Origin of the sequence: Aequorivita vladivostokensis (assembly GCF_000952855.1) — a bacterium.
Taxonomy (GTDB): domain Bacteria; phylum Bacteroidota; class Bacteroidia; order Flavobacteriales; family Flavobacteriaceae; genus Aequorivita; species Aequorivita vladivostokensis.
In genome coordinates, this window is record NZ_JSVU01000013.1 from 1 (window position 1) to 41,889 (window position 41,889).

Consider the following 41,889-nt stretch of genomic DNA (forward strand, 5'->3'; position numbering starts at 1 on the left):
GGAGGAGCCACCCCCGCCCGAACTACTGCTGGAAGGAGAACTGACCATAGTAGATTGGGCAGTTGATATGGAATCTGAAAAAGACCGTGAAAAATTGTGCATCGTAAACGCCCCGGTGGAGGATGTGTACCAACTGGGCGGCTGCAGGTTCAGTGCCTCAAACTTCTTGGCCCAAGATTCAAAAAGTCCGAATGCAAGGGCATACCCCATGGTAGTTTCAAAATAGGACGGACTGTCGCGCAACAGCATTTTCAACTTGTTTTCCTCCGCAATCTTTATAAAGTTTTTGAACCCCTTCAACTCTGAAAGTGCTGCATTGCCCTTGGCATTTTTCTTTACCATATACACGCTCATAAACAGCAGAAATATAGTTACCGGAATTACGGCCAGCGCGGCAATAAGACCCCAGTTGGATATAAAGAGGAAAAACAAAATGGCTGCTATTAAAAGCGTTCCCACAATAGTTCGCGTCTGCATTTTCTTGGCCTCTTGGTCATAATAGATTTGGGCCCTGGCCTTGAGAAGCGCTTTGGCACTCGCCATTTTAGTGTAAAATGAATCCTTTAGACTACTTACCAACACTTCCTGTTTTGAGGAACTTGCTGAACGGCCAAAAAGCCCGTCGAAAATTTTCCGTTCATAATCGGGCGCGCCGTCGGGCAAGGGTTTAAGCTTGGTCAATTTGGTGTCGTCCTTCCCAAACCAGCCTTTTTTTGGTATTTGCTCCATCGTGATAATGCCGCGCGAACCCCAATATGGAATTAAGGCGATTAGGTCCTGGGTATCTTCGGTATCGTCAATCAGGAAACCTGCCATTGCGGGGTCCATCCCGCTGGGCGGAAAATAACTGGTCGTGGCCACAACCCTATCATCTTTGCCATATTTTTTCCAAACAAAATAGAAAACAACCAGCATGGAGCCAAGTATCAGCGTCCATCCATAATCTGTCCAAAAGGGCCACCAGGGTTTTATTTCCTTTATGGAATCTGGGGGAAGATTAAGCAAAACCGTGACATTCTGACCTGAATAGGATTTAAATCGTGGAAGACTCTCTACCCTAAAAACACCATCCTCATAAGCAATATCAAAATCGGGACTCACAAGGGTACCCCCTTTAAAACCTGCATAGATAAAAATATCATCCAACCCTACATCCGCATTTTCCGGCACCTGAATGTTGAAATCTATTTCCTCAAAAACCGTATTCCATTCCTCTGATTTGATATTCCAGTAAAACCAAATCCGTAACTCTTCAAATAAAAACGCGTTGTAAACCCTATACTTTATTTCGTAATGCTGTGGGCCGATTATGGTTTTGTCCTTATCGCCAATTTTTATCTGAAGCTTATCGCTGAGTTTTTGGACAAAATCAAAATCGGCTTCAAAATTATGGTCCGGCACGTCAATCTTTCTAATCTTTATCTTGCGCTTTTCACGCGTGCCATCTTCGGTAAACAAATCATAATTGGTAATGATATTTCTGTAAATACCGTGTTTATGGGCCGTGAAAGTAAGATCATAGTTTTCAACCACATCAAAATAACCCTCTTCACTGATGTGAATATCAACCACGCACTTGTTCACGATAAAATCTTGTGCCGAAACTTTCAGAAAAAAAAGCATCCCGAAAAACAGCAAGAACAATCGATTACTTATTAAATGCGATATGACTATGACAATGTTCAATTATATCAGATTATTCCATTTATAAAACATATAAACTCATAAACTCATAAACTTTTAAACTTTTAAACTCATAAGCCCATAAACTCAATCAAAGCTAACCCTAACGTTCTCCCGGCTCGTTTCATCAACTTCAAAATAGTCAAAATGCTGATACCCGAACATTCCCGCAAACAGCACCCCTGGCAAACTCTCGCCATAGGTATTGTTCTCGCGCACGGTGCCGTTATAGTATCTGCGGCTGCGCTCCAAGTTTTCCTCTATTTCGTTCAGTTTCTGTTGAAGGTCCAGAAAATTGGTATTGGCCTTTAAATCTGGATAAGCTTCCCCCAATGCAAAAATACTGCGCAGGGTTTGTTGCAATTGGTTTTCGGCCTTTATCTGCGCATTTATATCGTCAGAAGGTACCGCTATTGCAGCATTACGCGCCTGGATTACACGCTCCAAGGTTGTCTTTTCGTGGGCGGCATAGCCCTTCACGGTTTCCACAAGGTTTGGGATTAAATCGTAACGGCGTTTTAGGGCAACATCTATATTGCTCCAAGCATCTTTCACCATATTCCTGTTTTTCACAAACCGGTTATACACAATAACCAGCAGCAGCCCCACGACCACAAGAATGCCTATCAAAAGAAAAATCACACTCATAACTTTGGTTGTTTGTTAAAAATTAATAACTAAGATACTGTAAAGTTAATTGTTATTCGTTAATTGTTGTCGGTTATTCGTTAGGCGTTAAGGGTCAAGGGTTAGGTGTTAAGTGTTAAGCGTTAGGTGTTAATCGTCAATCGTAAATCGTAAATCGACAATCGTAAATCTTGAATCTTGAATCCCAAACCGTGAATCCCAAAAACCTCCTACCCAAAGACGGCATAGCAAACTACTTCGGAAAAATTTTCCCTGAAGAAGAAGCTGACCGATATTTCGATATACTTCTGAATACAATCGCGTGGCAAAACGACGAAACCATCATCTTCGGAAAAAGGATAGTTACCAAACGCAAAGTAGCCTGGTACGGCCAACGTGAATTTGAGTACACCTATTCAAAAGTCACCAAAAAAGCAAAGCTGTGGACGCCCGAACTGCTCCAACTCAAAAAAGAAATAGAGACCATAAGCGGCGAAACCTTTAACAGTTGCCTGCTGAACCTCTACCATTCCGGCGCAGAGGGCATGGGCTGGCACAGCGATGCCGAAAAAGACCTAAAAAAGAACGGCGCCATAGCCTCTGTAAGTCTTGGGGCGGAGCGCAAATTTGCCCTAAAGCACAAACAGACCAAGGAAACCGTTTCCCTAAACCTGGAGCACGGCAGCCTGCTGCTTATGAAAGGTACCACACAAACCCACTGGCTGCACCGCTTGCCGCCAACAAAGAAAATACACGATCCACGCATAAATTTGACTTTTAGGACGATAGTTTAATGTCTATCTATGCCTCTGGGATTTCTATATAGATTCGTATCTTTAGAGAAATAAATTTTATGAAATTTCTTTTATTAATCGGTATTCTGATAATTTCTTACTCCTGCAAACAAGAGGAAAAACAACTCACAGCCCAGCAAATAATTGATAAAACCATCGAAAATGCCGGGGGTGCAAAATATGAAGCCGCAACCATCCAGTTTACTTTTCGCGATGTAAAATATAGCAGTCAAAGGGAAAATGGTAATTATCAACTCACAAGAACCAGTACCGATTCCCTGGGAGAAACACGCGACATCCTCACCAATTTAGGCTTCGAGCGTTATGCCAATAGCACCAAACTGATCTTGCCCGATTCCACGGCTACCAAATATGCCAATTCCGTAAACTCCGTCCATTATTTTGTGCAGCTGCCCTTCGGCCTAAACGACCCCGCTGTCAATAAGGAACTCGTGGGAGAAGCCGAAATAGACGGCAAGCGGTATTATGAAGTAAAAGTAACCTTCGCAAAAGAAGGCGGCGGCACAGACCACGAAGATGAATATATGTACTGGATAGCAAAGGAAGGTTTTACGGTAGATTACCTCGCCTATAAATTCTATACCGGCAAAGGCGGCATTCGTTTTAGGAAAGCCTACAACCCAAGAATGGTCAAAGGCATCCGCTTCGTGGATTACGAAAATTACAAACTCGAACCCTGGGAAGCTGTAGATCTACAAAATGTTGACGAGCTCTTCAAAACAGGAAAACTGGAGTTGCTCTCAAAAATTGAAACGGAGGCAATCTCGGTAAGCTTCCTAAAATAAAATTGACAAAACTTTCTTTAAATAGTCACCATTAGAAAAAACCACAAAGAACTCAAAGAAGGCACAAAGTACACAGAGTTATCTTTGTGAACTCTGTGAAAACCTTTGTGAACTCTGTGGTTAAAAAAGCTAACTCGAAAATATTAGTAGCTTCCGGTATTCCCAAAAAAGATTGCATTCGCCAAAAACAATTTCCCGTTCTGCCAAAAGGAGCGAAAGGAAACATCGTCAACCATATAAACCACGCTGCCCCTGCCCTTTTTCATCTCCGCAAACACGATGGAATTTTTTAAGGCAGCCTTTGCCGCTTCCCCCGAAAAACCCGAAACGCTTTCAGGTTCGGTAATATACCCCACGTTATAGCCATCCTTTAAAAATTCGAAGGAATCGTTACCCAGTTTCAAAGTATAATAGGTATCTCCATACCCAAATGCCAACGGATGGGTATTGTCCAATTGCACCTTATAAATGCTTCCGGTAATCATATCCTTGGTACTTTCCAGTTCGCGGTGGGCGTATGGAACAAGATTACCCTCGGAAAGGGAATCCTTTTTCTTTTCAGCTTCGGAAATGTTCTTTTTTAAATCAAAGCCATCCTTCCCTTCAAAAACACCAACGGCATTACCAATGGCGACTATTCTCCCGCCCTTTCCAATCCAAGCTTCCAAATTCTCAAAAATATCATCCTTCAAAATAGATTTGTAATTGCCGTCGGGCAGCACCAACACATCATAATCGCTCCATTCAATACTTCCTATATCGTCCGTATTTATGGAAGTGATTGGGTACTTCAACTGGGTCTCGAAAAAGTGCCAAAGCGCACCGTAACTCAATGAAGAAGTACCTTCTCCCTGAAGAACAGCTATTTTTTTGTTTTTAATCAAATGCACGTACTGCGACCCAAAGTCGGTCAGGTTATCCGCAAAACTTGTGGGCGAAGCGTATAACTGCCGTCCCATTTCATTTGCAATTTCAATAAGCGTTGTGTCAAAATCTGCCTTGGTCTTATTGTCGCTTCGCGTAATAATCAAACTACCGCGACCGAAACTTTTGCCGCCAAAGCCCAATTCATTTTCAGAAAAACGCACTTTTATCCCTACTTTCAACAAGGCCGAAAGAAACTCGGCATCCTCCATACTGTTCCATTTCGTAATATAGCCCGCCGCCGAAGGGGAAGCCATATTCACAACGGTTTTATTGGGGTTGGCAGCATTGGCGGCAACCAACGTTGGACTCGCGACTGCCTCCAAACCATAGGCATACGGCAGGCTCCACGCGGTAATATCATAGGTAAGTGGGGTGGAGAGTGCGGCATTAGGCTCAAAAAGCACCTGAACCATTTTTCCTTTCGGCTGGTTGGTACTTACCACCAGCGCGCCGTTGGCATCCAGCGTTCCCTTTTTGTTATCGGAATAATTAAAGCCGCTAACTTTTCCGCCAGTGGCATAACCGTACTTTATTTCGTGCTTGTCCAAAAGCTCGGCAAGCGCTTGGAGATTGTCGGGATTGCCTTTTAACACAAAACTTTTATACTTCAAATTATCGTTTTGAAAGAATTTCTTGAATTCGGAATTGAGGGAAGCCGCTTGTTGCGAAGCCACTTCAATAGTAGAAAGTCCTGTAGTTGTATGGTGCGCCACGCGATCTACAAGGGTTAGTTCAATTTCTTCGTCATTTATAATTCCCAAACCTGCCATACCGTGGCCCGCCTGCTCGTAAGTCATCCCAATAGCGCCCATAAAAAGCGGGTAGGTATCGCCATAGCTGGGATAAAGCAAATCGAAACTCTCGCGGGTAAAGAAAAGCCAACCGTTTTCGTCAAAATATTTGGCATTGTTTTTTCCTATCCGCGTCTGAAATTCGCGCTGAAACGGCGTAATGATATCGTGATAAGGTTCCGCTCCGGGTGCAAAATAATAGGGGTTGTTGATAAATTGCTCGTGAAAATCTACGTGTATCTGCGGCATCCACTGATTGTAAATTTTTAGGCGCTGTTGGGTTTCAATTTGGCTCGCCCACATCCAGTCGCGGTTAAGATCGAACAAATAATGGTTGGGCCGTCCGCCGGGCCAAGGCTCGTGATGCTCTACGGCATCGCGGGATGGATTGTAAGGCGAAGCTTTCACTTGGTTATACCAATTTACGTACCGATCGCGCCCATCGGGATTTACATTCGGGTCCATTATAATGACCATATTCTTCAACCAATCGGTATGTTCGGTAATAAGTTTATAAACCGTGTTCATAGCCGCCTCGCTGCTGCTGGCCTCGTTGCCGTGTACGTTGTAACTAAGCCAAACGATGGCTTTTTCGGGAGTTGCACTCCCAGAAAGTATGCCTATATTTTTTAAATTATCCGTACGTATCTTTTCAAGGTTCGCAAGATTTTCTGCGGAAGAAATCACGGCATAGGTAAGCCGTCTGCGTTCGTTGGTCTTGCCGTAGTCTGCATATTTCACCATTTCGCTATTTGCCGCTACGTGCTCAAAATAGGCAACAACATCAGCGTGGCGGGAAAATTGGGTGCCTATTTCATACCCCAAAAACTCCGAAGGGGATTTCAATTGGGCGAAAACCAGACAAGGCAGGAAATACAGAAAGAAAGCGAAAGTTCGAGTCATTTTGTGCATATTAAATAAGGGCCAAATATAGCCAAATTCCAATTGCCACTTTTGGTATTTGGTGCTTCAAATTTGGAATTTCAAAATCATATTAACGTATCTTTAAACCCGCGACCCACTTAAAACGGTTATTTTTGTTACACTTTTTCCAAAGAACCTATGCCAACCCATTCCATTCCGTATAAAAACACAGGGTATTTTTCAAAATTGATATGCGATTATCTCGCTGAAGATGAAAACTTAAAACCCTTCTTCAATCGTTTTCCAAACTTGGAAAATTTCAAGCATCAACTTACGGAGAAACAGAAAAATTTCACAGACGACAAACGGCATTTGCTGGCCAAGCGGATTATGTACCAATACGGCGATAATTCCATTTCGCAATCCACGCTCAGCAATATCGACTTGCTGAAAGAGCATACTACCTTTACAATCACAACGGGGCGCCAACTCAATCTTTTTACGGGGCCGCTTTATTTTCTTTATAAGATATTTTCAACCATCAACCTTGCTGAAAAGTTAAACAAAACCTACCCTACCAACCATTTTGTACCCGTATATTGGATGGCGACGGAAGACCACGATTTTGAGGAAATAAATTATTTTAACCTCTTCGGAAAAAAAGTAAAGTGGGATAGAAAAGCCTCGGGTGCGGTGGGCGAACTTTCTACGGAAGGATTAAAGGAAGTGAAGCAGCTACTGAAAAAGGAACTCGGCGAAAGCGAAAATGCCAAACAACTGATTTCCTATTTTAAGGATGCCTACACAAAACACGACAACCTCGCCGATGCCACGCGTTTTCTGGCCAACACGCTGTTCTATCATCACGGGCTTGTGATTGTGGACGGCAATGACGCAGAGCTAAAAAAATGTTTTATTCCCTATGCCGAAAAGGAACTTACGGAAAACCTCAGCTTTAAAAAAGTTTCGGAAACCACTGAAAAATTGACCGCTTTGGGCTTTTTCGAACAAGTGCATCCGCGGGAAATAAATCTTTTTTATTTGAAGGAAAACCTTCGGGAACGCATTATTGAAAAGGAAGGAAAGTTTTATGTAAATGAAACTGAACTTTCTTTTTCAAAAGAAGAAATTTTAAAGGAACTGCATGAAAACCCCGAACGCTTTTCGCCCAATGCTTTGCTTCGTCCGTTGTATCAAGAAGTAATATTGCCCAACCTATGTTACATTGGCGGTGGTGGCGAGCTGGCATATTGGTTTCAGCTGAAGGATTATTTCAATAAAGTGGAAGTGCCCTTCCCTATTCTGTTGCTTCGCAATTCGGTGCTTTTGGTTCCGAAAATACTTTCGAAAAAACTGAAAAAATTAAATGTTTCTATTGAAGATTTATTCTTGTCCCAGCACGAATTGATCACGAAGCACACCAAGCAAATTTCAAAAATAGATATCGACTTTTCAAAGCAGAAAGAATTCCTAAAACAGCAATTCAAGGATTTATACGAATTGGCAAAACAGACCGACGCATCGTTTTTGGGAGCCGTGGGCGCCCAGGAAAAGAAACAGCTGAACGGCTTGGACAATCTCGAAAAGCGCTTATTGAAAGCACAAAAAAGAAACCTTTCCGAAGAACTTGAACGGTTAAAAGATATTCAAAATCAACTATTCCCAAACCAAAGTTTGCAGGAACGTCAGCTTAATTTTTCGGAATTCCATTTGGAATATGGCGAGGAATTGCTGGATTTGTTGAAAGAAAATTTGGAGCCGTTGGATTTCAGCTTTACTGTTTTGGAGTTATAACCTCCAAATCAAATAAAAATACAAAAATAGAATTCCTTAACTTTGAAAAAAGTTCGTGTGATGGATATTAAAACTTCAAAAATAGAATTGGTGAAATTGATACTGAATATCGAAAGCGATACATTCATCGAAAAAGTGACCGAGTTTATAAAAAATGAAAAGGCTGATTTTTGGAATGAGTTGAGTGCCCATGAGCAAGCTGAGATTAAGAAAGGTATTGAGCAGTTAAACCAAGGCAAAAGAAAATCTTTTAAAGAGGTCCTCACAAAGATTTCATAATGGAAGTTTTTCTTTCCGAACTGGCCGCAACACAATTGGAGGAGCTATCCAAATATTTGTTGGCTAAATGGGGTTATAAAGTCAAAAATGATTTTTTGGCAAAACTTACCAAAAAGATTTCACAAATTGAATTGCAGTCCGAAAGTTACCCAAAATCAAACGAACTTGGTGGGATTTACAAGTGTGTGGTAACAAAACAAAATACATTTTATTACCGAATAAATTTCCAAACTGAAGAAATTGAAATTATTACCTTCTTCGATACCAGACAAGACCCTGAACGGCTTAAAAAGCAAATAGAATAATCGTGCCTTCGAAGTAAAAAAACCCTGTTGAAAACCCTTAAAAAAATTCTTCACAACCCTTTAACCAACTTATATATTTAAAGTATTTTTGCCTATGCAAAACAACGTCCTCATTTTAGATTTTGGTTCGCAGTACACCCAACTTATCGCCAGACGCGTGCGGGAACTGAACATTTACTGCGAAATTCACCCTTACCATCATATTCCGGAAAGCCTTGACCCGTTTAAGGCCGTAATCCTTTCGGGCAGTCCGTTTTCCGTTCGCGCGGAAGATGCGCCCCACCCAGACCTTTCAAAGATTCGCGGCCACAAACCCCTTTTGGCGGTCTGTTATGGCGCACAGTATTTGGCACATTTCAACGGCGGAAGTGTAGAACCATCAAACATACGCGAGTACGGAAGGGCGAAACTATCCATGATAAAATCGGGCGAGGCATTTTTTAAGGATATTCCCGAAAATACAAACGTCTGGATGAGCCATAGCGACACCATTGCACAACTTCCCGAAAACGGAGTGCGTTTGGCGAGCACGGTTGATGTTTTGAACGCTGCCTATAGAATTGAAGGCGAGGAAACGTATGCCATACAATTTCATCCGGAAGTATATCACACCACCCACGGCAAGCAATTGCTTGAAAATTTCCTTGTAAATATTGCCGAAGTGCCACAAACTTGGACGCCCGCAGCATTTGTGGAAACAACTGTTGAAACTTTAAAAGAGCAGATTGGCGACGGAAAGGTAGTACTTGGTTTAAGTGGCGGCGTAGATTCTACGGTTGCGGCAATTCTTTTGAACAAAGCCATCGGCAAAAACCTATTCTGTATTTTCGTAAATAACGGTTTGCTCCGTAAAAACGAATTTGAAAACGTGCTGCACCAATATAAGGATATGGGGTTGAACGTAAAAGGTGTGGATGCTTCGGAACGTTTTTTGGAAGCATTGAAAAACGAGAGCGACCCAGAACGAAAACGAAAAGCCATAGGCAACGCCTTTATCGAAGTTTTTGATGACGAGGCACATCAGTTGACTGGTGTGGATTGGTTGGCGCAAGGAACAATTTATCCCGATGTTATTGAAAGCGTTTCGGTAAATGGCCCTTCGGTTACCATAAAAAGCCATCACAACGTAGGTGGTTTGCCAGATTTTATGAAGCTGAAAGTAGTAGAACCTTTGCGCATGCTTTTTAAGGATGAAGTGAGACGCGTTGGAAAGGAAATGGGCATAGACCTCGAATTGTTGGGCAGGCACCCTTTCCCGGGACCAGGTTTGGCAATTCGGATTTTGGGCGATATTACGGCCGAAAAAGTTCGTATATTACAAGAGGTTGACGCAATCTTTATCAACGGCTTGAAAAAGTGGGAACTTTACGATAAAGTGTGGCAGGCGGGCGCAATTTTACTTCCTGTGAATAGCGTTGGCGTAATGGGCGACGAGCGTACTTACGAAAAAGTAGTTGCTTTACGCGCCGTTGAATCCACAGATGGAATGACCGCAGATTGGGTAAATCTTCCCTATGAATTTTTACAGGAAGTGAGCAACCATATAATAAACCGCGTGAAAGGCGTTAATAGAGTAGTCTATGACATCAGCTCAAAACCGCCCGCGACCATTGAGTGGGAATAACAATATGAAATCGAGACTATGTTTGGCAAATCTAAAAAATTGATTATCTCTATGTTGAAGTGTTTAATATACGTTTCGGTGACCTTCCTATTTATGGTTAGCTGTGGCTCGGCTGCGCAACAACAGTACAAAAGCCACTCGGTACAAAAAGGCGAAACCGTTTACAGCATTGCGAAAAAGTATAATATTTCAGAAGAAACCATTTACAATCTTAACCCAGACTCCAGAAATGAGTTGAAGGTAAATAGCGTATTGATTATCCCCTCCAACGAGGCAATCAGCTCTGGAACTAATAAAAACAACTACCGCGATCACAGGGTTAAAAAGAAGGAAACCCTCTTCGGAATTGCGCAGCTTTACAACGTAAGCGTTGACGATATCAAGAAGCTAAATAAGGAATTGTACTCCCGCGGTCTGCGAAAAGGCGAGCGATTGTTGATTCCTGCGGCCTCCAAAAAAGATGAAAATACAACCGTTGGAAATGCCCTGCCCGGCACCCAGAAATATACCGTAAAAGCAAAGGAAACAAAATTTGGGATTGCCCGAAAATTCGGCATTTCAATTGCGGAACTGGAAGATTTGAACCCCGATTTGGGCGAAGGCCTTAAAGTGGGAACAACCTTGATCGTTCCAGACAAAACTGTAATAGAAAATGCTGAAATAGACGAAGAAAATTTTCAGTATTACGAAGTGAAACCCAAGGAAGGTTTTTACAGGTTAAAAGCAAAATTCGGTCTTTCGGAAGAAGAAATCATTGCGCTTAATCCATATGCAAAAGATGGGCTGAAAGAAGGAATGATCCTAAAATTGCCGAAGGATGAAGACGGCATTTCAAAAGAGGATATTTCGGTAATCGATCTGGAAAAAAGAATTGACAACAAAAAAATGAAAACGGTAGCATTGATGCTCCCTTTTCGATTAATGCGAAGTGCCAGTGACACCACGGGCAACGACCAAGATTTACTGAAACGCGACCCTACCCTTCGCGTAGCTTTGGACTTTTACAGCGGCGCTTTGATGGCTGCGGAATTCGCAAAGGACCACGGCATTTCCGTGACCCTGAATGTCTATGACACCGAAAAGAGCGATAGCAAGGTGGCCTCCATCATTTCAAGAAACGAGTTCAAAAACGTGGACGCAGTGATTGGCCCGTTGCTTCAAAAAAATGTGGAGAAAGCTTCGGATATGCTGAAAGGTGATAAAATCCCGGTCTTTTCACCCTTGAGCAACAGGGAAATGGCTATGAACGACAATCTTTTCCAAACCCTTCCCACCGATGCCGTGCTACAGAAAACGATAATCCGTTACATAAAAGAGCATAGTGCCGGAAAGAATGTCATCATTATTTCCGACTCCAAAAGAGCCACTCAAAGGGAGATGATTCAAACCGCAATTCCATCAGCCAAAACCGTATCGCCCCGTGGCGGCGGATATATTCAGGCCAGCGATATAACTGCGGTAGCCTCACAGGGAATGGAAAACTGGGTAATCCTTGAATCCCAAAATCCGGTGTTGGTAAGCAGTGCCGTAAACGTGCTTTCCGCCATGCCGAATAATTACAAAATTCGCCTATTCACTTTGCAAAAAAACGACGCTTATGAATGGCACGAGGTTTCCAGTATGCGCCTGGCAAAACTGAACTTCACTTTCCCTTCGGTGAACAAAAACATTGATGAAGAAGACCGCAATCCGTTCTTGATAAGTTACAAAAACAAGTACGGTGTGCTTCCGAACCGCTACGCAATCCGGGGCTTTGACGTAACCTATGATGTCTTGCTGCGATTGGCTGCCGAAAAAGATATTTACGATGCCATTATGCCCGAAAGCGAAACGGTATATATTGAGAACAAATTTCGATATGAAAAATCGAAAACGGAAGGCTACTGCAACGAAGCAGCCTATATTTTAAAATATAACGACGACCTTAAATTTGAAGTAGTAGAATGAGCACCGCCAAAGTAACCTATCTCGGAAACCTCCGTACCGAAAATAAACATTTAAAATCGGGCAGTACATTTATAACCGATGCTCCCACGGACAACAACGGAAAGGGCGAAGCCTTTTCTCCCACCGATACTGTGGCCACGGGACTTGCCAACTGCATGATTACGGTTATGGGCATAAAGGCCCGCGATATGCAGGTAAATATGGACGGCACCACTGCGCTGGTAACCAAAACGATGGCTGCGGATCCACGCCGTATTTCAAAAATTGAAGTGGTCCTAAATTTTCCATCGGGCATAGATGAAAAAGCGCGAAAAATATTGGAAAATACCGGCAGGACCTGCCCCGTGCTCTATAGCCTCCATCCCGATATTGAAAAGGTGATTACCTTTAATTGGTAGGCTTCTCCAAACCCCTTTCAAAAAAAACTTTAAACAGGTATTGTTTTTGATGTTCTTTAAATATGAAACTACTTTTCATTTTTATATTTTCCTTGGTTCTTTTCCCGCAAAATAATCCGGAAAAGATGCTGTGGAATGAAAACCAGAAACTCACGTGGAAAGATTTCCGCGGAAAACCCGTGCCGAGCGCCAGTTTTGTGGCAAGCACCAATACAGGTATCAGTTTTCAATATTCCTATTCCATCAAAAACGGAGCAGTAAACGTGGAATATTCCGTTGAAAGTTTTTTTAATCCCGAAGGTTCGTGGTACATTCCAGAAAGGGTGAACGCCCATATTTTAAGGCATGAACAGGCCCATTTTGATATTTCGGAACTACACGCCCGCATGCTTCGGAAAAATCTTCACGGAAAAAAGTTCACAAAAAGAATAAAATCTGAAATAGAGGGTATCTACAAACAGGTAGAACAGAAAAGACGCGCCATGCAAACCAGATTTGACGCCGAAACAGACCATTCCCGGAACGAGGAAAAAGAAGCTTTCTGGCAGCAATACATCGCCAAACAACTCGCCGATTATGAATCTTGGAAATAACCCAGACCCAAACCATTTAGTGGAATTGGCAAATTATAAAATGCCTTTCGGAAAATACGAAGGCTATTATTTGGCGAACATTCCTGAATATTACTTTGTGTGGTTCAAACAAAAAGGCTTTCCCGAGGGAAAATTGGGCCGGATGATGGCCGAAATGTATGAACTGAAATTGAACGGGCTGGAAGGATTGGTGCAGAAGCTTATTAAAAAGTAACGGTTGGCAGTGCTTCGGCTCCGCTCTGCAACCGGTCAACTTTGACAAAGTTTGAAACTTTGTCAAAGTTTTATGGATTTCCCTCTTGGAATTTGGAATTTGATTTTTGGAATTTTCCACTTCCTTTCCACAATAAAAAATGTACCTTTGCATCCCGTATAGTTATTTCAGCACAGGCACTCATGAGCACTACAAAATACATCTTCGTTACGGGCGGGGTTTCATCATCTTTAGGAAAAGGAATTATAGCGGCATCGTTGGCTAAACTCTTGCAGGCCAGAGGCTACCGCGTTACCATCCAAAAATTGGATCCCTATATAAATGTAGATCCCGGAACGCTGAATCCATACGAACACGGCGAGTGCTACGTAACCGATGACGGCGCTGAAACCGATCTTGATCTGGGCCACTACGAGCGTTTTCTAAACGTAAATACTTCACAGGCAAACAACGTTACCACCGGCAGAATTTACCAAAGTGTAATTGAAAAGGAACGCCGGGGTGAATTCTTGGGAAAAACCGTGCAGGTTATTCCGCACATTACCAACGAAATCAAGGAACGCGTACAATTGCTCGGAAATACGGGCGATTACGATATAATCATTACCGAAATCGGCGGCACCGTGGGCGATATTGAATCATTGCCCTACATAGAGGCCGTGCGCCAAATGAAGTGGGAAATGGGCGACGACAACGCTTTGGTCATCCACTTAACGCTCGTGCCCTACCTTTCGGCAGCGGGCGAACTGAAAACCAAACCCACCCAACACTCCGTAAAAACCCTGATGGAAAGCGGAATCCGCGCAGATATTTTGGTTTGTAGAACGGAGCACGAACTCTCCAATGATTTAAGAAGAAAACTCGCGCTTTTCTGTAATGTGAAAGAGGAAGCAGTTATCCAATCCATCGACGCTTCCACCATTTACGACGTGCCGAATATGATGCTGGAGGAAGGACTTGACACGGTAACACTTCAGAAATTAAATTTAAAGAATTCCAAAAAACCAGATTTAAAGCAGTGGAATAAATTTCTGCAAAGGCACAAAAACCCAAAAGGAGAGGTTCATATAGGCTTGATTGGAAAATATGTGGAATTGCAGGATAGCTACAAGTCAATTCTTGAATCCTTCATCCATGCTGGCGCGGAAAACGAGGTGAAGGTAAAAGTAGAATACATACACTCTGAACACATAAACGCCAAAACCATCGGGAAGAAACTTTCAAAACTCGATGGCATTTTAGTGGCTCCCGGATTTGGCGAGCGCGGTATTGAAGGAAAAGTTGCCGCCGTAAAATACGCCCGCGAAAACAACCTGCCATTTTTGGGAATCTGTTTGGGAATGCAAATGGCCGTTATTGAATTTGCTCGAAACGTTTTAAAGTTGAAAGATGCCAACAGCACCGAAATGGATTCGCAGACAAAAAATCCGGTAATAAGCATCATGGAAGACCAAAAAAACATTACCGATATGGGCGGCACCATGCGTTTGGGCTCTTGGAAGTGCGACTTGAAAAAAGGAAGTATCGTAAGCAAGGTTTACAAAACGAAAACAATTGAAGAGCGCCACCGGCATAGGTATGAATATAACAACAAATACCGGGACCAGTTTGAAGCTGCGGGCCTTGTGGCAACCGGAATAAACCCAAACACCGGTTTGGTGGAGATTGTGGAAATTCCCGAGCATCCATGGTTTGTGGGCGTGCAGTATCATCCCGAATACAAGAGTACGGTTGCCAATCCGCATCCACTGTTTGTGGCTTTCGTAAAGGCCGTGCACGAACATTCCCTAAAAAAGAAATAAGACAATTTGGCGCAATAAAAGAAAAGGCGGGATTATTGCCCTGCCAGATAAAATTAATGATAATATGCTTTTGATTAATTTCAAAAGAAGAAATAAAAGATGGAACAAAAGAAATTCGACTTTAACTCACTTATTGGTTTTTTATTAATCGGCGGTATCCTAATCTGGATGTTGTACCTCAACAAACCTACCGAGGAAGAAATCCAGGCGGAAAAAGCCAAGACCGAAGCCGCTGCAAAACAAGAGGCAGAAGCTGCCAAACCCACAGATGAAGTTACACTTGCGCAGGCAACTTCAGATACAATGAGTGCTGTGAAACAGGGTGATTCCCTCGCTTTTGAACAGTTAAAGAACAAGCTCGGTTCTTTTGCGTATTCTGAAACGCTTCCTTCGGCAACCGATGCCACAACGGTTTTGGAGAACGATGTGCTTTATTTGGAAATAAGCAATAAAGGCGGATACATTACGGAAGCGCTTTTGAAAAATTTCACCAAATATGACTCCGTTCCAGTGTATTTGATAAAGGATGGAACCGCTTCCTTAAATCTTCAGTTTACGTCAGAAAATCGAACGCTAAACTCACAAGACCTTTATTTTGAACCTACCTTGAGCAAAAATGGCGAAGACCAAGTGCTCTCCATGAAGCTCAAAACCTCAGAAAACGGGTTTATTGAATACCGTTATACCCTGCATCCGGGTGAATATATGATGGATTTCAGCATCAACAGCCAGGGCTTGGACGGCATTATCAATACTTCGCAGCCGATGTATCTGGACTGGCAGTTAAAGGGCTATCGTCACGCCAAGAGTATTTCATACGAAAATCGTTATTCGCGTTTAACCTATGAATACGATGACGAAAAACACTCAAAACTTTCCCCTTCGGGCGAAGATGATGAACTGGAGAAGGACGTAACCTGGATGAATTTCCGTCAGCATTTCTTCAGCTCCATGCTACTTACCGATACTCCTTTCAAGGAAGTGAAATTGACTTCCGTTGATTTGGTGAAAGACGAAGAGGTAGATACTACCTTCACCAAACAATACGGAGCAAAGATGCTTTTGGAACCAAAAAATGGGGCGTTGTCGTATAATATGAATATGTACTACGGCCCATCCGATTATCAAATTTTCAAAAAATACGGCCGCAATCTGGACGAAGCCATGCCGCTGGGCTGGGGTATTTTTGGGGTGATAAACAAATACATTATCATTCCGTTATTCGGCTTTTTAACCGATTTTCTGCCCGCGGGAATAGCCATCATCGTTTTGACGATTCTTATAAAACTTATGCTTTCGCCAGTGCAGTACAAACAGTATTTGGCACAGGCGAAGATGAAAGTGCTGAAACCCGAACTCGACGAGATAAAGGAAAAGTATAAAGGTAACAGCTTAAAAATCCAACAGGAAACCATGAAGCTGCAAAACTCCGCCGGCGCCAGCCCGCTGAAGGGTTGTTTGCCAGCTTTGTTGCAAATTCCGGTGTTTTATGCGCTGTTTACGTTTTTCCCCTCGGCTTTTGATTTGCGGCAGAAAAGTTTCCTTTGGGCAGATGACCTTTCCAGCTATGATACCATTGCAGAATTGCCGTTCCACATTCCATTTTATGGAGACCACGTGAGTCTCTTCCCTATTTTGGCCTCTATCGCCATCTTTGTTTATATGATGATGACCATGGGCGCAAACATGCAGCAACAGCAGCAGCCGGGAATGCCGAACATGAAATTCCTTATGTACCTTTCTCCATTGTTTATGTTGGTATTCTTCAACAACTATGCGAGTGGGCTTTCGCTGTATTACTTCGTTTCAAACTTGATTACCATTGGCATTATGCTCGTAATCAAAAACTTCATTATTGATGAAGACAAAGTACACGCAAAAATTCAGGTGAAAAAGGCCACGCCAAAGAAACAAAACAAGTTTCAGCGCAAAATGGCCGAGATGATGGAACAGGCCGAGCAACAGAAAAAAGCCGGAAAACGTTAGATTTTTCTTTAGATTTAAAATGTTTGAAAATAGATTTTAGATTTAAGCGTTTGCTTTTTAAGTAAATGAACAATGAAAAAAATTGCTTTAACTTTCTTCTTCGGAATTGTACTCTGCTCCCAAGTTTCCTTTTCACAAAGCGAAATAAACCAAATGGACGCACAGGGAAAACGCCACGGCCTTTGGAAAAAAACCTTTGAAGGCACCGATCAGCTTCGCTATGAGGGAACTTTTGAACACGGAAAGGAAGTGGGCGAATTCAAGTTTTATTGTGAAGATTGCAAAAGCCAGCCGATGGTCATTAAAAACTTCACGGGGAAAGACGATATCGTCGAGGTAAAATATTTCACCGTAAAGGGAAAACTAGTAAGTGAAGGAAAAATGCAGGGCAAGGACCGCATTGGCGAATGGGTCTATTACCACGAAAAGTCCAACAATGTTATGACGCGCGAGCAGTATAATGACGGAAAATTGGACGGTAAAGTAATTACTTATTATCCCAACGGAAAAATTACCCAAGAAACCACATATAAAAACGGGATAAAGGAAGGTGAGGACAATTATTATTCTCCTGACGGAATTCTATTGAAAAAGTTACTATACACAAACGACCAACTTCAGGGCACCGCCACATATTATGATGCTTATGGCAATGTAATAATTGAAGGTTTTTATAAAGAAGGAAAAAAGCACGGACTCTGGAAATACTACAAGGATGGGAAAGTGATTTTGGAGGAAACCTATCCAAAAGCTGATAAATAATTTTTTTTAATCCCAAATTCCAAAGCAGCACCTTCAGATTTATTTGAGTTTTGCCGTTTTATGATTTCGTTATAATTAGGAGTTTGGAATTTGGTGCTTTCAAGCCGTATCTTTGCACACATTTAAATAATCATGAAAAAACGAGTAGTTGTCGGTCTTAGCGGAGGCGTTGACTCCAGCGTTGCAGCCTATCTTTTAAAAGAGCAGGGCTACGACGTTATTGGGCTATTTATGAAGAATTGGCACGACGACTCCGTAACTATTTCCGATGAATGCCCGTGGCTTGAGGACAGCAACGACGCAATGCTCGTGGCAGAAAAACTGGGCATTCCCTTTCAAACGGTCGATTTAAGCGAGGAATACAAAGAACGCATCGTTGACTATATGTTCCGCGAATATCAAATGGGCCGCACCCCAAACCCAGATGTACTGTGCAATCGCGAAATAAAGTTTGACGTTTTTATGAAAATCGCCCTCGGGCTGGGAGCAGATTTTGTGGCAACGGGGCATTATTGCCGTAAAGGCACCATTGAAAAAAATGGAAAAAAAATATATCAATTGCTCGCCGGAAAAGATCCAAACAAAGACCAATCGTATTTTCTATGCCAACTTTCGCAGGAGCAACTTTCCAAAATCCTCTTTCCAATTGGGGAATTGTTGAAACCGGAGGTTCGAAAGATTGCTTCGGAACAAAATTTAATAACCGCCGAAAAACGCGATTCGCAAGGATTGTGCTTTATTGGGAAGGTAAGGCTGCCCGAATTTCTTCAACAGCAACTGGCCCCGAAAGATGGAGCCATTGTGGAAATTCCTTCAGATTTTGCAAATTACGGGGAAACGATTCCGGATTTCAATTCAAAAGAAGAAGAATTGCAATACCTCTCAACAAAACATACCTACGCCATAACGGACGGCAAACAGGTGGGCGTTCACCCCGGCGCGCATTATTTTACAAACGGGCAACGCAAAGGATTGGCCGTGGGAGGCACCAAGGAACCGCTATTTGTGATCGCCACAGACGTGGAAAAAAATGTAATTTACACGGGACAGGGCAAAGACCACCCGGGTTTGTACCGTCGTGGACTTTATGTGAAGAAGGAAGAAATCCATTGGATACGTGAAGATTTAGAAATATCGGAAGATGAAACTTTGGAAGTCATGGCTCGCATCCGCTATCGCCAGCCTTTAGAAAAAGCAACACTGTACCGAACAGTTTCTGGACTTTATGTTATATTTGACAACCCACAATCCGCCATTACCGAAGGGCAATTTGTAGCTTGGTATGACGGTCCCGAATTATTGGGAAGCGGTGTAATCTCTTAAAAAATCATTATGATGAAAAAATTATCCCTATTATTTGTTGTACTTATTTCAACATTTGGCTTAGCCCAAACCGAGGATGCCCTGGTATTTCTTGAAGCAAAGGATCCCGCTGTGGTTGCCGCAGCGCTGGCAAACCCCATAACTATATTGAGTCAAGCTGCGCTTGATCGCAAAAACACACAAGGAACACCGATTGACGATCGCGACGTTCCATTAAACGAGATCCAAAAAGCACAGATTGAAGCCGCACAAGGTATTACGGTGCTTGCCAAATCAAAATGGCTCAACGCTGTATATGTTCGAGGTGCTGAAAATAATATTAACAATCTTCTAAACCTTCCTTTCGTTGAGGATATAGAATTCGCAGATAAAAATCTTAATAACCCGGCTGCAGGCAGGCAGTTTACTCCAGACAAATTTGAAATTGAAAATCAAGCGAGACCTGTTTATAATTACGGGAGTGCGACAAACCAAACCCAAATGTTGAATGTAGATTATCTTCACGAAAATGATTACACTGGGCAGGATATAATTGTTGCTTTTATGGATAATGGCTATCCGGGCGTTTTAACAAATCCTGCATATACAACACTTAGAAATGAAGGTAGATTGTTGGGCTATTATGACTTCGCCGCTCGAGTTGAAAATTCAAACGGAAATGGAAGCCACGGTGCCGTTACTTTCAGCGATGCGGCAGGATTTTTAAACGGACAGTTTGTAGGGACCGCGCCAGACGCTTCCTATTATTTATACATTACGGAAGACAGCGACGAATCTCCTGCGGAAGAAGCATATTGGGTAGAGGCATTGGAACGTGCAGATAGTCTCGGTGTATATGTAACCAACACTTCCTTGGGCTATCAGGATTTTGACAATCCAGCCTTCGACCATACGTATGAAGACCTTGACGGCCAAACAACTATCGCTGCCAGAGGTGCAAATGCCGCTTTTGACAAAGGTATGATAAATGTAACCTCAGCCGGAAATGATGGATACCCGGGCGATTTTGGATATGTTGCAACCCCTGGAGATGCTCCGGGCAGCTTCACCGTCGGCTCCGTTACTAGCTCTGGGAGTCCATCCGATTTTAGTTCGTATGGCCCAACCGTAGATGGTCGTATAAAACCAGATGTTGTTGCTCAGGGTAGCGGTGCAGCCGTGATTGATCAATTCGGTAATGTTACCACCTCTAGCGGAACGTCATTTAGTTCGCCTATAACTGCTGGGGCTGTAGCAGCGTTGTGGAGTGCAGTACCACATTTAAAGAACGATGTAGTGACTCAGGCTATCCGTGAATCCGCGAGCAGATATACTAATCCCACACCTAAATTGGGCTATGGAATCCCAAATTTCGGTGATGCGCTTAATGCCCTGCTTTTATTAAGTGTGGAGGAGCAAATGCAAGATTCATATTTTGCGTTATATCCCAACCCGGTGAGTACGGAAATAAACATCTCGTTTCCGAAAAATTCTGATAGTGCCGAGTTTGCACTTTTTAATATTTTGGGTGAAAAGATACTTCAAAGCAATATTACCACTCTAAGAAATAGAATTGATGTTTCGGCACTCTCTTCAGGAATGTATATTGCTTCCATTACTTCAAATAATAAAACAACGAGCTATAAAATTATTAAGGAGTAGTGCAAAACCGGATTACAGAACTTTTTAATATCGAGTATCCTCTAATTCAAGCCGGAATGATCTGGAACAGCGGTTGGCGTCTTGCAAGTGCTGTGGCAAATGCAGGAGGTCTGGGGCTTTTGGGCGCAGGTTCCATGTATCCCGAAGTACTTCGGGAACATATTCTGAAATGCAAAAAAGCCACCGATAAACCGTTCGGGGTAAACGTACCAATGCTATATCCTGATATTGAAAAGATAATTGACATCATTATTGAAGAAGATGTGAAAATTGTGTTCACCTCAGCTGGAAATCCAAAAACATATACTTCTAAACTCAAAGAAAACGGAATTACGGTTGTTCACGTAGTAAGCAGTGTGAAATTCGCACTCAAAGCACAAGAAGCAGGCGTGGATGCCGTGGTTGCCGAAGGTTTTGAGGCTGGCGGCCACAACGGTCGAGAGGAAACAACTACTTTCACTCTAATTCCAATGGTCAAGGAACAACTGGAAATCCCATTGATTGCGGCTGGCGGAATAGCAACAGGTCGCGGTATGCTTGCGGCTATGGTTTTGGGAGCCGAAGGGGTGCAGGTAGGAAGCCGTTTTGTAGCTTCGGAAGAGGCATCGTCCCATCAAGCTTTTAAGCAACTGGTTGTAGATGCCAAAGAAGGTGACACTCATCTTACCTTAAAAGAGCTAGCTCCCGTGCGGATGTTAAAAAATAAATTTTTTGAAAGTGTCATGCAACTTTATACTACAAACCCCACGAAAGAAGACCTTATAAAACATTTAGGTCGCGCCCGCGCCAAACGCGGGATGTTTGAAGGCGATCTGGAGGAAGGTGAATTGGAAATCGGACAGATTGCTGGCCTTATTCACGATATTAAGCCCGCCGCTGTGATTGTAAAGGATATAATTTCAGAATTTGAAAGTGCAAAAAAAGAGGTGACAAATTTATAATACCTTTAGAAAATTGTCTTAAATAAAAAACCCTTCCGACAAATTTCGGAAGGGTTTTTTTGAACTAAAATCTCAAGCTTACTCTTTTATGAGTCTTCTTACTATCTGACCATTTTTAGTTTCTATTTTAATAAAATAGGTAGCTGCAGCCATTTTGGAAACATCTATCGTTTTTCTCATACCCATAGTATTCAAATTGACTTTCAAAATAAGTCTGCCGCGAATATCATAAATACTCAAGTTTTCCAACGAAAGGGCTTGTGGATTATCCAAAACAACTTGATCCTTAGCCGGATTCGGGAATAAAGTAATCTGCTGTAAACCTATTTCGTTAACAGAAAGTTCAACGTCAACCGTTAATTCAAAGGTGCACACGGAAATGTTACCGCTTCCGTCCTCGGCGGTAAGAGATATGGTGTGAACCCCATCGCCCAATTGCGTGCCGGCAGCGGGATCTTGCGATGTGATGGTCACTGGATCGGTACAATTATCTGTCGCACTTGCCTCTCCTATTCCGAAGTAATCTGGTAGCGTGAACATTTCACCAGAAGGTACAACTACAGTTTGGTTTGAAGGACACGTAATATCTGGCGACAATAGATCTTGCACGGTTACCACTGCAATACAAGTGGATGAATTTCCGTTCACGTCGGTTATTGTCAAAGTTACATTATTGGTTCCAAGATTTGAACAATCAAAGGATGAAACGTCAATACTGCTACTTGCAATTCCGCAATTATCATTACTTCCGCCGTCAACATCGGCCGCAACGATGGTTGCGTTGCCCGAGGCATCCAACTGCACGGTAATATTTTGGCAAACCGTAATTGGGTTTTCTGAATCGGTTACAGTAACATCAAATGAGCAGGTTTGAATTGGATTCACACCATCATCATATTCAAAAGTATTGGTTGTAGTACCAATCGGGAACGTGTCACCACTTGCTATACCGGCAGTTTGGGTTAAGGTTCCACTTCCACAGCCTGCAGGAGAGTCCACGGTGTAGGTTACCACAGCCCCACAAATTCCGGGATCGTTGTTCTGGGTGATATTTCCAGGGCAGGTCAATGGACCGCCGCCCCCGTTACCTATTACATTTACAATTGCTGAACAGGTTGAAACCGCACCAGTATCGTTGGTTGCCTGCACCGGGATTGTATTGAGTCCTACATCGGCACAGCTAAAATCTATTGTTGCTCCAAGGGGGCTTCCTCCGAGCACGGTATAATTACCGCAATCAACCGAAATACTGTATAATAAATCCTGCGCATTAATAGTAGCATTTCCGTTGGAATCCAAGTTGACATCCAGTACTGGCGCTGTTATTTCATAATCATATTCTATTCCCCAGCTATTCAAGGTTCCACTAAATGCACTTTCCACATCGGAGACGGTCATTTCCCAGACACCCATAGTACTTTCGCCGTCAAAAACGGAAAGTGGATTATTGGGAATAAAACTTCCATGTATGGTTGGTGTGCCAGACTGGCATTCATTCTCCACCGAGGTGGCTGCTTCATCATTGAGGGTAGCTACGATATCGTCACCCGAACATCCATAGCCTGAAGAAGTTCTTCCTGGTCGGTCAATGATAGTAGCAATAGTACCTGCTGGCGATTTGATTTTAACAATAACATCTCCCACCCAAGTGTGACTAATATTTACGTTCACGTCCAGATCGGTAATTGTTACATTTTCCGAAATTGTCATGGTGGTAGTTACGCCTGAGGTATTCCCGTCGGGTATCGGCACATTAGGACTCACTGACTGAGAGCCGGACATTGGGATTGGGCCGGATCCCATACAGATAATTTCCGGAGCGTTGTTGGTAACATTTATATCATCCGTAAGCGTTATTGGCGCTCCGGTACAGAAATCATTGACTGCGTAAGTTACGGTTACCAAACCTGGGCCGCCTACACTTGGATCAAAAGTAAAGGTGGTACCATTTCCATCGTCAGTTACACCCGGTCCACTATAAATGCCACCTACGGGCATACCGCCCGAAAGTCCTGTAACTATACCACCTGCAAGGCAAATTTCATCGACCACGTCTAGATTTGAAAACGTAGGCGGAAGATCGAAAGCTTCGGTTCCATCGCTTTTGCTGCTGGAAGAACCTTGGCTTGCGCTAAACCCAAGACCTCTTCTCGCAAACGCTTCCCAAATAGCACACTGGTAAGCTCCTCCGAACAGTGCCTGATCTGCTGCCAAAATAGCATCACGACCATCGACAAATCCAGGGCTACATGGTTGAAGTTTTAATCCTTCGGTAACAAGCGCCAAAGAAATATTGTTTCCTCCGTTTCCATTATAAAAATCGGGACTGTAGGGTACGGTAGCCATAATTTCCCAAGTCATTTCCCAAAGCATCGTTGCCCACACTTCACCTACACCGTGCGGTGCAACGGCCGTTTTAATATCGTCATAGGTATGGGGGTTTATAGCAAAATCGGTGCTATATGGATATACTCGAATACCAGGTCCTCCGGGACCCTCTCCTATTAACCAAGTTCCAACACCTCGGTAATCGGGACCTGCATCGCCGGGTTCCATGGTTAGCATCAAGCTATAATAATCGCTCCAGCCCTCGCCCATCTGTTCTTGGTTTTGAAGACAAGATGATGCCGCTGGCCCGCCGGTAAGTCTATTTGAAATTCCGTGTCCATATTCGTGAACGATTACAGCATTGTCCAAATCACCATCTCGAGTATTACAAACATACATTTGCATTCTGGGACGGCTTCCATCGGTTGGAGTAGAAAAATTAGCGTTGCAAGATCCAGACCCATCTTGGGCTTCTGCATTTACTGGGTCATTGCCTGCTCCACCGTTTCCGTAGTTATTGTGCTGGAAATTTCCACTTGCTTCATCAAAACCATACATATAGGTAACATCGTGAATAATGTTTGACCAATAAAATAAGTTGGTAATGGCAGCATTTTCTGACTGATCGCCACTACTATAGGTAGTATTTAACGGAAAATCGAAAACCAGGTTGCCTCCGGGACTAAAAGCATATTTCCCGTCAGGACTGTTATTTGCATTATCATCATCATAGGCATCTACGTTGTTACCACGTGTGTTGGTATACTCGGGAGTATCATCACCGTTAGTATCGTGCCATCCGTAGGGGGATGCAGTTAAGTGTTCAGGGTTTGTTACTAAGGTTCGGGTTCCATAATTTGGGCTTTCCACAGGCATAGCATATACTCTATAACGGGCCGTAGGTGGGGCTACCATAGCCGACAAACCTTTATTGGCTTGAGCGGGTTCACGCATAGGCCCGATAAATGGTGCGGGCGCATCTGTTGCGTGTACATGGTCTGCGTGATCTCCCAAAATATTACATGATACAGTCCAATTATCCTTATCGATAATGGCTCCAGTGACGGCATCTACGCGGAAATTCCACCAATCGGCGGAAGTTTTTTCGGCTATGGAAAGTTCCCAAACCAATTGAGTACCAATTTCCTCCCGATAATAATACATTAGTCTAACGGGTATTTCTTCAGAAGAAATTCCAGCCTTGTTGAATATTGCCGCTTTGCTTTTGCCACCAATATTCTTAATCTGTTCAAGGTTTTGGACACGGTAACCCATTTGCCCCGCAACGGAAGTAATTGCCTGTCTGGCCGAAATTGCCTGGGAACTACTTTTAATGGTAGCTCTTGGATCTGCCAAGAAGTTGTTATGCTCCACCAGCACTTTACCTGTATTGTCAAAATGCACACTGGATTCAGTTCCATATATTTCCAGACCGTCTATGGTCTGCCTAACATATACGTGTCTAATACCACTGGTTCGGCTTGTGTGCTCGTTGGTAATCGCGAGCTCACCGGTTTTCTGTAATACTAGTTTTGCCAACGAAATGGTCGCTGGCTCAGAAGCCAATCTGGCTTCTTGGTTCTTTCTTTCGGAATTTTTTTGCTGTGCGGAGACCTGAAATGCCAATAGACACAGCATCATTAAGAGTAATGCTGATTTTTTCATAATAGAAGGTTGGATTATTTAGTTAAATTGATTTATTATTTAATCGTATAAATCAATCATTTGTCATCACGCAATTTAAAAAAAATCGAGAGATATATGGCAATAAAAAAAGCCTCCCAAAATGGGAGGCTTTGTCTTAAAAAAATTGTGTGTATTAAAGCACTTTTACGTTTACCGCGTTCAATCCTTTTTTGCCTTCTTGAAGATCAAATTCTACTTCGTCACCTTCGCGAACTTCGTCGATAAGGCCTGAAATGTGTACAAAATGTTCTTTGTTGGTTCCTTCTTCAGTGATAAAACCAAAACCTTTGGTGTCGTTGAAGAATTTTACTGTTCCTTTGTTCATTGTATTTAATTAAAAAATTTATAATAAGTGGCAAAGATAATCTTATAAATGAGAAATATTAATTTTTAACAATGTTTATTTCAAAAACTTAAAATTTTAAACTTTTTGTTGAAATTTAATATAATGTATAAAAAATCCTCAAATCGTTACTTATATTACCGTTTACTTACTGGCTATTCGTCTTTTTTTGGCTGAAATCTTCTCTTGAAGCCAAAGTGGATAATTCGAATTATTTTCCGCTTCCAGTATTAATATGGATTGATCGCTATCTGTATTTAATAATTCCCGCTGTTTTTTTCCTAAAATTTCACCCGCAGTCTGCAATCCTGAGTATCCAGCCCCCGCAACTCCGTGGCTAACAATGCTGGCGCCACATAGGTACAGATTTTTTATTTCACTTTTTGATTTGTAGGCAAAAGGCCCAATTTGTGTAAGTTTCTTCTCCGTTCCATACACATTTCCTTTAGTGGAATTTATATAATATTCATTTGTTATGGGCGTTCCCAGTTCTTTGTGAACAATATGCTCTCGAATGGTAGGCAACACTTTTTCCAAAGTATTGATCATTTTTTCCGTAAGCAGTTCCTTAAATTGAAGGTACTTTTCGGATCGTGGCTCCCCCTCGTTTTTGAATTCCTCAAAAACTTTATAATCCAAATAGGTTATGGCCTCTATGCTGTGGTGTTTTCCATCGAAACTGGAAGGGTCTTTCAAGGTTGTGCAACTGATGAACATTCCCTCAAAAGCAGCCTCGGTAGTTATATCGGGCATCATCATGCGTTCATAGACGGTATCCATATCTTCATTGGGCATAAGCCAAATATTTCCGGAATCCATCCCCGCAGCCCTGAGATCCATAGTTACCGTTAGAAAAAGCATAAGTGAAGTGCATGAATAAGTCGTCTTGCTTAACTTTTTCGTCAGTTTTCTACTTAAGTTTTTTTCTCCTACAAGTTGCTGATAGGTAATATTCGGATCGGCGTTTGAAATGATGCGCTGGGCAAATAGCTTCTCCCCGCCTTTCAGCTCAACACCCACGGCCGTTTTTCTTTTGCAAACTTGCAGCAGAATCTTTTTTACGGATTGTTGTGTTCGCACTTCACCACCGTGTTTTTTTAAGGTTCTGGTCATTGCCTTTACAATTGCCGCTCCGCCGCCGCAGGGATAAAAGCCCCCATTAAAGTAATGGTCCATCACTGCGCAGTGCAACGGAAAACTCGCCCTGGCGGGAGCAAGCCCGTGATCACCAAATTGTATATTGAGAATTTTTTTAAGAAGCGGATCCTTAATATGCCAATCGATCACCCTTTTGAGGCTGAAAAGAGCATATTTCCCCATATTCTTGGTTCGGAATGGGATGGTGAGATGTTGCCAAAACCCTTCTACATTTGGAAGTAGTTGCAACTCGGCGCTCACGTTTTTTACCAGGTTTAGATATTTTATTATGTTTTTCTCTTCCTTCGGAAATCTTTCCACAAGCGCGGCAATCAGTTGGTCAAAATTTCCCGGGAAATCAAAACGCTCATCCCCAATATAAGCATGCTCGTAGCCAGCTGGATTCATTCTGAAAAAAACGAGGTTCTCCGCAATACCAAGTGCCTCATAGAGTTGCGAAGTAGATTGTCCTTTATCCAATAGCCCCACGTAATGAACACCCGGAGTAAAGCGATGGCCATTTAAATAAAAACTATGGCACCATCCTCCGGGCACATCGTGCTGCTCCAGAACCAATACTTTCTGACCCGCCTTTGATAAAAAGATAGCTGCAGCAAGGCCGCCTACGCCACTTCCAATTATAATTGTATCAAAATCATTTTGTCTATGGACTGGACGGGAGGTGGCACTGGGAGGCATATTTTTCAGAAGTGTAACTTTGTTGAATATTTGTTAATCATATTTAAACAAAGCTATACTTTTTATTGAAATTGAAACATTGCTTTCAGAAATTTTCAAAAAAACTACAGCGCTGCCATTATCTGGTTTTTCAAAATATCCTCAAAAGTTTCTCTTTTTCTGATTAAATGTGCCTTTCCCTTATACCAAAGTACTTCCGCAGGCCGATAACGGGAGTTGTAGTTACTCGCCATGGTGAAGCAATATGCCCCAGCGTTATGAAAGGAAAGTATATCTCCCTCGTGCAATTCCGGAATGCGGCGGTTGTTCGCAAACGTATCGGTTTCACAAATGTACCCTGTTACGGTGTAAAATCGATCCCTTCCATGGGGCCTTGAAATATTTGAAATTTCGTGTTGCGAGCCGTAAAGCATCGGGCGGATTAAATGGTTGAACCCGCTATCCACCTGCGCAAAAACGGTAGAAGTGGTTTGTTTTATCACATTTACCTTTACCAAAAATTGTCCGGCCTCACTCACCAAAAATTTCCCTGGCTCAAAGGCCAAGGTCAAGTTTTTACCGTATTTTTTACAGAAATCATTAAAGCGCTTACTCAGTTTTTTTCCCAATTCCTCTACGTTTGTTTCAATATCGCCTTCTTTGTAAGGTACTTTGAAACCGCTTCCGAAGTCGATAAATTCAAGATTTTCAAAATTTTCAGCCGCATTAAAGAGAATTTCCGAAGCATAGAGAAAAACATCAATGTCCAAAATATCGCTGCCCGTGTGCATATGGATTCCGTTGATATTCATCCCTGTATTCTCAACTATCCTTTTCAACAAGGGCATTTGATGGATTGAAATTCCAAACTTGCTGTCAATATGCCCCACGGAAATATTTGCGTTTCCGCCTGCCATAACGTGCGGGTTTATTCGGATACAAACAGGGATTTTGGGATGCTTGGTTCCGAATTGCTCCAAAATGGAAAGGTTGTCAATATTTATTTGCACCCCTAATTTTGCGGCTTTTTCAATCTCTTCCAGCGAAATTCCGTTGGGCGTGTAGATTATGTCCTCTGGTTTAGCCCCGGCTTCCAAGCCCAGCATCACTTCCTGTATAGAAACCGTGTCCAGACCACTGCCCATATTAATTAGCAATTTTAATACTGAAATATTTGAAAGGGCTTTTACGGCGTAATTTATTCTCAAACTATCCACCTTATCAAAAGCGCCGGTCAACCGTTTATACTGCTTTTCAATTTTAGCGGCATCATAAACATACACGGGGCTTCCGAATTCTTGGGCAATTGCCAAAAGGTCTTGGTTTTTCATTTCTTTGGAATAAATTTTTTAAAATTAAGGCGCAAAAATAGAAAGGAATGCCGAATTACTTCATTAAGAATCACTTAAATTTTCAAATTTGTGAAGGATGGAAAATTTCTGAAACGTAAAGCTTTAAAAACATTAGCGCATTCCTGTTACATTTGTTATTTTTGCAATCCATAAACAAGCCTGCCTGCCAAACGGGTAGGTACAAAACCGCTACTATGAATTTACACGAATATCAAGGAAAAGAAATTTTAAACAGTTTTGGCGTTGAGATACAGCGCGGTATCGTGGCTACCACCCCCAAAGAGGCAGTGGAGGCCGCAAAAAAACTTACCGAACAAACCGGAACAGGCTGGCACGTTATCAAGGCCCAAGTACACGCCGGTGGCCGCGGAAAAGGTGGTGGTGTAAAACTTGCGAAGAATATAAAGGAGGTTGAGGAAATTGCCGGAAAAATCATTGGGATGGATCTTGTAACCCCGCAAACTTCCGCAGAAGGAAAAAGGGTGCACCAAGTTTTGGTTGCTGAAGATGTTTATTACCCAGGCGACAATGAGCCAGAGGAATATTATATGAGCGTCCTGTTAAATCGTTCCACGGGAAGAAACATGATTATGTATTCTACCGAGGGTGGAATGGATATAGAAACGGTGGCCGAGGAAACTCCTCATTTAATTTTCACCGAAGAAATTGACCCAGCCGTTGGTCTTTTAGGTTTTCAGGCAAGAAGGGTTGCTTTCAATCTTGGTTTAAGCGGAAAGGCTTTTAAGGAAATGACCAAATTTGTTACCGCGCTTTACAAAGCCTACAACGAGTCCGATTCGTCACTTTTTGAAATTAATCCGGTTTTAAAAACAAGTGATGATAGAATTATCGCCGTTGATGCAAAAGTAAGTATAGACGACAATGCACTTTTCCGCCATAAGGATTATATGGAAATGCGCGACAAACGCGAGGAAAACTCCGTAGAGGTTGAAGCTAAGGAAAAAGGCTTGAACTATGTGGATCTTGATGGAAACGTTGGCTGTATGGTTAACGGCGCTGGTCTTGCAATGGCAACAATGGACCTTATTAAGCAAGCGGGCGGCGAACCTGCAAACTTCCTTGACGTAGGTGGAACCGCAGATGCCGAGCGCGTTGAGGCCGCTTTCAAACTAATCTTGAAGGATCCGAGTGTAAAGGCAATCCTTATTAATATTTTCGGTGGAATTGTACGTTGCGACCGAGTGGCCCAAGGGGTAATTGATGCTTATAAGAATATGGGCACCATCCACGTTCCAATCATTGTTCGTTTGCAGGGAACCAATGCCGATATCGCTAAAAAATTGATTGACGACAGTGGACTGGACGTTCAGAGTGCAATAGAATTCCAAGAAGCTGCAGATAAAGTGAAGGAAGTTCTTTCCTAAATTAACACCAATAATTTTGAAAGCCCTTTGCATTTGCGAGGGCTTTTTTGTGAATTAATAATTTATGGAGAAAAATCCCAAATCTCTTCTTAGTGATTTAATAAATATGGTGCGGGCAGACGGCAAAATAAAGCCTTCTGAAGTGGCATTTGTAAAGAAATTGGCCCGAAGAATGGACATTTCTGATCAGGAAATACTCGAACTCTTTCAAAACCCAGAGGACTCACGTCCTGTTTATTCAGAGGTTGAGCGCATCACGCATTTCTATAAATTGATTTTAATGATGAAAATCGATAACGAAACCCATCAATCAGAAATCGTTGCTTTAAAAAATTTTGGACTTAAAATGGGCATTCGCCCTATTGTGGCCGACCAAATTTTGAAAAAGTTGGAACAGTCTGAAAACAATACCATCCCAGCTGAAGAATTACTGAAAGTCTTCAAGATATATTACAACTAGTCCAAAATCATCTTTTCAATCACTGAAACATCCTTATTTGAATCGAATGAGTTCTTAGCCTGGCTTACCAGGGTCTCCATTTCCTTTTTTATGGCCAAAATGTAATTGTCCTCGGCCGCCGGTTGCTGCTGTAGATAAATGAGCATCCACAATAACTTTTCCACCATTATTGGGTCGTGCTTGCAATAGGTCCTCAAAGAAGCCATTACGTTGTACATAAGTTCCTCAAATGTAACTACCGCAATACGGAGCGTAGCCTTTTCTTTATGAATGATGATTCCATTATCTTTTTTCTGCATCCGCAGGGCGAAAAGATCTGTCAAGTAATCTATGGCATTGATTGCAGTTCCAGGATCGTTAATCCCGGGCGACATTGCCTTTACCGCAATTTCGGTAATCTGTTTGAAGGCCAAGACGTAGTTATCCTCTACCAATTCCCCGCGGGCAAAACTTATATTGGAGATAATTGCACTTACCACTTTCTCATCCAGCGGTTTTTCCGATTTCAGGAATACAGAATTTTTCAGAACGAACAATCCTTTGGGGACGGTAATGTACATTTTGGTTTTTTCGTCATCGCAGATTCTTAAAATATTGTTTATTGAAATATTCTGAAAATACCCGCTCCGTCCGGTTTTGTATTCGTGCCAATTTGTGGTATCTGAAAAATCTTTGGTTTGTCCTTCTTCAGAAGAAATCAACTTTTGTAAACGCAGTTCAGCCGCTTCAAAAATAGTGTCCAGAATGTTGCTGATTTGTATGCTCTGCGAAATATTGTGGATAAAATAAATAAAAGCCACTAAACATATAATAGTAAAGGCAATGCCCAAAAGCACTGAAAAACCGGGCAATGTATATTTATCCTCACTTGGTTCAATGGAGAAAAGTGTAAAGATATTGTAGAGAATCGTGGCCAGATATATTCCCAAAATTAATTGGTGCCGCTTGTCACTTATCAATCCAGGAAGCAATCGGGGCGAATAATTGTTTGATGCTTGGCTTAGCAAAAGCATTACCATTGAAAAACTAAAAACCATTAGCGAAATCAATCCCCCCAGACAGGCACTCAATACGGTAAGGGCGGTATCGCCATCCTCTACCATAAGCTGCGGCAATACGTCCATTATTCTTCTTGAAATGCCGTGTTGCTCCAGATACATCATTAAAAGAGCCACTAAAAAACCTGAAAACGCAAATAAGGTAGGATAAAAGGCAATCTTACTTTCAACAGTATTGAAGAAATCAAAAATGCGGATGAAGAGTTTTTTCATAGATATGGTTTATTCAAATTAAAAGTAGTTAAACCCACCTTCATAATTCCTAAAAACGAAGAGAAAATTTCAGCTCAGCGCAATCTAAATGCCAAAAAGTCATTCAAAATATACATGTTTCAGACAAAAAGTCGTAGTTTTTACATTGGAATTGTTATTGCCAATTAGAAGTAAAATAAACGGAGATTTTAAACAATAAAACAATATGAAAACAGTTAATAAAAACAGTATATGGTTACCAGGACTTTTGGATAATCTGCTTTTTGACAATAAGTTAGATGTGCTTAATAACAATTATGAAACATTTAGCATTCCGGCGGTAAATATTATTGAAAATTTCCCGAATTTTGTAGTCGAATTGGCTGTTCCAGGTTTGCAGAAAGAAGATTTTTCCATTGAAGTTGAGGAAGATACATTGAAAATCTCTTCAAAAAAAGCCAAAGAACAAACAGAAGAAAATAACGATTCCCGATTTAGAAAAAGGGAATTTAATTACCAGAGTTTTGAGCGTTCTTTCAAGCTTCCTGAAAATATTAAAACTGAAGACATTCAGGCCAATTACGAAAATGGTATTTTAAAGATTACGCTTCCTAAAGAAGAAAAGAAAGCATTGAAGAAAATGGTTGAGATTTCATAATTGAAATTTAATTTGGTTAGTTAGTTGAAAATGACCGCGTGCTACTCAATCGGTGCGCGGTTTTTTCATGGGACTAATTGGGCCCTCTCCTTCTTCGCCCACCTGTACTTCTCTGGGCTCTTTTTAAATTTCGCTCCTCTTGTCTTTTCTTTTCAGGTTTTACGGTTTCTACCGACTTTTCCCGGCCATCTTTTTGATAAGCCTTGGGGAGACCATCACTATCCTTAACGGAGTCTTTCAGCGTTTTAAGTTCTTCCGCCGTAAGATCGCGCCACGCGCCTACTGGTAAATCTCCCAACTCAAGGTTCATAATGCGGATGCGTTGTAAAGCAACAACTTCATACCCCAAATATTCGCACATCCTGCGAATCTGCCTGTTTAAGCCCTGCACCAAAATAATCCGAAACTCAAACCTGCTTATTCGTTCCACTTTACATCGCTTGGTTACTGTATCCAAAATAGGAATCCCGGAACCCATGCGCTTAATAAATTCATCGGTAACAGGTCTATCTACTTTTACTATATATTCCTTTTCGTGCTTGTTCCCCGCACGCAGGATTTTGTTCACAATATCGCCCTCATTTGTAAGCAACAGCAGGCCTTCACTTGGTTTGTCTAATCTTCCAACCGGAAAAATACGTTCGGGATGTTTTATAAAATCAACTACGTTATCGTCAAAACGCGTGTCGGTGGTACAGGTTATGCCTACGGGTTTGTTCAGCATTATATACACTTCGGCAGTATTTTCCTTAATGAGTTTTCCGTCCACGCGCACCTCATCTTCGGGCATTACCCTATCGCCCAGCCCGCTTTTTTCCCCGTTCACGGTTACGCGTCCCTTTTCAATTAAAGTGTCGGCCTCGCGGCGGGAGCAGTAACCGCTATCGCTTATGGCCTTGTTCAATCGTACGGAATCTGGATGGTGCATTTCTAATTTTTCAACAAAGATACCATTATTGCAGCGCATGGCGAAAAGGTTAAATTTGATTTAAACGCCCTATCCAACTTTTTAAAAAATTGTAGTTTCAACAAAAATTTCAACAATGGCAATACTCGGCTCAATAATAAAAACCGCGATCGATCTACGGGGAGCGATCGTTTCAGAAAAATCTCCCGTGGAATCGCAGCGGGAAGTCCTAAAAAACCTTCTCGAAAAAGCAAAGAACACCGCCTTTGGGAAATATTACGGCTTTTCAAAAATTCTTGAAGCAACCGATATTGAAAAAGAGTTTGCCGAGAAAGTTCCCTATTTTGATTACCACCAAATGGAGGCCGAATGGTGGTGCAAGACCCAGGAAGGAATGGAAGATATTAGCTGGCCCGGAAAGCCTACCTACTTTGCCCGAAGCAGCGGCACGACCGGAAAAACCTCAAAACGCATTCCCGTTACCGACGAGATGATCGAGGCCATTCGCACGACGGGCATCAAGCAAGTTGGCGCATTGACCAATTTTGAAATCCCTTCCGATTTTTACGAAAAGGAAATCATGATGCTGGGCAGCAGCACCAATCTGGAGGAACAGGATCAGTTTTTGGAGGGTGAAATAAGCGGTATCAGCGCCAGCAACATTCCGTTTTGGTTTCGGGGCTATTACAAACCGGGAGAGGAAATTGCCCAAATGGACGACTGGGACCAAAAGGTGGAAACCATTGCCAAAAATGCCCGAAATTGGGACATTGGTGCCCTCAGCGGCATTCCTTCGTGGATGGAATTGATGATGAAGAAGGTTATTGAATACCACGATGCGGCAAACATTCACGAAATCTGGCCAAACCTGCAGGTCTATACCACTGGCGGTGTTGCGTTTCAGCCGTATGAGAAGAGTTTTAACCAATTATTGGCGCATCCCATTATTGTGATTGACACCTATTTGGCCTCGGAAGGGTTTTTGGCATTTCAGAATAGGCCCGATACCACTTCAATGAAGTTAGTTACCGACAATGGAATCTATTTTGAATTCGTTCCCTTCAAACCCGAGTATATCAACGATGATGGTTCCCTTGCACAGGACGCCCCTGCCCTAACCCTCGCCGAAGTGGAACCGGGTGTGGATTATGTTTTGATAATCAGTACAGTCTCGGGCGCTTGGCGCTATTTGATTGGCGATACCATTGCTTTTACCGATGTGGAAAAGGCCGAAATAAAAATCACGGGGCGGACCAAATTCTTTTTAAATGTGGTTGGTTCACAATTATCCGTGAACAAAATGGAAGTTGCCTTGCGTGAAATGGAGGAGAAATTCGATATAAAAATCCCTGAATTTACTTTAGCAGCGGTCAAAATAGAGGGCGAATTTTACCACCATTGGTATTTGGGTACGCAAACCGAAATCGACGCAGCAGAAATAGCGAACGCGCTGGATGAAGCCTTAAAGGAAGCAAATAAAAACTACGCAGTCGCACGTTCAAAAGCGCTGAAGGGCGTAAAAGTGAATACTGTTAATCCTGAAATTTTCCACGAATGGAACGCCAAAAACAAAAAGAAGGGCGGACAGGTAAAAATGGAAAAGGTTATGGACGAGGAAAAGTTTGCTGAGTGGGAAAGGTTTGTAAAAACTCAGGTTAAGGTGTGAGGTTTGAGGTGTGAGGTGTGAGGTGTGAGGTTTGAGGTTTGAGGTTTGAGGTTTGAGGTTTTAAAAATACAAATTCCGAAAATTTTCAAATCACAAATCTTGTTGCTCTGAGCGCGGCCTAAGGGTCTATTGAACAAATTATCGCTTCAACAATAAAACATATCAGCTACCCTCTTCCCCCACAATCTCTGGCTCCTCTTCTACTTTATTTTCATTGATGAGCTCCATTACTTCCTCTGGGGAAATGTAAAGGCGGCGGATGCGCTCCTTGTATTTTTCGGAAAGGCTGGCATTGTCGAGTATGAAGTTTTTTGTCTTTAAAATATAATCCCCCATCCCGTGGGCAATGGCATAGGTATCTGCAGTGCGCTCAACTTCCTTGATATGTGCTGAAGAGAACAGATATTTTATTCCGAAGATAAGCATCCCAAAATTTGTGCGCTCCCTATAATCCATAACGTGGCCCAGTTCGTGGCCAAGCCAACCTACTTTTACATCAGATGGTATATCTTCCATGGTGAAATGTTCGCCTTCAATCTGAATGTTTCGGCTTATTAAAATTACGTACTCCCGGTTTTCCTTTCTCTTAAAAAAACTCGCAAACCGCGGCTGGGCCTGCATAGTGGATTTTTTAATATTCTCCTTGAATTTGAATTCAATTGCGGTATCGTACAGTTCAGGATAAAAGGAAATCGCCTCAATAACTTCTTTTTTGATGCTCTCGGGAATAATCTTATTGTCCAAATTGATATTTTGCGCTGAAACCATAGAAATGGTAAAGTACAAAATAGGTTTTATGAGGGACGTTAAAGGCATTATAAATTCTCGGTATTGGGTGTTCGGGATTTGGGATTAGGGATTTGGGATTTGGGATTTGGGATTTGTATTTTTTGTTGCAGGTTTCAGGTTTCAGGTTTCAGGTTTCGGGTTTCGGGTTTCGGGTTTCGTGTTTCGTGTTTCGTGTTTCGGGTTAATATAAATGAAAATTGAGCATTGAAAATTGAACATTGAACATTGAGCATTGAAAATTGAACTTAAACCTCTTCCAATTGTTTCTGAAACGTCTTAATCTTATCCCGCAACTTGGCGGCCATCATAAAATCCAAATCCTTTGCGGCTTTTTCCATGGCTTTTCGGGTGTCGCGGATTTTCTTTTCTATCTGTGCCTTGGTCAAATATTCCACCTCCGATTCCGCGGCGAGGGTTTCGGCATTTTCAAACGTATAAGCCTCCTGCTTGGATTTCGTCAATGAGTTTTCAAATGACTTTTTTATCTGCGTTGGCGTAATGCCATGCGCTTCATTATAGGCAATCTGCTTTTGGCGGCGGTACTCGGTGCCGTCAATGGTTTCCTGCATGCTTCGGGTTATTTTATCGGCATACATAATTGCCTTTCCATTTAGGTTACGGGCGGCGCGGCCTACGGTCTGGGTAAGCGAGCGGTTGCTTCGCAGAAATCCTTCCTTATCGGCATCCAGAATGGCTACTAAGGAAACTTCCGGTAAATCCAATCCTTCCCGTAACAGGTTTACACCTACCAACACATCAAAGAGTCCGAGGCGCAAATCCTGCATAATCTCTACGCGTTCCAAGGTATCCACATCACTGTGAATATAGCGGGTACGGATTTGTACCCTTGTTAAATATTTGGTGAGTTCTTCCGCCATTCTTTTGGTCAGGGTGGTTACCAAAACGCGTTCGTCTTTCTCCACGCGCAATTGGATTTCCTCCAATAAATCATCAATCTGGTTTAGGCTGGGGCGTACTTCAATGGGTGGGTCCAGCAAACCTGTGGGGCGAATAATCTGTTCCACATACACGCCACCGCTTTTTTCAAGTTCGTAATCGGCGGGCGTGGCGCTTACGTAGATTACTTGGTTTTGCAGGGCTTCAAATTCCTCAAACTTTAGCGGACGGTTGTCCATCGCAGCTGGCAATCTAAAGCCATATTCCACAAGATTTTCCTTTCGGGAACGGTCGCCACCGTACATGGCGCCTACCTGTGGAATGGTTACGTGGCTTTCATCCACAACCATCAAATAATCCCTGGGAAAGTAATCCAACAAACAGAACGGACGCGTGCCGGGCAGTCGCTGGTCCAAGTAGCGCGAATAGTTTTCAATGCCGCTGCAATAGCCGAGTTCGCGAATCATTTCCAAATCGAAATTGGTTCGTTCGTCCAGACGTTTTGCCTCCAGATGTTTTCCTATTTCGCCAAAATATTCCACCTGTTTTACCAAATCGTCCTGAATCTGGCGGATGGCGCCCTGCAGCACATCTGGCGAGGTAACGAACATATTTGCAGGGTAAATATTCAGTCGGTCGTATTTGGCTTTTATGTTGTTGTTCAATGGGTCAAACACTTCTATTTCCTCAATTTCATCTCCGAAAAAGTGGATTCTAAAAGCATCATCCGCATAACCAGGGTACACATCTACCGTATCTCCTTTTATGCGGAAACGGCCGTGGTTGAATTCCGCTTCGGTTCTTGAGTAAAGACTTTGAACCAAACGGTGCAACAATTTGGTGCGGGAGATGATCTGCCCTTTTTCCAAACTGATCACGTTTTTCTGAAATTCCGCAGGGTTCCCGATACCGTAGAGGCAGGAAACCGAGGAAACCACCAGCACATCCCTCCTGCCCGAAAGCAAGGACGAGGTGGTGCTAAGGCGCATTTTTTCAATCTCCTCGTTTATGGAAAGATCTTTTTCTATGTAGGTGCCGCTGCTGGGGATAAATGCTTCGGGCTGGTAATAGTCGTAATAGGACACAAAATACTCCACCGCGTTTTCGGGGAAGAGGTTTTTAAACTCTGTGTACAACTGTGCCGCGAGGGTTTTGTTGTGCGCCAAAACCAGGGTTGGTTTTTGCACTTGCTGCACCACATTGGCCACGGTAAAGGTTTTTCCGGAGCCGGTTACGCCGAGAAGGGTTTGGTATTTTTCGTCTGCGTTTAGGCCGTTTACCAAGGCTTTTATGGCCTCGGGCTGGTCGCCGGAGGGGGTGTATTCTGTAGCTAATTTAAAATTCATTTGTTCTTTTTCATTGCTTTACAAAAGTAGTGAAATAGAACGTGAGTAGTGAGTGGTGAGTGGTGAGAAGTTTTGATGGTAGGCTTTTCTTTGAGTGAGAAAAATGGAAACGCCCGCTGGGGCGGGCGTCTTTTTATATTTTGTAGCCTTTTATGAGTTTGTATTCTGATGATTGGATACCATATTGTGATTTTACTGCGTCCTTGATGGTTTGGGAGCGGCTTGAAAGGGTACTGTACTCATTGAGGCGCATGTCCTGAAGGGGTTTTAATGTGCTGTATGCCGTTGTTACTTGCGTGTTTGCGGCTGTTAGGGCTTCTAACTGCAGGGTTAGATTTTCTGTGGTGATGCTTGTGTTTGTGGGGGCGTATGCTTCGCCATAACTGTTAAGAATTGTAATAATATCTGCAAAATACTGGGTCTGGCTACCGTAGGAACGGTGTGATTGAGATACAAATTCGCCTTCTTCGTCTCTTTTTAATTTGGCGGTTTTTTCTCCTCTTATATTGTTTACAAGGGTGGTTATTTCTGCAGCCTGTTCAGACTTTTTGCCAAACTTTGCCTTAACGTAAGAGAGGATGGGTGACATTGTTTTGAACAATGATGTTTCGCTTTTCATAAATAGGTACTGACGGTTATCTACCGCGAGGGAGAACTGAGAGTGTGCGGCGGCAACTTGTGCGTTGACGTCTTCTATAGCCGTAATTAAGGTATTGTATGCTGCCACTGAAGTTTCTGGGGTTAGTGGTACATACCCTGCAAAGGTTGCAAGGTTTGTGGAGAGTTGTTCTGCGTTATAAAGACGCGCTCCGAAGGTGTTTTCTGTGCGGGATGCCATAGGTTTTGGATTTTAGATTTAAGACAATTAAATATCAAAATAAATTTAAAATGCTTTCGTGAAATTTCAAAATTAATTTGAGTTAAATTTTTAAGGATTTGTGCTTTATGATACTGGTGCTGAGGGATTAGCGATGAGGAATGAGGGAAATGATATTGGCTTTGAGGGAAGAAATATTGGCTATGAGGGAAATGATATTGGCTTTGAGGGAAAAAATATTGGCTATGAGGGAAATGGTATTGGCTATGAGGGAAATGATATTGGCTATGAGGGAAATGATATTGGCTGTGAGGGAAATGATATTGGCTATGAGGGAAATGATATTGGCTATGAGGGAAATGATATTGGCTTTGAGGGAAAAAATATTGGCTTTGAGGAATGTGTTGTGTTTCTTGTTTCTTGTTTCTTGTTTAATTGGGGGATTGGTTCATTGGGTTTTTACCACAAAGGGCACGGAGAAGGCACAAAGGGCACTATGAAAGGGGGTGTGATGATTGGATGGTGTATGGAAAATATAAAGAACCCAACTTATGTGGCCCCTTCTTGGCTGTTTAGGCTCCTGCCGGTGTCTGTTGGGTTCTTCTTTATTGTTTTTTGCTTTGACTGTACCTTTAAGCTCGAGGCGTGGCTTTGACACTTTGGGAGGCTGAGGACTGGCGAAGTTGAGCATGACAGGGGTGTGCCTTGCCTATGGTATAATTCGGAACTGGGATTGAACAGGTTTGGGGGCACACGTTGCAAATGTGCGCTAGTGGGGGGGCCACTGGTCGGTATCTAAAAAGCAAACGGCAAAGCACCGTGGAGCCTGTCTTTGGAACCCTCAAGGAGTTTATGGGGCTTCGCAAGGTCAATACCATTGGCATTAAACAGGCCAACAAATGCATGCACCTCTCGGCAATGGCCTACAACCTCAAGAAATACCTCAAGTTCGTCCAAAAACGCGCAAAGAGCGGGGCGGAAAGCCTGGTTTTGTATTTTTTACCAAAAATAGTGCTTCAGAATGTAGCATGGCTTTTTTTAAAAGCACCAAATCTGGTTCCTACTCAAGCCTGACCAAAAAAACAAAGCCGCTTAAAACGGCTTATATTGGTTCGGACTTAAAAAATTAAGGGGTTGTGCAACGGTTACCATTGTTGTAAGCAGTTTTTATTTGATTCGTTTTTTTATTAATATTATTTGTCCAAGATGATAATAAGTATGTTCTATCATTGCGTCAAAATTCCTGTAAAAAGTACCGTATTTTTTATCTACAAAGTCCGATAATATTTTTTCGTCAGTCATATTTTTGACAAGTTCAATAAATTCTTCCGAGTCAAGGCAAAACTTATTTACTAAATCTTTCCAATCTTGTTCAGATTCTATTGGTGGGCAATCAAAACTATATTTATCTCGAATATCAAGTGTTCCGTCTTTAAGAACGTTTGCCACTCCAGCAATATAGTAATCAATGTGAAAAGTCAAATCAGCAATTGTGTTTAAGTCATCTATTTTTTGAGTTGCTTGTTTCCAATCAAGGTCAATTATTTGTTCCTTGAAATTTGTGCCTAAGACCCATTTACCTTCTGTAAAAACTTCTTTCAGTCGGTCAGCTAAGTATTCGTTTAGTCTCATTTTAGATTAGTAGCTTTTTTGCGGTTTTCTCAAATTGCTTACAACGTGTTGTATAAGGAAAGTTGCGTGTTTGTGTGCGAGGATTTTCCGAAGGAAAATCAGAAGCTAGCAAACGAGCAACTAATATTGGTTTAGCTAAAACTAGCAATTTTTTTTATACGGTGTGCCTGTTGCACAACCACCTCTTCAAATATAGCAAAAGGCTTGTATAAAATTGAGAAGTTTATTAATTTCATGCCTATGCAAGGCAAGAAAAACTATCAGGAAAAACTCTTCACAAGCTTTAAGCTAAGCGACAGGGTTTCAAAAGAAAATTTTTACCGACGGCTAAAAGAAGTTCTAGACCTGGACTTTCTTTACCCGCTCACCAATAAGTTCTATGGACAAAGTGGGCAAAAGAGCATAGACCCCGTGGTCTTTTTTAAGATATGCCTGGTGGGCTATCTGGAAAACATAA

The 41,889-nt window shown here is 42.3% G+C and carries 34 protein-coding genes and 2 pseudogenes; 23 read left to right on the top strand and 13 right to left on the bottom strand.

All coding sequences use genetic code 11. The annotated features are described in order from the left end of the window. Together MB09_RS14540 and MB09_RS14545 are read right to left on the bottom strand one after the other, a co-directional pair. On the bottom strand, positions 1–1,686 hold a 1,686-nt coding region (locus MB09_RS14540), incomplete at its 3' end, for a DUF2207 domain-containing protein (RefSeq protein ID WP_240484849.1). Positions 1,687–1,770: 84 nt separating this feature from the next. Further along, positions 1,771–2,331: a LemA family protein gene (locus tag MB09_RS14545; protein WP_117624790.1), complete on the bottom strand. Its 561-nt coding sequence runs from the start codon at positions 2,329–2,331 to the stop codon at positions 1,771–1,773. 170 nt (positions 2,332–2,501) lie between these two features. Between MB09_RS14545 and MB09_RS14550 the strand changes: the two genes are divergently transcribed. Both MB09_RS14550 and MB09_RS14555 read left to right on the top strand, forming a co-directional pair. After that, the gene (locus tag MB09_RS14550) at positions 2,502–3,104 is read left to right on the top strand and encodes an alpha-ketoglutarate-dependent dioxygenase AlkB family protein (RefSeq protein WP_045081655.1); all 603 of its coding nucleotides are present in this window, start codon (positions 2,502–2,504) and stop codon (positions 3,102–3,104) included. A 59-nt stretch (positions 3,105–3,163) separates the two neighbouring features. Next, entirely contained in the window at positions 3,164–3,910 is a 747-nt protein-coding gene (locus tag MB09_RS14555; RefSeq protein WP_045081656.1) for a DUF6503 family protein, read from the top strand. Between the two features lie 143 nt (positions 3,911–4,053). Here MB09_RS14555 and MB09_RS14560 read toward each other — a convergent pair whose 3' ends face one another. Then, entirely contained in the window at positions 4,054–6,531 is a 2,478-nt protein-coding gene (locus MB09_RS14560; RefSeq protein WP_045081683.1) for a M14 metallopeptidase family protein, read from the bottom strand. 159 nt (positions 6,532–6,690) lie between these two features. Between MB09_RS14560 and bshC the strand changes: the two genes are divergently transcribed. The 14 genes from bshC (at position 6,691) to MB09_RS14630 (ending at position 22,101) form a co-directional block, all read left to right on the top strand. Next, positions 6,691–8,286 (top strand): bacillithiol biosynthesis cysteine-adding enzyme BshC, encoded by a 1,596-nt coding sequence (gene bshC, locus MB09_RS14565; RefSeq protein ID WP_045081657.1) that lies wholly within the window; start codon positions 6,691–6,693, stop codon positions 8,284–8,286. 42 nt (positions 8,287–8,328) lie between these two features. Beyond that, positions 8,329–8,565 carry a hypothetical protein gene (locus tag MB09_RS14570; RefSeq protein ID WP_240484850.1) on the top strand — a complete coding sequence of 79 codons (237 nt, stop codon included), beginning with the start codon at positions 8,329–8,331 and terminating at the stop codon, positions 8,563–8,565. Beyond that, on the top strand, positions 8,565–8,870 hold the full coding sequence (locus MB09_RS14575) for a type II toxin-antitoxin system RelE/ParE family toxin (RefSeq protein ID WP_045081659.1): 306 nt from the start codon (positions 8,565–8,567) through the stop codon (positions 8,868–8,870). The genes MB09_RS14570 and MB09_RS14575 overlap by 1 nt, the downstream gene beginning before the upstream one ends. Positions 8,871–8,964: 94 nt before the next feature. After that, positions 8,965–10,494: a glutamine-hydrolyzing GMP synthase gene (gene guaA / locus MB09_RS14580; protein WP_045081660.1), complete on the top strand. Its 1,530-nt coding sequence runs from the start codon at positions 8,965–8,967 to the stop codon at positions 10,492–10,494. A gap of 51 nt (positions 10,495–10,545) precedes the next feature. Then, positions 10,546–12,441, top strand: coding sequence for a LysM peptidoglycan-binding domain-containing protein (locus tag MB09_RS14585; RefSeq protein WP_045081684.1), 1,896 nt, complete (start codon positions 10,546–10,548; stop codon positions 12,439–12,441). Beyond that, positions 12,438–12,839, top strand: a complete 402-nt coding sequence (locus tag MB09_RS14590) for an OsmC family protein (protein WP_045081661.1) — start codon at positions 12,438–12,440, stop codon at positions 12,837–12,839. The genes MB09_RS14585 and MB09_RS14590 overlap by 4 nt, the downstream gene beginning before the upstream one ends. A 62-nt stretch (positions 12,840–12,901) precedes the next feature. After that, positions 12,902–13,432 carry a DUF922 domain-containing protein gene (locus MB09_RS14595; RefSeq protein WP_045081662.1) on the top strand — a complete coding sequence of 177 codons (531 nt, stop codon included), beginning with the start codon at positions 12,902–12,904 and terminating at the stop codon, positions 13,430–13,432. Then, positions 13,416–13,646 carry a DUF3820 family protein gene (locus MB09_RS14600; protein ID WP_045081663.1) on the top strand — a complete coding sequence of 77 codons (231 nt, stop codon included), beginning with the start codon at positions 13,416–13,418 and terminating at the stop codon, positions 13,644–13,646. Before MB09_RS14595 ends, MB09_RS14600 begins: the two co-directional genes overlap by 17 nt. Before the next feature lie 182 nt (positions 13,647–13,828). Continuing rightward, the gene (locus MB09_RS14605; protein WP_045081685.1) at positions 13,829–15,448 is read left to right on the top strand and encodes a CTP synthase; all 1,620 of its coding nucleotides are present in this window, start codon (positions 13,829–13,831) and stop codon (positions 15,446–15,448) included. A 99-nt stretch (positions 15,449–15,547) separates the two neighbouring features. Then, entirely contained in the window at positions 15,548–17,434 is a 1,887-nt protein-coding gene (gene yidC, locus MB09_RS14610) for a membrane protein insertase YidC (RefSeq protein WP_045081664.1), read from the top strand. Positions 17,435–17,506: 72 nt separating this feature from the next. Continuing rightward, a complete protein-coding gene (locus tag MB09_RS14615; protein WP_045081665.1) occupies positions 17,507–18,196 on the top strand; it encodes a toxin-antitoxin system YwqK family antitoxin in 690 nt (229 codons plus the stop codon). A 132-nt stretch (positions 18,197–18,328) separates the two neighbouring features. Then, positions 18,329–19,519 (top strand): tRNA 2-thiouridine(34) synthase MnmA, encoded by a 1,191-nt coding sequence (gene mnmA / locus MB09_RS14620; protein ID WP_045081666.1) that lies wholly within the window; start codon positions 18,329–18,331, stop codon positions 19,517–19,519. A gap of 9 nt (positions 19,520–19,528) precedes the next feature. Further along, positions 19,529–21,160 carry a S8 family peptidase gene (locus tag MB09_RS14625; RefSeq protein ID WP_052671415.1) on the top strand — a complete coding sequence of 544 codons (1,632 nt, stop codon included), beginning with the start codon at positions 19,529–19,531 and terminating at the stop codon, positions 21,158–21,160. Continuing rightward, entirely contained in the window at positions 21,160–22,101 is a 942-nt protein-coding gene (locus tag MB09_RS14630; protein ID WP_045081668.1) for an NAD(P)H-dependent flavin oxidoreductase, read from the top strand. Before MB09_RS14625 ends, MB09_RS14630 begins: the two co-directional genes overlap by 1 nt. 78 nt (positions 22,102–22,179) lie before the next feature. On the opposite strand, the gene MB09_RS15645 is transcribed toward MB09_RS14630, so the two are convergent. From MB09_RS15645 to lysA, 4 genes are all read right to left on the bottom strand, one after another. Continuing rightward, the gene (locus tag MB09_RS15645; protein WP_052671416.1) at positions 22,180–26,094 is read right to left on the bottom strand and encodes a M36 family metallopeptidase; all 3,915 of its coding nucleotides are present in this window, start codon (positions 26,092–26,094) and stop codon (positions 22,180–22,182) included. A 154-nt stretch (positions 26,095–26,248) separates the two neighbouring features. Then, positions 26,249–26,440, bottom strand: coding sequence for a cold-shock protein (locus MB09_RS14640; RefSeq protein ID WP_026451656.1), 192 nt, complete (start codon positions 26,438–26,440; stop codon positions 26,249–26,251). A 162-nt stretch (positions 26,441–26,602) separates the two neighbouring features. After that, a complete protein-coding gene (locus MB09_RS14645; protein WP_045081669.1) occupies positions 26,603–28,294 on the bottom strand; it encodes a phytoene desaturase family protein in 1,692 nt (563 codons plus the stop codon). A gap of 104 nt (positions 28,295–28,398) precedes the next feature. Next, on the bottom strand, positions 28,399–29,604 hold the full coding sequence (gene lysA, locus MB09_RS14650) for a diaminopimelate decarboxylase (RefSeq protein WP_045081670.1): 1,206 nt from the start codon (positions 29,602–29,604) through the stop codon (positions 28,399–28,401). Positions 29,605–29,819: 215 nt separating this feature from the next. Between lysA and sucC the strand changes: the two genes are divergently transcribed. After that, entirely contained in the window at positions 29,820–31,010 is a 1,191-nt protein-coding gene (sucC, locus tag MB09_RS14655) for an ADP-forming succinate--CoA ligase subunit beta (RefSeq protein WP_045081687.1), read from the top strand. A 64-nt stretch (positions 31,011–31,074) separates the two neighbouring features. Next, entirely contained in the window at positions 31,075–31,470 is a 396-nt protein-coding gene (locus tag MB09_RS14660; RefSeq protein ID WP_045081671.1) for a tellurite resistance TerB family protein, read from the top strand. On the opposite strand, the gene MB09_RS14665 is transcribed toward MB09_RS14660, so the two are convergent. Further along, positions 31,467–32,741, bottom strand: a complete 1,275-nt coding sequence (locus MB09_RS14665) for a DUF2254 domain-containing protein (RefSeq protein ID WP_045081672.1) — start codon at positions 32,739–32,741, stop codon at positions 31,467–31,469. The two genes, MB09_RS14660 and MB09_RS14665, sit on opposite strands and share 4 nt — an antisense overlap. 205 nt (positions 32,742–32,946) lie before the next feature. Between MB09_RS14665 and MB09_RS14670 the strand changes: the two genes are divergently transcribed. Continuing rightward, positions 32,947–33,378: an Hsp20/alpha crystallin family protein gene (locus MB09_RS14670; RefSeq protein ID WP_045081673.1), complete on the top strand. Its 432-nt coding sequence runs from the start codon at positions 32,947–32,949 to the stop codon at positions 33,376–33,378. 73 nt (positions 33,379–33,451) lie between these two features. Here MB09_RS14670 and rluF read toward each other — a convergent pair whose 3' ends face one another. Then, positions 33,452–34,345 carry a 23S rRNA pseudouridine(2604) synthase RluF gene (gene rluF, locus MB09_RS14675; protein ID WP_407637650.1) on the bottom strand — a complete coding sequence of 298 codons (894 nt, stop codon included), beginning with the start codon at positions 34,343–34,345 and terminating at the stop codon, positions 33,452–33,454. Between the two features lie 76 nt (positions 34,346–34,421). On the opposite strand from rluF, the gene MB09_RS14680 reads away from it, so the two are divergent. Further along, on the top strand, positions 34,422–35,951 hold the full coding sequence (locus MB09_RS14680; protein ID WP_045081674.1) for a GH3 family domain-containing protein: 1,530 nt from the start codon (positions 34,422–34,424) through the stop codon (positions 35,949–35,951). A gap of 162 nt (positions 35,952–36,113) precedes the next feature. Here MB09_RS14680 and MB09_RS14685 read toward each other — a convergent pair whose 3' ends face one another. From MB09_RS14685 to MB09_RS14695, 3 genes are all read right to left on the bottom strand, one after another. Continuing rightward, positions 36,114–36,767, bottom strand: coding sequence for a hypothetical protein (locus MB09_RS14685; RefSeq protein ID WP_084709150.1), 654 nt, complete (start codon positions 36,765–36,767; stop codon positions 36,114–36,116). 218 nt (positions 36,768–36,985) lie between these two features. Further along, on the bottom strand, positions 36,986–38,983 hold the full coding sequence (uvrB, locus tag MB09_RS14690; protein ID WP_045081676.1) for an excinuclease ABC subunit UvrB: 1,998 nt from the start codon (positions 38,981–38,983) through the stop codon (positions 36,986–36,988). Positions 38,984–39,116: 133 nt separating this feature from the next. Next, positions 39,117–39,821, bottom strand: coding sequence for a hypothetical protein (locus MB09_RS14695; protein ID WP_045081677.1), 705 nt, complete (start codon positions 39,819–39,821; stop codon positions 39,117–39,119). Between the two features lie 100 nt (positions 39,822–39,921). On the opposite strand from MB09_RS14695, the gene MB09_RS14700 reads away from it, so the two are divergent. Continuing rightward, a complete protein-coding gene (locus MB09_RS14700) occupies positions 39,922–40,455 on the top strand; it encodes a hypothetical protein (protein WP_131459938.1) in 534 nt (177 codons plus the stop codon). A gap of 131 nt (positions 40,456–40,586) precedes the next feature. Further along, positions 40,587–40,787 (top strand): annotated as a pseudogene (locus MB09_RS16635) (transposase); the annotation flags it as partial. A gap of 180 nt (positions 40,788–40,967) precedes the next feature. Here the strand turns inward: MB09_RS16635 and MB09_RS14710 are convergent. Continuing rightward, positions 40,968–41,432, bottom strand: a complete 465-nt coding sequence (locus MB09_RS14710; RefSeq protein WP_045081680.1) for a hypothetical protein — start codon at positions 41,430–41,432, stop codon at positions 40,968–40,970. Between the two features lie 240 nt (positions 41,433–41,672). Between MB09_RS14710 and MB09_RS14715 the strand changes: the two are divergent. Next, positions 41,673–41,889: pseudogene (locus MB09_RS14715) on the top strand (IS1182 family transposase); the annotation flags it as partial.

Coding starts and splice junctions, on each gene's coding strand:
- MB09_RS14545 (WP_117624790.1), bottom strand. CDS start 2,331: ATGAGTGTGATTTTTCTTTTGATAGGCATTCTTGTGGTCGTGGGGCTG.
- MB09_RS14555 (WP_045081656.1), top strand. CDS start 3,164: ATGAAATTTCTTTTATTAATCGGTATTCTGATAATTTCTTACTCCTGC.
- MB09_RS14560 (WP_045081683.1), bottom strand. CDS start 6,531: ATGACTCGAACTTTCGCTTTCTTTCTGTATTTCCTGCCTTGTCTGGTT.
- bshC (WP_045081657.1), top strand. CDS start 6,691: ATGCCAACCCATTCCATTCCGTATAAAAACACAGGGTATTTTTCAAAA.
- MB09_RS14575 (WP_045081659.1), top strand. CDS start 8,565: ATGGAAGTTTTTCTTTCCGAACTGGCCGCAACACAATTGGAGGAGCTA.
- guaA (WP_045081660.1), top strand. CDS start 8,965: ATGCAAAACAACGTCCTCATTTTAGATTTTGGTTCGCAGTACACCCAA.
- MB09_RS14585 (WP_045081684.1), top strand. CDS start 10,546: ATGTTGAAGTGTTTAATATACGTTTCGGTGACCTTCCTATTTATGGTT.
- MB09_RS14590 (WP_045081661.1), top strand. CDS start 12,438: ATGAGCACCGCCAAAGTAACCTATCTCGGAAACCTCCGTACCGAAAAT.
- MB09_RS14595 (WP_045081662.1), top strand. CDS start 12,902: ATGAAACTACTTTTCATTTTTATATTTTCCTTGGTTCTTTTCCCGCAA.
- MB09_RS14600 (WP_045081663.1), top strand. CDS start 13,416: ATGAATCTTGGAAATAACCCAGACCCAAACCATTTAGTGGAATTGGCA.
- MB09_RS14605 (WP_045081685.1), top strand. CDS start 13,829: ATGAGCACTACAAAATACATCTTCGTTACGGGCGGGGTTTCATCATCT.
- yidC (WP_045081664.1), top strand. CDS start 15,548: ATGGAACAAAAGAAATTCGACTTTAACTCACTTATTGGTTTTTTATTA.
- MB09_RS14615 (WP_045081665.1), top strand. CDS start 17,507: ATGAAAAAAATTGCTTTAACTTTCTTCTTCGGAATTGTACTCTGCTCC.
- mnmA (WP_045081666.1), top strand. CDS start 18,329: ATGAAAAAACGAGTAGTTGTCGGTCTTAGCGGAGGCGTTGACTCCAGC.
- MB09_RS14625 (WP_052671415.1), top strand. CDS start 19,529: ATGATGAAAAAATTATCCCTATTATTTGTTGTACTTATTTCAACATTT.
- MB09_RS15645 (WP_052671416.1), bottom strand. CDS start 26,094: ATGAAAAAATCAGCATTACTCTTAATGATGCTGTGTCTATTGGCATTT.
- MB09_RS14640 (WP_026451656.1), bottom strand. CDS start 26,440: ATGAACAAAGGAACAGTAAAATTCTTCAACGACACCAAAGGTTTTGGT.
- MB09_RS14645 (WP_045081669.1), bottom strand. CDS start 28,294: ATGCCTCCCAGTGCCACCTCCCGTCCAGTCCATAGACAAAATGATTTT.
- lysA (WP_045081670.1), bottom strand. CDS start 29,604: ATGAAAAACCAAGACCTTTTGGCAATTGCCCAAGAATTCGGAAGCCCC.
- sucC (WP_045081687.1), top strand. CDS start 29,820: ATGAATTTACACGAATATCAAGGAAAAGAAATTTTAAACAGTTTTGGC.
- MB09_RS14660 (WP_045081671.1), top strand. CDS start 31,075: ATGGAGAAAAATCCCAAATCTCTTCTTAGTGATTTAATAAATATGGTG.
- MB09_RS14665 (WP_045081672.1), bottom strand. CDS start 32,741: ATGAAAAAACTCTTCATCCGCATTTTTGATTTCTTCAATACTGTTGAA.
- MB09_RS14670 (WP_045081673.1), top strand. CDS start 32,947: ATGAAAACAGTTAATAAAAACAGTATATGGTTACCAGGACTTTTGGAT.
- rluF (WP_407637650.1), bottom strand. CDS start 34,345: ATGCGCTGCAATAATGGTATCTTTGTTGAAAAATTAGAAATGCACCAT.
- MB09_RS14680 (WP_045081674.1), top strand. CDS start 34,422: ATGGCAATACTCGGCTCAATAATAAAAACCGCGATCGATCTACGGGGA.
- MB09_RS14685 (WP_084709150.1), bottom strand. CDS start 36,767: ATGCCTTTAACGTCCCTCATAAAACCTATTTTGTACTTTACCATTTCT.
- uvrB (WP_045081676.1), bottom strand. CDS start 38,983: ATGAATTTTAAATTAGCTACAGAATACACCCCCTCCGGCGACCAGCCC.
- MB09_RS14695 (WP_045081677.1), bottom strand. CDS start 39,821: ATGGCATCCCGCACAGAAAACACCTTCGGAGCGCGTCTTTATAACGCA.
- MB09_RS14710 (WP_045081680.1), bottom strand. CDS start 41,432: ATGAGACTAAACGAATACTTAGCTGACCGACTGAAAGAAGTTTTTACA.